Here is a 57,671-nt window from a genome sequence, read left to right on the forward strand (position 1 = left end):
TCCAGCTATTTAATAAAAATAGTGTAACACAGGTTGTTATAATTATTACTATAATCGAGGCTAAAATTGGAGAATAGCCCCTATATAACATGGGTACAAATAAAAATATAATACAGGTTAATGTAAATACAAGACCTAATACAGATCTAACTCCCTTTTTTCCGCCTATTATACAAATGGCAGCAAAAAAAACAAATATAAATATATATTGAGTATTAGCTCTGTAATAGTTATATACTGTCACACCATATTTGCCACCATTAGCTGTAGAAATATCTACTATTATTTTCATGTTAGGTCTTAGATATACATTATGAGTGTCACTTAAATAATTTGTTACTTTTTTAACCTCATCTTTATGTTCTCCTGAAAGAATTTTGATTTGAGCCTCCTGAGTACCAAAATATATATTTTTAGATTGTTTAAATTGTGTTAAAGAATTGTTTTTTACGGATAATACTTCTGCTTTTTCATACCTTATATAAGATTTGCCATTTTGCTTATTATATGTTACAGGATTACTTACATTAAAATAGTACAAAAAAATACCAAATAATAATACCACTATTAAAAAAATTGATACTTGAAATATCTTTGAATATCTAATCATGAATATTCCTCCATATAGCTTTAACTTAGATGTTATTTTAAAAATTATATTATATATTTTAAAATATACAATGTTAATGGAATGTACTGATAAAGGTTCTGTAAAGTTTAAGTTAAATATAGAATGTTATTGTTATTTTACATAAATTTTACACGAGTAAGACAGATAAAATACATAAATATCATTAAGATATATAGTAGCTGTAAATGAAAATTATTTTAAGGAGGAAATTTTATGAAACAGTATGCAGAAAAAATAGCATTATTTTTTCTATGCTTTTCGTTTATACTTTCAAGTCTGATAATACCCATACCTGTTAGTGCTGAAACTACAACAACCCAAAGTATCAGTATAGATAAAACAACAGCCTCTGCAGATGATACTATTAAAGATGTAACCTTTGCACCTGGAAAGGATCAATCTCAATTAAATTTCACATGGTATTCCAAAAGTACTTCAGAGACACAGGTACAGGTTGCTTTAAAGTCTGATATGAGTGGAAGCGAATTTCCTGTAGATAAAGCTCAAACATTCAATGGAGAAAAATCTAATGGAAATGATAGATATACTTCTAATAAGGTCACAGTAACAGGATTAAAACAGGGCGTAGAATATGTATATCGTGTAGGTGACGGAACTAATTAGAGCCAGGTTAACAGCTACACTACTCCGGATCTATCAAATGGATTCAACTTTTTACTTGCAGGAGATCCACAAATTGGTGCTGGCGGTGATTTAGCTAAAGATGGTGCAGGATGGTTAGATACATTGAACAAAGCTACAAATAAGTTTTCTAATTTTAGTTTTATAATGTCTGTAGGTGACCAAGTAAACAACGGCTCAGAACTTAATGAACAAAGCAATGAATTGGAATATGATGAGTTTTTTAAACCAGATCATCTAAAAAATATGCCTGTTGCCGCAATTCCAGGGAACCATGAAAGCTATGGATCAGGTCATATTACCCACTTTAACCCTCCGAATATGTCTGACAAATATGGCATTTTTACTGATAACGGGTATGAATCAGATAAAAGCAGCGGCACCACAGGCAATGACTACTATTATGTGTATGGAAACACACTGTTTATGATGCTTAACAGCAATGATATAAACGCCCAGGATCATAAGGCATTTATGCAGGAAGCAATAGATGCAAATCCAAATGTAAAATGGAAGATAGCAGCAATGCACCATTCCATTTACAGCTCAGCAAACCATGAGACAGATGAAGATATAGCTGCAAGAAGAGTTACCCATCCAGAAGTCTTTGAGGATCTCGGCATAGATGTAGTTTTGGCCGGACATGATCACAGTTATACAAGGAGTTATCAAATGTCAGCAGGAGAAGCAGTTAATGTCGAAGATGCAAAAGATGGTAAAGTTACAAATCCAAAAGGAGTTCTATATATATCCACAAACTCAGCCAGCGGTAGTAAATATTATGAGCTGCAGCAACCTGATGTGAATAACTATTATGAAGCTAAAAAAGAACAGGATCATGTTCCAACATTTTCAGATGTAAGCATAAAAAATAACAGCTTTACAATCACAACTTACAGAACTGATACCATGGAAGCCATTGATACTTACACTATAAATAAACAAAATTTTAAGCAAGTAAGATTAGGCGGCTCAAATAGATATGAAACTTCAGTAAAAATATCACAGAGTAAATGGACTAATGCAGATTCAGCGGTATTAGTTTCCGGGGAAACTTTTGCTGATGCAATTAGCGCAGCGCCTTTTGCAAAACAGATAAATGCACCTATACTGCTGACTTCAAATAACTCACTTGATAAAAATACAGAAGCAGAACTTTCAAGATTGAAGGTGAAGAAAGTATATATAATTGGAGGTACTGGAGTTATATCAAGTTCAGTAGAAAATGTCTTAAAAACTATGGGAATAAATACAGAGAGAATATCCGGTTCAGACAGATATGCTACTTCACTTGCAGTTGCAAAACAAATAAGTAGCCCTGGACAGGTATTTATAGTTTCTGGAAAAGGATTTGCAGATGGCATATCTATATCATCTTATGCAGCCTTGTCAGAAAGTCCTATACTTTTGACAGATGGCAGCCAGTTAAGTGATGGTGCCTTGCAATATATAAAGGACCATAAAAGTACACCATACATAATTGGTGGAATTGGAGTTGTAAATGACAGCATAGTGAAAAATTTAGGAGCCGAAAGGATATCAGGCCCAGATAGATATGCTACCAATCTTGCCATATTAAATAAATTTGATGATAAATACAATTTATCCAATATTTATCTTGCCTCAGGAAGTGAATTTGCAGATGCTCTCTGTGGTTCTGCTACAGCCGGCGAAGAAAATGCACCAGTTGTATTACTTGATAAAAATAATTCTAGTGATATAAAAAATTATATTAAATCAAAAACAGCAAATACCAATCAGATTGATATTCTGGGAGGAGAAGGAGTAGTATCTCAAGATATTATTAATCAGATTTTACAATGAACAATTATTTTCCTAGCCAACAATCTTAGTATTACCTAAAATAAACTCATTACTTACTTGCATGATACCACTTAATACTGCTTTAAATAAGCAGCATTATATTCTTATAATCTATTGTTAATTTCTATCCATATAGATAGAAACAGTATAATAAGTGCCAGTATCATTATATTAATACTGGCAAATTTTTTTCCCTCTTTCCAAACTCCTATACCTATTTTAACTGTATAGAAACAAATAAGAATATATACTAGTACTATTATCCATTTCATAACAATTCTCCTCTATATTTACATCATTACTTCACATTTTAACTGCTCTGTCTACTTGATGATTAAGCCATTCTTAAATTCAGATAGTGGCCTTCAGATAAATATAAGTATTACTTTTGTATGTTTATTGCTTTAATCCCCCTGTATATCTTTCGGTGGATTAAGCTGTTTTCCAAAACTCCCTATTTTTACATCAAAATTTACAGAAATTTGTGCTTTAGTATATTTATCCATCCAGTTATACTTCTGGTATTCTTCAAAAGTCCAAAATTTTTTCCTAACCTCCAATCCCCACAAAAAGGGTTCTCCTCTAAAATCTTCTTGTGTCTTTTTTACTAATTTATTTGCTTTTTCTTCAAGCTGATTCTTTATTGCATCTTTTAGTATATGTTCCTTATCTTTAACTCCAACATATTTTACAAAGCTTGGTATAGCTAAAATTTCTATTTCTACAGGCACAACTACATTGATCCTTGGCCTATATGAACTAGTATCAATTTTAATTTTATTTTTTCCACCTTTTATTAACCTTGCAGATATTTTATATTTTTTATCAATTGGATCTTCAAAGGTAAAAAGCATACTTTCTACTTCATTTTTAGGTCTTAAAAGTGCTACAAATCTATTTTCATCACCTGTAAGACTTCCTATCATTCTTCCCCTCTTAAATACTGCAGAGCCTATTACTTGAGTAGGATTGCCTCCTTTAAAATTCATTTGCCCTGGAAGATAATCGGCTTCATTTCCATAATCCTTGGAAGAATATCTTTTTGTGGATGTATAGACTCCTAAAAATAAACTTGTATTTTCTTCTGTTCTCTGTAAAAATCTATTTAAATCGGATATGGTTATAAATTCTGTATCCCTCCACCTGTTTATAACAAAATCAAAATATTTACTTGTTCTATCTTCTAACCTTGGATTATTTCTATTTAAAAATTCAGATGCTTTTTCACGACATATAAATATATTCATAGTTCTTCTAAATTCTTTATCTCTAATTGCTGCTTCCAAAATGTGAAAAAACTCTGGATTTCTTGCAAAATCTTCCCCTACAATCAAAACTCTGGTATGTGCTAGAGTAATTCGTCTTGCTACAACTACATTTATCATATCTCTAGCAGCAATTAAATCCGGTGATTCAAAAGTAATGTTTTCATTTTTTTCCTGGTCAGGTGAACCCCCATCCCCGCTTGAAGGGCCAGCTCCATACTTTACATTAACAATTTGATATGTAATACTGAGATTATTGTTTTTTCCTTTATCAATACCTATAGCAGATACATATCCCTGTTCCTCTAATTCAATAATATTTTTATGACATCCACTGCATAAAAATACCATGAAAATAGAAATAACTAAATAACACATTATTCTCTTCAGCACTTTTTATAATCCCCTTTCCACTGTGAAATTACTAAAAGCAATAAAGGTACTACTATACTGATAATAGTTATTATAGGAACAACTCTATTATTAAAGAACCTGGAAAAATCCCGTGGACTTTCAGGAATTATACTTATTATAGTTATAAGTGCTGCTACAGGTAGAATCAAAGGCTCAACTTTTCCCAATTTCAATGTATGGGTAAATATGGCAGAAGACAAATACAAAGCTGTAGAATAATAGATAGCGATTACCACAACAGTCCATGGTAAAAATACAGCTTGCAAATTTGTGATAAATCTAGTTAAACGAAGCATTCTTGTAATGGTATGTAAAGGATAGCTTATAATTGTAATAGCTGGATAATCAAAAGCCATTTGAAAGAATGCAAAGGAAATACTCAAAATAATAGCGGACACTGTTAATGCAGTTAAACTGGCAGTTTTAAAGTTTTTATAGCTTTTAAACATAGGATAACAAACAGATAATATTATTATCACCTGATAAATAAAACTATTGCGTATCCCCCCCATTATTATATGTTTCACACCTTTTCCCGCAATGGGAAACAAAAATTCAGTGGTTATAAGCGGCATGGCAAATACAATAAGAACAATAAAAACCCCTATAATGTATGGCATTAGCATAGATGAAGCTCTTGCAAGAGCTTTCAATCCTAATATAGCCATAAAACAACAAAACCCTATCAACGTAATTATTAAATAACATATATCAGTGTTAGGAAAAAAAAGTGTGTTAATAACAGCACAATCATCAGCTAAATTTGAAGAAATAATTATTATATTCATTATTAAAAGTATATAGCTTATTAGAAATCCAATATACTTTCCAGTTAAATAATAAACTATTTCCAAAAGCCCTTTATTTTTATATCTCTTTAAAAGACATAATATACTTAATATAGGTATAATTAACGCTATTGCAGAAAATATAGGAATGATCCACCCTGCATTTTGGCCAGCCTTAAAAAAAACACTGGATGTGCTATTGGTAATTTTTTCAAAAAGCATAATAATTATTAAAGCTACACATTCTCTGGTACCAATTTTACCATCAGAATTTTCTAACATTTAGTGTACACCACCTTACTTCACTTTTGCTTCCACACATTCTGTATATTTATATTAATAGTTTTTTTATTTTGCTTAAATACCAACCTTCTCATGATAAAATCTTTAGAAGACGGCTTTTGTGGAGATTTTGGTGAAAAAAATGGAATTCCAAAGGATTCAAAAGCACAGGCATAAGTGAGAAAAGCTGTAGCCAATAATCCAACTCCATACAGTCCACCAACAGCTCCGGCTATTAAGAATATGAATCTTCCTATTCTTACTAAAAAGCTCAAATTCATTTCCGGAATAGCAAAAGAAGATAATCCCGTAAGAGCTACAATTATTACTAATATAGGACTAACAATAGTAGCTTCCACCGCTGCCTGACCTAAAATTAAAGCTCCAACAATTCCAATAGTAGATCCCATACTCGAAGGCATTCTCACTCCTGCTTCTCTCATAAGCTCAAAAGATATTTCCATTAATAGAATTTCAAATATTACAGGAAGAGGCAATTTTTCCCTTGAGGAAGCAATGGCAATAACTAAATCGGTAGGAATCATGTCTACATGATAAGTGGACAGTGCTATGTATACTCCTGGAAGAAACAAAGAGATAAAAAATGCAAGTATTCTTATGGCACGTAATAGATTTCCATACATCCATCTCTGATAGGTATCTTCAGAAGTATGGAATAAAGTCCAAAAGGTTACCGGTACAATAACAACATTAGGTGTAGATCCAATTAAAAGTGCTATATGACCTTCCTTTAAAAAAGAAGAAACTCTGTCCGGTCGTTCTGTCTCAAAAGTAGATGGCAAAATTGAATAAGGTCTGTCTTCTATGCACTGCTGAAGAATAGATGCATTTTCTATATTTTTATCAATAATTTTACTGATTCTTGTCTTAACCTCTTTAAGCAAAGTAACACTTACAATATTTTTTATGTACATGATGAATACTTCATCATGATTATCTTTACCAAAGGATATAGCTTCTGTAATCAGCCCAGGATCTTTTAATGATTTTCTTATTAAGGAACGGTTACCTTCATTCCACTCAGTAAATGCTTCCTGTGGACCCTTTAATGTATTTTCAACTGTTGGCTTTTCCACACCTCTATGTTGAACCTTTGAGGTATGAATCATTAGGACCTCATTATATCCATTAACGAACAACACAGTATCTCCATCTAGAATTCCTTTAATTACATCTTCATATGTATTTACTTTTGAAACAATATTTACAGTCAATACCTTCTCCATTAAAATTGTTCCAATGTCCCCATGTGAATCTTCCAACTTGGTATACATTAGTGGTAGAATAATGTGATTCTCTATTTTTTCTTTATCTACAATTGTATTCATACATAGGATGGTTGCTTTTCTATTTAAGCATTGTATGCAGATATCTTTAACTAAATAATCTTTATTTACAGGATAAGAAAAAAAACTATTCACCTTTTTTACATTTTCTCCTAAATTTGCCGATATAGATTCCTTTATTATATTGTTATTTTCAATAGAAGATTTCAATATAGTCACCTCTTCTTTACAATTGTTTGAAAGTTGCGGTTATATAATGTACTTAAGATATTATGTGTATTTTTTAATAAAATATGAAAAATAATAGTTAATTCTTAAATACTGCAGCAGCTTTACAATCAGAAATTGCATGATAATTTATATATTAATAATTTACAAGCTATTATTTTGATAAATCAATAAAAATTTGCTTATAAAACTTGACTTTTAATAAAATAAAAAATATAATAATACGAAACAGCACAAAACATAACTAAAGTAGCTATTTTAAGAGATCATATAACTTTTAATACTAAAATGCATTAAAACATTTTAGTAAACATTTAAAAAATGGAGAGGTGAAAAATTATGAAAATAAGAACTGATTATGTAACAAACAGTAGTTCTGTAAGTTATATAATTACAATGAATGTAGACTTTATTGAGTTTATGAAAAAGAAAAAACCTGAATTTTATACTAACACTGCAAAAAGAAGCAGAATCTATAATGCAGTACGAGAAGATTTAATTAATACTGGGACAAAGGTGGAATTACTTGATAGAGAAGTATACTCTAAGAGATATGCACTTATTAAAAAGAGAGACTGTAAGTATGATATTTCATTTGATAAGCCTATAGAGGATGTAGACTTTTCAACTTTAAGTGATGAAGAATTATGGTCCTACATATATGGCGAATATTTTGTAAATGGAAGACTTTCTGGTGAATTTAAAGGTTTAGGATCTGTTCAGGTAATAAAAGATGATACCCCTCCCATAGAAAAAAATTGCGAAAATATAGCTTGTGGCAGTTGTAAAAAAAAGGATACTGATAAATGTGACAAAATCAAATGATATTTACTGGAGGTGGGATAAATGAAAATAAGAAGGCATAGTAAAAATTATAACTTCTATGGAGATACGGAAACAGGAGTAACTATGCGCTGGGGAAGCTCCATTAATACTAATCCAGAATATGCACCCTGGCCTGAGTTAGCGGATATTTCAATTAGCAATCATTGTACAAAAGGATGTGAATTTTGTTATAAGGGAAGCACAGAAAATAATTCTTTTATGCTGTTGGATGAATATGATTATGTTTTGTCCTCTCTAAATAGTAGAAGGTGGGGAAATGTATTTCAGGTTGCTCTAGGCGGTGGTGAACCTTTAGAACATCCATCTTTTATAGAAATAATTGAAAAAACAAATAAAAAAGGTATTATAGCAAATTTTACAACTAATGGAATTCATCTTGATAAAACTACAGTCAAATATATTAAAGACAAAGTAGGTGCCGCTGCAATATCAGTTGCTGCAATCAATGAATTAAAACTAGATAAAATAAAACTTCTTACAGAAGAAGGCATAAAGGCAAATATACATTTTATCTTAGACAATACGTCAATATATGAGGCTATAGACATTCTAAAAGGTAACTATAATGATTTGCTTAAAAATATTAACGGTATAATATTTTTAACTTACAAGCCCAAAGGGAGAGCTTCTATGGATAAATGTTTAAATATAGATGAGAAGCTTGAAGAATTTACAGCACTAGCAGAGAAGAGCATGTGTACTGCCAGAATAGGTTTTGATGCCTGTTTTGTACCAGTTTTAATGAAATACACAGATGTTAACGTGGATTATATTGATTCCTGTGAATGTGGTTTTTTTTCAGTTTACATTGATGAAGAACTAAATGTACTACCCTGTTCCTTTGCGAATAACCAAAGATCTTCATACAATTTAAAAGAATATACTATGGAAACCATATGGCAGCAGAAATACGAGAATTATAGAAAAGAAATACTAAAGAACACATGCATTAGTCATTGTAAAAACAAAATACACTGCCGTGGAAAATGTATTTATTATGATAAGTTGTCCTTTTGTTATAAAGGTCCAGAAACTGAAAAGAAGATTTTAGAAGTCTATTAATAACATTATATTTAATAACTGAGAAAGTTAAATTAATGAAAGGGAGGTGCTCTAAATGAAAAGTGCAAGTGAAATGGAGCAAAAAACAGGAATAGCACTATATGTATCTAACTCCTCAGAAAAAGAAAAAATCAAAAAAAATAATGTTATGCTTATTCTCGTTTTAATGCCTGTAATTGCTTTCATATTATCCCTTACTCTTGGAAGATATGGCATTCCACTTTCTCAATTATTTGATATTTTTACAGGCAAGCTTTTTAATCTTCCTGTAACCTGGCCTCAAACTGTAGAAACAGTTTTGTTTCAAGTTCGTATTCCTAGAATTATTGCTGCCATGATGGTGGGAGCTGCCTTAGCCACAGCAGGTGCCACATATCAAGGGTTATTTAAGAATCCCATGGTTTCCCCAGATATTTTAGGTGCTTCTGCCGGTGCAGGTTTTGGAGCTGCTATTGCTATTTTAATGTCTTTCAACATTGTAGGTATACAATTTTCTGCCTTTTTAGTAGGACTTGCAGCTGTAATCCTCACATACACAATCGCCAGTATTATAGGTAGAGGAAATAATGCCATTTTAGTACTTGTACTTACAGGAATGGTCATTTCAACCTTGTTTTCATCTTTTATTTCTATCACTAAATATGTAGCTGATCCGGAAAGCAAATTACCGGCCATTACTTTCTGGCTTATGGGAGGCCTTTCTTCTGTAAGTACAAGAGATGTAATGATTTTAATTATTCCATTAATTTTAGGAATCATTCCCATATTACTTTTAAGATGGAAACTCAATGTTCTATCTTTTGGAGAAGAGGAAGCTCAGGCCATGGGAATAGACACCCGTAAAATTCGTATAATAGTTATCATTTGTTCAACTTTGCTTACAGCATCATCTGTATCGGTTAGTGGGATGATAGGCTGGGTAGGACTTATTATTCCACATATTGCCAGACTCTTGGTAGGACCCAATTATAAGGTTTTATTGCCTGCTTCTATACTTATCGGAAGTACTTTTCTACTTTTAGTGGACGATGTAGCCCGCAGTGCATTCACTGTGGAAATCCCCCTTGGGATACTTACAGCCATTATAGGTGCTCCTATATTCATTTATCTATTGTTGAAAGGAAGGAGAGGTTGGGTATGAATCTAGAAATTAAAAATGCAATTTGCGGTTATGGATTTAGAGCTGTAGTTAAAGGTATATCTGTAAATGTAAAATCTGGAGAAACACTATGTTTGCTTGGACCTAACGGTGTAGGTAAAACTACGCTTTTCAAAACTATTTTGGGCTTTTTAAAATTACAAGGTGGAGAGATTATTTTAGATGGAGAAAATATCAACAACTTATCCAGAAAAAAACTAGCTAAAGCTATTGGGTATGTACCTCAAGCCCATACCCCTCCCTTCCCTTTTTCTGTACTTGATGTTATTACAATGGGGCGTACTGCCCATTTAGGAGCTTTTGCATCACCTTCAAAAAATGATATGGCTATTGCAGAAGAATCTCTAGAAACTTTAGGAATATCATTCCTAAAGAATAAAATTTATACAGAAATCAGTGGAGGAGAACGGCAAATGGTTTTAATAGCAAGAGCGCTAACCCAGCAGCCAAGTATTCTCGTTATGGATGAACCTACTTCTAATTTAGATTTTGGTAACCAAATCAGAGTACTTGAGCAGATCAACTCTCTGGTAAAAAAAGGCTTAGGAGTTATCATGACTACACATTTTCCTGATCATACTTTTCTCTGTTCCAGCAAAGTAGCATTGATGCAGAAAAATAATATATTTACTGTGGGCAGTGTAGATGATGTGGTTACTGAAGAAAATTTAAGGTCAGCTTATGGAGTTGATGTAAAGATTACCAGTACAGTAAATAGTCGAGGTGAACCTATAAAGGCATGTATACCTTTGTTAACCAACTAACTACTGCTAAAAATTAATACATAATTAGGAGTGATTACACTATGAAGAAAAAATCAGCTTTAATATTATTTATTATTATACTAGGAGTTTTTTCATTGATTGGGTGCAGTAAACAAACATCCGAAACTCAAACTTCTACTAAATCTGACAAGATAACAGTTACAGATTCAAGCGGAGCTAAGGTAGAAGTACCTACTAATATTTCTCGTATTGCCGATGCCTGGGGAGCTCACAATGCAGTGGTGACAATGCTTGGATCCGGAGATAAAATAGTGGCCACCACCCTTAATGCCCAGTTAAAACCCTGGCTTTTTAAAGTAACTCCTAAAATGAATAACGCAGTTACTGCATTCAATGTAGATGCAAGTAACATAAATATGGAAGAACTTATTAAAACTAAACCAGATATTTTATTCATGCCTACAGGAAATAAAAATATTAGCAAAATGTCAGATTTAAAAATTCCAGTTGTTCAAGTTAGCTTTAAAGATTTTGACAGTTTAAAGAAATGTGTAAAACTTACAGGAGATATTCTGGGAGAAGAAGGTAAAAAAAGAGCTGAAGAGTATACCTCCTATTTAGATGAAAAAATAAATACGTTAACCAGCGTAACTTCTAAAATACCTGAAGACCAAAAGCTTAAAGTACTTCACCTATCAGATCTTTCTCCATTAAAGGTAGATGGAAAAGGGACAATAATTGACTCCTGGATACAAATAGCAGGAGGCATAAATGTATCCTCCGATGTTGATGGCAATACCAAAGAAGTATCCATGGAGCAAATATTAACGTGGAATCCTGATGTTATTATAGTAAGCAGCACAGTGGGTAGTGCAGATAGAAAAGAAAGTATTAATAAAATATTAAAGGATGAATCTTGGAAAAAAACAACTGCAGTACAAAAAGGAAGAGTATATGTAAATCCCGACGGAGTTTTTTCCTGGGATAGATATAGTGCTGAGGAAGTCCTTCAAATCCAATGGGCAGCAAAGACCTTATATCCCGGAAAGTTCCAATCTCTAGATATTTCCAAAGAAACTAAATGGTTTTATAAAACATTTTTCAATTACTCTCTTTCAGATAATGAAGTTGAAAGAATTTTAAATGGACAAGCACCACAATAAACTGATTAATTTATGAATTATGTAAGGAGATGTGTTCAATTTTGAAAAGACAGAGTTTTAAATTATTAAATATATTTTTAATAATACTGACTTTAGTGCTGTGGTCAGCAGGATGCACAAATAGACAATCTGAACAAACCCAGAGTGAAAGTACACAATCTGCTAAAAAAACTATTACGGATATGTCAGGAAGGAAAGTAACCCTACCTTCCCAGGTCAACCGAATAGCCATAAATGAAACAGCAATGACTCAATTAGGGGTAATACCAGCAGCCATGTCATGTACTGAAAAGCATATACTGTATAAAGGTAATTTATGAATATAGTATTTATATGTATAAAAATAGACCATATGGTAGAATTAATATCCATCATGTGGTCTTAGTTACTAAACTTAATAAGAAGATTCCGAACTAACTTTATAGTAAACTTTGTCCACTACCAGATTAACAATGAAATCTGTGCCTGCTTTTTCAAGTTCATCCCTATCACCATATCCGTACAGAACACCAATTGAATCTATTCTTACCTTTTTTGCACCATTAATGTCATGTTCCCTGTCCCCTATATCATTATTACTTTTGGTAAATTGGTGATATTACAGCTTTCTAATGCATATTGAATAACCTCATCTTTTTTAACTTTTGTTCTATCAAGATTACTTCCAGCAATATACGTGAAATATTTGGCAATATCAAACTTCTCTAATATTTGTTGTGCAAATACTTGAGGTTTAGATGTTGCAACAACCAGTATCTTGTTATTATATTCTAATGTTTTAAGTAAATCCTCAATTCCATCATAAACTAAATTTTCAAACATACCCTCAATTACACTTAAACTAATAAACTAATTTTTGAGTTATATTATTAGTCTTTATATTCTTTATAAAGATCTATGGAAAAGTTCTTAAAGTACTAGGATTGTAAAATTTAAATTTATAAGTTGACAAATCCGATATAAAGGAATAATATACTAATATAACCATATGAGTATATGAGCATTGGATTAAAATGTATGATAGTGAAAGGAAGTATAGAAATGTATAAACTTACAAATTTATTTAAAGTATTATCAGATGAAACAAGATTAAGGATTTTAACTCTGCTATATAATAAAGAGTTATGTGTTTGTCAATTACAAGGAATATTGGAAGAAGAATCTCAACCTAAAATTTCAAAACACTTAGCAAAACTTAGAGATATGGAATTTGTAAAGGATGAAAGAAAAGAGAAATTTATATATTACTATTTAAATAATAATGAAATGCTAAAAGAAATCTTAAAAAATATTATAGATAATTCTAGTCAATATGAAGTTATAAAGGATGATCTTGAAAGATTAAAATATGCTGATGAAATTAAGGAAAGAAAAATGTACCAAATTAAAAATAAAGAAGTATAGGTAGTTAATAGAATAGGGATGAGGGGAACTAGTTATGGATTTACTATCAACAATATTTGAGTGGTTAAATGATCAATTGTTAAAGATGACTTGGTTATCTAATTTAGTAAAAAAATTAGTTGAAAATGTTTTTGGATTGTCAACTAATGAAAGGCTTGGGGGAAGTATTCACTTTTTTATATATGATACTATAAAAATATTTATATTGCTTTCGGTGCTTATTTTTATAATATCCTATATCCAGAGCTATTTTCCACCAGAGAGAACAAGAAAGATATTGGGGAATATAAAAGGGATAAAAGGAAATATACTCGGAGCATTACTTGGGACAATTACCCCATTTTGTAGTTGTTCTAGTATTCCAATATTTATAGGATTTACTTCAGCTGCATTACCACTTGGAATAACATTCTCATTTTTAATCTCGTCACCACTTGTAGATTTAGCATCATTGCTTTTATTGATGTCATTCTTTGGAGCAAAGATTGCAATAGCTTATGTAATCGTAGGATTAATACTTGCAGTAATAGGCGGAACAATTATTGATAAATTGAAACTTGAAAAATATGTAGAAAGTTATGTAAAAGAAATTGATAATGTAAATGCTGAAATAATTGAGTTAACTAGAGAAGAAAGAATATCATATTCAAAAGATCAAGTAACACAGATAATTAAAAAGGTATGGCTATATGTATTTATTGGTGTTGGAATAGGTGCAGCAATACACAATTGGATTCCAGAATCAATAATTCAAAATGTTATTGGTGCTAACAATCCATTTTCAGTACTTATAGCAACAGTAGTCGGAATACCAATGTATGCTGATATTTTTGGAACACTCCCAATAGCTGAAGCATTATTTGGCAAAGGTGTAGGAATAGGTACAGTACTTTCATTTATGATGGCAGTTACAACACTTTCACTTCCATCAATAATAATGCTAAGCAAAGTTGTTAAACCTAAATTACTAAGTATATTTGTTGGTATAGTATCTGTCGGAATAATAATAATTGGATATTTATTTAATGCTTTCGGATTTTTATTCGTATAAGTCTAAGGAAGCATACTATAAATGAAAAAATATTAGAAGGAGTTGTATTAAAATGATAATCAAAATATTAGGAACGGGATGTTCAAATTGCAAAAGATTAGAGGAAAATACTAAAAATGCAGTAAAAGAGTTAGGATTAGATGCTACTATTGAAAAGGTTACAGATATTAGGGATATCATGAAATATGGAATTATGAAGACTCCAGGCCTTGTAGTTGATGAAAAAGTTAAAGTTTTTGGAAGAGTTCCAACAGCAGAAGAAATTAAAAAGTATTTATAGTTACCAAGAGGGCTGCCTCAAGATTACATATTTAATTAATTTTGAGATAGCCTTTGTTAAGAGTAAATTATATAGGCTATGGATATGCATGTAATGAGTAACTATATTTTATATGGAATAACAATAATTCTTTTAATTATTTCATTTTATAAGGATAAGCAAAAACAAAGATGACTCTAAAAAAAGCGTGGAAATCCTTTGAAAACATCTTACCACAATTTTTAGGTGTTATTATATTGGTCGGAATACTTCTTTCTATTTTAGATACCCAATTCATATCTAAAATAATAGTTGGAGAATCTGGCTGGTTTGGTGTTATAATATCAGCAGTTATTGGGTCAATAACATTAATCCCTGGTTTTGTGGCCTTTCCTCTTAAGCCCCTAAATAGGTTTGGACCATTACATCTATATTTATTATAATGTAGAAAGTGATTGGAGGTAAACTATGAAAGGAAAAAGTTATACGAAAGAATTAAAAGAAGAGGTATTAAGAGAAGTGAAAGAAGTAGGAAATGTTTCACTGGTATCAAGGAGACATGGGCTCTCAAAATCAACTATATTTACGTGGATAAGGAATTCTAAGGATAAGGATGAGATTAAAATTAAGCCTGGTAGAAAAGCTTTAGTTGAGGGAGAAAAAGAACTTGAAAATGAGCTGACAGAGGTAACAAAAGAAAATGATCATCTAAAAAAATTGTTAGGAGAAAAAGATTTAGAAATAGCAATTCTTAGAGATTTAATAAAAAAATCAAACCCTCAATTAAGGAAAAAGTAGAAATAGCTAAAAAGTATATAGAGCAAGGATACAATGCAGTATTTGTACTTAAAGTAGTTAAACTCGGAAGATCAACATATTACTATAATTTAAGTGTAGAAGGCAAAGAAAAGACTAGGCCTAAAGGTGGAAAGCCAAAAGGATATAGTATAAACAGAGATGGTGAGAAAGTATGCGATGATCAGATTAAGGAATTTATTTTGGAGGCCATTGACGGGGATGCTATTAACTATGGATATAGAAAAATAACTTACCATTTAAGAAAATATTGTAATCTTGTGATTAATCATAAGAAGGTTTATCGGCTTTGCAAAGAGCTCAGAATACTTAAAGATCAGAGAATAATTAGAACTAAAATAAAGAGAAATATTGCAATTAACAGAACTATAACAGGCTCAAATCAACTATGGGAAATGGATATAAAATATGGCTATATAGAAGGTGAGGATAAATTCTTCTACTTACTAAATTTAATTGATATCTTTGATAGGAGCATTATAGATTACCACATGGGTTTACACTGTGAGGCTAAAGATGCTGCAGCACTACTGAGGAAGTGCTTAATAAGAAGAAACTTGTTTGAGGAAGACTCTAAAAAGCCAGTAATAAGAACAGACAACGGACCCCAGTTTATAAGTCATAAATTTGATGAATGCTGTGAAGAACTTAAAATTGAACATGAGAGAATACCAGTGAAGACGCCAAATAAAAACGCACATGTAGAATCATTTCACAGAATACTTGAGGATGAGTGTTTAAAAATTAATGAATTTCAAAGCTATGGAGAAGCATACAAAATAGTAAATGAATTTATGGAATTCTACAATAATAGGAGATTACATTCAAGTTTAAGATTTATGGCTCCACATGAATTTTATAACCTTTATTTTGAAGAAAACCTAACAAACATTCAAATAAGGGTCTAAATTTAATAGAAATGAAGAATTTATTAGATTCTGTCCAAAACGAGGGGGTTAATCCGTTTCCAACTGCACAAATGTTAGTTGAAAATGGTGCAGGGTATATGCAGATAGGGGCATTTGTATCAACTCTCATGATGGTAGGAATAATTACTATGCCTGTTGAGATGAAATATTTTGGGAGAAAACTTACTATATGGAGAAATGTACTTGCATTTATATTTTCATTTTTTATTTCTCCCTGAATTGTGATCTATAAATTTATTTAGGATATAATGTTACATAGTAACATCATATCCTAAGATTATGTAACATTCAATAGCATTGTTTTTATGTAATCTCTTTTAATCCCTATTGTTGGTCCATTCTGAATGTTACAAAAATAAGTTGTGTAACATTGAAAATACTCAGAATGACTATTAATAATTTACTTTGCCCCCGGTTGCAGAGCTACTGGTGTTATCTCTTATCGTACATAATTGTAACTGTCCAAACTAGTTTAGGAATTTATTAAGGTACAAAGTTTTATTTTTTAGTGTGTAAGATTAACTGGATATTATGAATTTATTGTATCATTATATTTATAATGTTAAATATATGCTAAATAATTGTTATAATTATTGATAACTAATATAATCTATCATATGATTATGAATGATTACATAAAAGAATTAGGGAGTGATATTATGCAAAAGAAAGTATTATTTTTATGTACTCAAAATTCTGCAAGAAGCCAAATGGCAGAGGCTATATTAAATGACAAGGGTAAAGATAAATTTATTGCTTTTAGTGCAGGAAGTCAGCCAGCCGATGATATTAATATTCATGCCAAAATTGTCATGAAAGAAATGGGTATAGATATTAGTAATTACAAACCTAAGTCAGTAGAACAATTTTTAAATGAAGAGTTTGATTTTGTTATTACATTATGTGATAAGGCTAAAAATGAATGTCCTATTTTACCCAATGATGCAATTTATGTACACTGGGGAATAACTGACCCAAGAGACTTTAAAGGTAACGAGGAAGAGACAATTACTCACTTTAAAAAAATAAGAAATGAGTTAAATACAAGAATTAATTTACTTATTGATCTACCAGTAGATAAATTAGACAAAGCAACTTTGAGGAAAAGATTAGATGAAATAATTTCAAAATAATATCTTATACTTTAGTACATAGTTATAATAGAAGACCAATGTATTTTATTTAAGAAATGTTAAGCTGGTGATGTTCATAAATTCACATAGAATATTGTGTAACAAAAAATATCATAGATTTACTTTTTAATATACAAAAAATATATCCTTAAACAATATTCACATTATCAGTTTCAGGTTTTATAAGTGCAAAAATTATTAATCCCCATATTGCAGATAAAAGCGAAGCTGCTATTATACTTATCTTTGCTGTAGATAATATAGCTTCATCTGAAAATGATAAAGATGAAATAAATATTGACATTGTAAATCCAATGCCTCCAAGCACACTTGCACCATATAAGTGTTTTTGGTTTACTCCTAAAGGAAACTTAGCAATACCTAATTTTACTAATATTGTTGAAACTCCAAATATACCCAATTGTTTTCCTAAGAAAAGTCCTAAAATAATTCCTACGCTAACAGGTGTTGACATAATTGTTGAAAGACTGATCATATTTATAACTACTCCTGCATTAGCTAATGCAAATATAGGCATAATTAAATAAGAAGAACATGGTGATATTGCATGTTCAAGTTTATTTAGCATTGATTCTTTAAATACTTCTTCATCTCTTGAACCAGGTATTATCATTCCAAGTAATACTCCTGCCAATGTAGCATGTATACCTGATTTGAACATAGTAAACCATAGTACAATTCCAATAATAATAAAAATAGCTGAAGATTTCACTTTAAATTTATTTGCTAATATAAGCACACCAACAATAGCTAAGCTTAATAAAAAGTAAAACCATGATATTTCAGTGCCGTAAAATATTGCAATTACAATAATTGCTCCCAAATCATCAACTATAGCCAAAGCTGTAAGAAAAACTACAATCCCCTTAGGTGCTTTTTTATCAACTAAAGAAATTACCCCTAATGCAAATGCAATATCCGTTGCCATAGGAATTCCGAAGCCATTGATAGTTAGTTGATTATAGTTAAATAATGCATAGAGAATTGCAGGTACAACTATTCCACCTATAGCAGCAGCAATTGGCAGTATAGTTGTTTTTAAGGATTTAAGCTCCCCAATTAACAGCTCTTTCTTAATTTCCATACCAATTACAAAGAAAAATACTGCCATTAATCCATCATTAATCCAACGAGAAATTGGCATTGATACAGATGTTGCTTTATATCCAATTGTTATATTCTTATGTAATATTTCATTGTAAATTGGAACAAAATTAAAATTTGCTAGTAGGATTGCAATAACAGTGCAAGTTAATAATATTATTCCACTAAAAGATTCGCTTCTAAAAAAGTTTAAAAAACTATAAGTTCTATTGTTTGTGTTATTTTTCATACCTCGTATCCTTTCTTATATCATTAAAATTATCTTACAAAAATAAAAAGAGAGGGAAAGCCCTCGTTTATGGGATTAATTTTCTTAACGTGGGCTTTGTCGGTTTTGTTGGCTGCACCCCAAGAAGGGTATATTAAAAAAGTCATTAATTGTTTTGTTTCCTTGTATCATCCGTCTTTCCTGAAATGGTACAATGAAATTTTAATTCAATGAATTTTTATATCTAATCATATTTACCCATTTACCCATCAATTATACCTCTCACCCACACCCATAGTACAGGTACATTTTGAAACTCTAATGATTTTCACAGAAAAACATTTATACCTAAAACAGTTTTAGAATAAATTAACGTAATCATTTATGGAATAAAGGTAATGATAAGTTTGAGGTATAAATTTATATTTTTAAACTAAAGAAGGTGTTTTTTTTATGAAAAAGTTTTGTGGTTTACGCTGTGGTATCCTCATAATTACAATACTATTTATATGTTCAAATTGTTCGAGTGTTGGATATACCGATAATTTAGCTCTATCCAACAATAAGTCTAAAAATATTCAGGAATGCCCTAAAGAAGTATTCTTAACTTTTGATGACGGGCCAAGCGTAAATAATACAGGAAAAATATTAAAAATATTAAATGACAACAATATAAAGGCTACCTTTTTTGTGGTTGGAATAAAGGCTGAAGAAAATCCTGAAGCACTAAAAGAATTAAGTAATAGTGGTATGTGTATAGGAGTTCATACTTATTCTCATAATTATAAAAAAATATATAAAAGTTTAGATGCTTATATTAATGATTATGAAATGTGTAAAAGTACAATAAAAAAGATAACAAATAAAGAACCTATAAATTATACTCGATTACCAGGCGGCTCAACTAATCTGATAATCAGTAAAACAAACTTAAATTTAATAAAAAAGACTTTAAATGATAAGGGAATAAAATATGTAGATTGGAATGTTTGTTCAGGTGATGCAGACAGTCATGAAGTATCTGTTGAGAAAATAAAAAGAAATGTTAAAACTCAATGTCAGAATAAAAAAATTGCAGTAATACTTATGCATGACACATATTATAAGCATTTTACAGTAGAATCTCTGCCTGAAATAATAGCATACTTGAAAAACCAAGGATTTGTCTTTAGAACTTTTGGAGATTTAACTGAAGTAGAACAGAAGGAAATGATAGACCTTGAAATAATAAATAAAAATAATGTCCGATAATAAGGCTAGTAAATTAACTACTAATCTTTTATTTTGTTTTGAAATATTTAATAAAAAAACTTTATTATTGGTAAAAATTATCAACTTTATGCCTATCGCACATACCTTGATATTTTACCTACTTAGAGGTATAAAACTATAAATTTGATTATTGAAAATAATAGGTTTTTAGCCTCTAGTATATAGGGGTACAAATCTAAAGTAAAAAAATAAGCACCTATGCCAGGCACCTATTTTCGGAGTATTAATATCAAATACTAATTAATGTTAATCATTGAAAATACATCATTTTCCCTAAAAATTTAAACTTTATATATTTTATGTCTAATATATGGAATATGACTTGCCTCTAATAGCATCTGTATTTATTTACATACATTTGAAAATAATGTATTATTACATTATTAAAGTAAATCAACTTTTTAAAAATTGTTTTTTATTAATATTTATCATATATTTGATTATATCCCATTTGCTTTTCAATACATGACACGGATGCTCTTTTTACTCCTGAAGGTAAAATGAATGTGTGGTTTATTCAGTAGTTTTTGTATTAGAAGTCTGTTTTTTTCTGGTGGTAGTTGTACGTGAAGCCTTCTTCTGTTCCATCTCCTGATGTTGTGATTTTAATTCTAATATTTCCTTTTCGCTTTGCAGCTCTGCTTTATCTTTAACAGATTGAATATCTTCGCCATTCTTGATATTTAGTTTGGTTATTTGGGTATTTAATTTTTCAATAACATAATCTTTTTCTTTAACATTGTTATTTAATTCAACGTTTATGGTACTTTCAAATAAAATAAAACTAGAGTATTTTTGCTTTAGTTAAGTCAGTAAACAATATATGAACAATGTGTATTTAAGTATAATTAAATTAATTACCTACTAATATATTTAAAAAAATATTTCTAATTTGACATAATAAATATATATATGTATATTATATATAGACCGGTAATCATAGTATGAAATAAGAAAGGATAATAACTCAATGAATAGTAAAACTAATTCACGAGAAAAAATGGTTGCAGCAGCAGAAAAACTTTTTCAGATTAAAGGATTTAATGCTACAGGATTAAATGAAATTTTAAAAGAAAGTGACTCACCTAAGGGGTCTCTATATTATTATTTTCCTAATGGAAAAGAAGAACTGGCTTTAGTAGCAATAGAATCAGCAGGCAAGCACATACATAATAAATTAAGTGCTGAATTAGACAAATATTCAAATCCTATATTAGCTATACAATATGTTATAAAAAACATAATAGAAGCGTTAAATATAGAAGGTAAACTTGAAGGCATTTCTATAAGTTTGTTGGCCTTAGAGAATTATTTATCGAATGAGTCACTAAGGGAATCTTGCAAAAAGGCTTTTATAGTTTTGGAAGATATGTATGCTAAAAAGTTAATTAGAAGTGGATTTCCTAAGAAAGTTGCACAGGAATTAGGTATGGTTATTGAAGCGATTATTGAAGGAGCAATTATTGTATCACTTACAAAAAAAGATACTACTTCGCTGCTAGGTGCTAGTAACCAAATAGGTATTTTATTAAGTCATTATATTTAGCTTATTATATAGCTTAGTTATTACTAAGCTAGTTTTATGCATTTTATATTGACCAGTCTAAATATTATAAGGAGTGTTGATTTTGTGAAAACAGAAATAATTAAATTTGAAGAAACAAAAAAAAAGAAAGAATATAATGTAAAAGTAATTATGGCTGTACTGCTATTTGGAGGTTTCTTATCACTATTTAACGAAACTATACTAAACGTAGCATTATCAAAATTAATGGCAGAAATGAATGTTACAGCTATAACTATACAATGGCTTGCTACTGGATATATGCTAATTGTTGCAATTTCGGTACCAACTTCAGCTTTTCTTATCCATACTTTTACTACAAAACGATTATATTTAGGAGCAATGACATTGTTTTTAACTGGAACTGTTCTAGCAGTATTTTCTACATCTTTTCCAATGCTTTTATTTGCAAGAATGGTTCAAGCAACGGGAACTGGTATATTAGCACCTATTATGATTAATACAGCTTTAGCAATAAATCCACGTGAAAAGCATGGTTTTGTAATGGGAATATGTACTTGTATAATATTAGTAGGACCTTCATTAGGACCTATAGTTTCAGGTACATTATTACAATTTTTTAATTGGAAGTCATTATTCATAATATTAATTCCAATGATAATTATCTGCATGATTGGCGGTGCTTTATATTTAAAAAGTGCAATAGACCTAACAAAACCTAAAATTGATTATTTATCTGTATTGCTGTCAATAATAGGTTTTGCAGGAATTGTATATGGAATAAGTATAATAGGGTCAAACTCAAATATGCTAAATATTATTCTTATTTTTACAGTAGGTATAATTGCATTAATTTTATTTAGTAAACGTCAACTATCGTTACAACAACCAATGTTAGACATACGTGTATTTAAGCATCCTTATTTTACATTAGGTGCAATATTAGTTATAGTGATTCAAATGGTTCAATTTTCAATGAATATGGTTTTACCGATGTTATTAGAAAATGGGTTAAAATTATCTTCTTTGATGTCGGCCTTGGTTTTATTTCCAGCAGTTCTTGTATGTAGCATTATGACTACTATATCAGGTAAAATTTATGATAAGGTTGGAGGAAAAACATTAATTCCACTAGGTATACTAATAATGTGTATTTTCTTAGAGATATTATCACGTATTCAACCTTCTACGTCTATAATAACAATTGCTATTTTAAATATTTTTTTATACTTTGGAATATCTCTAGCATGGTCGCCTAATCAATCAAATGCACTTAATCAAATACCAATGAGAAATCAAGCAGATGGTGTTGCAATATTAAATACTTTCATTCAATTAGGTGCAGCTTTTGGTACACCTTTATTTATAGGGCTTATGTCAGCTGGTCAAAAGGGCTATCTAAATAATATAGGTAACCTTAATGATCCTAAAAGCCAGGTGCAAGCACTATATAGCGGCTTTAGTTATTCAATAACAGTTGCAGCTATGATTATTGCAATTGTTTTTATATTATCCTTGTCTCTAAGACATAAAACAAAAAAATACAGCTAAAAATTCAACAAAGTAAAAAATGAATTGAGGAGTGCTGAAATTAAATTTTAGACACTCCTCAATTATTATTAATTTGAATCTATACATGCAAAAAAATCAATATGATTTGTTGTACTATCAGTATTATTAATTTAAATATATAGTTAATTCATTATATTTTACAACTGCGTATTAATTATAACTTTATAATATCTCTATGATACTTTACTTTTACTAATTTCTTCTATGACTTTATAGAGAGTAGGTTTACTTATATTAAACATATTACATAGATTTTTTACTGTTGTTTTCTTCTGCTTATATAATTCATATATTGCTTTCTTTTTATTATCATCAAGCTTTGGCTTTCTTCCACCTTTTCTTCCGTAAGCGGTAAATTGGTTCTTTCTAATCTTAATTGAAGTTAAAGTGCTAAAGTATTAAAATATAAGTATATATTTTATAAGCGATGGTGATAATCATGGAAAAACTTTTTAAATCTCTTGATACTGAATTAGAAATTTTAGATTATAAAATCAAATCAGATAAAATAATAATAACATTAGTTTCTAATAGAAAAAATGTTGTTTGTCCTTATTGCAACCAGGCTTCTCAAAAAGTTCATTCTTTTTATCAACGAGAAGTCAAAGATCTTCCTATTATGGACAAGAAAGTAATCCTGCTTTTGAACACCAGAAAAATGTTTTGTGATAATCCGATGTGTTCGCATAAAACTTTTGCTGAACGTTATAGTTTCCTTAGATATAAAGCTAGAAAATCAGAAAGGCTAATCCAAAGAATTCTTGATATTTCAGCCAGTGTAAGTTCAATGACAGCAGCTGATTTTTTATCCAAAAACATTGCAGATATAGGGAAAAGTACAATTTGCAGCTTGCTTAAAAAAAACCCCACAGATTGTTGATAAAAATAAAGTGAAAAAGATTTGTGTGGATGATTTTGCTTTTAAAAAAAGATATACATATGGGACAATCATGATTGATATTGATACTCACCGAGTTATTGATGTTCTTGATTCACGTGACAAAGATAGGGTAATTGAATGGCTAAATACATACCCTAATATAAAAGTTGTATCCAGAGATGGATCACGTACTTATGGTGCTGCAATAAAGGCATCTCATCCCAATGCAATTCAAGTTACAGATCGATTTCATCTGCTGAAAAATCTATCAGAAGCTGTTGAAAAATATATGTGCAGATTATATCCATCAAGACTTGAGATTCCGGCAACATCTACTACTCTTTCTCCAGAAATGGAGGCACTCTATAACACTAGAAATCGAAGAGAAAGGATTCTATTTGCACGTAAAAAATATAAAGAAGGATATACTCAATCTGAGATTGCTTTACTACTACATTCAGCTATTTCGACAATCGGAAAATATCTTACAATGTCCGAGTCAGACATACCAAAATCCTCGTCATCTACAAGAGAAAGTCAACATCAAAGGGAAATATTAAAAAAGAAAACTAAGATTGAAGAAGTGAAATCAATGTTTCAACGTGGCACTCCCGTAGATGAAATATGTAGAAAAACAGGCCATACCTATCAAACAATTATGAACTACGTTTCTGGAAACTATTCACTTGTAAATGGTAATTATGATAATCGAAGGCCTGGAAAACTACAAAAATATGAAGACGAGGTTGTTTTATTGCGTTCACAGGGAATTACATATAAAAAAATAACAGAAATAATTGGGAAAAAAGGTTATACAGGAACTGTAGATGCACTTAGGGTTTTTATGCAGAAAGAACGAGAACATCATAAAAACTCAATACTACATAAAGAAGACAATAAAAAGGAATATATTGCACGGAAGTGGATGATACAGTTGATATATCATAAACTTGATAACATAAAGGGAATTACGAGCGAACAATATGAAGAAGTGCTAAAAAAATACCCAATTATAGGACATATATACAAACTTCTTAGACAATTTTATGAAATTATATTTTCAAAAAAATGCAATGAACTTGATCAGTGGATGCGTGAAGCAAAAGAATTAGACATATGTGAAATAGATTCCTATATATCAGGACTAAAAAATGATATAAATGCTGTAAAAAATGCTATTAACTATAATTATAACAATGGTTTAGCTGAAGGAAGTGTAAATAAACTTAAGTTAATTAAAAGAGTTATGTATGGACGTCAGAACTCGGATTCTGTGCTAGGAGTGCTTTAATTAGACTTTGTGAAAGACAAAAGTATATAAGTTCAGCTAAAGTATATAAGTTCAGCTAATGATGGTTATTACATAGGAACTCACATTCCAGCTATAGAGAGCCTGCCTTTTAACTTCCAAAGATACAAAGAAAAGATTAAAGTAATTGAGCATAATAAAAAACTCCAAGAGGAAGATAGCAGACATCATAATCAATACCAGATGGAGGTTAAAGGTATGCAAATGTTTGTAACTAAAAAATTGATTCCTGAACTAGAACTTTTAAAAGCAGAAATTGAATCCATTAGTATTAAGGATGTTGTCGAAAAATACGAAGGTATCGAATATATAGCTAACAACTTCGAGAAAATATTGCAGGAGGGGTCAAAATGGAAGAAAGAGAAATCATAGGTATAATAAAGCCTTTGCTTAATAACTACGGTATAGAGGAATTTGATGCACTAAAACCACAAACACAAAGGCGATTAGTCATGATGGAAAAATACTTTCAAAAGTGCATTGAAAAATATGCAAATATAAAGCAAAATATACGCCACTTAGACTTATCTGTTCGTGGTATATGCAAAGGTTCAAATGTAGGAAAAACTACAGTTTACAACAATCCTGATATTTTAAAAAAGTACATTGAAAAACGTATTAATGATATTGAATGTAACGTATTAATTATTCCTAAATTAGAATTTAATACTTTAGTGAATAAAGTTGAGTTATTACAGTCTAATTTAAATAAAATGCTTGTAGATATAGCTAGGTTCGAAAATATGAGAGTAAAGGTTAAAAGTCTTGAAAAGATAATTGCAAATCTTGAAGTTCAAAAGATAGCTCTACAGCATGAACTCAATAAGTCTGAAGCTGAAAAAGACGAGCTACAAAGAGAATTTATAAGAAAAAAAAGCAAGATTGTTAGTATTTATAAATAATATATCAATACTTTTATGAGTCTGTAAAATAAAGGGGCGTGAAAATAATTATGTGTATTCTCTTTCTTTAGACAAATAATTTTGAAATGTTATACTTTATAAGTTGATGTAAATTAATATAAATAATTGCGAATTATTAATCAATATTACATTGCGGATTAACCCCCTCGTTTTGGACAGAATCTAATAAATTCTTCATTTCTATTAAATTTAGACCCTTATTTGAATGTTTGTTAGGTTTTCTTCAAAATAAAGGTTATAAAATTCATGTGGAGCCATAAATCTTAAACTTGAATGTAATCTCCTATTATTGTAGAATTCCATAAATTCATTTACTATTTTGTATGCTTCTCCATAGCTTTGAAATTCATTAATTTTTAAACACTCATCCTCAAGTATTCTGTGAAATGATTCTACATGTGCGTTTTTATTTGGCGTCTTCACTGGTATTCTCTCATGTTCAATTTTAAGTTCTTCACAGCATTCATCAAATTTATGACTTATAAACTGGGGTCCGTTGTCTGTTCTTATTACTGGCTTTTTAGAGTCTTCCTCAAACAAGTTTCTTCTTATTAAGCACTTCCTCAGTAGTGCTGCAGCATCTTTAGCCTCACAGTGTAAACCCATGTGGTAATCTATAATGCTCCTATCAAAGATATCAATTAAATTTAGTAAGTAGAAGAATTTATCCTCACCTTCTATATAGCCATATTTTATATCCATTTCCCATAGTTGATTTGAGCCTGTTATAGTTCTGTTAATTGCAATATTTCTCTTTATTTTAGTTCTAATTATTCTCTGATCTTTAAGTATTCTGAGCTCTTTGCAAAGCCGATAAACCTTCTTATGATTAATCACAAGATTACAATATTTTCTTAAATGGTAAGTTATTTTTCTATATCCATAGTTAATAGCATCCCCGTCAATGGCCTCCAAAATAAATTCCTTAATCTGATCATCGCATACTTTCTCACCATCTCTGTTTATACTATATCCTTTTGGCTTTCCACCTTTAGGCCTAGTCTTTTCTTTGCCTTCTACACTTAAATTATAGTAATATGTTGATCTTCCGAGTTTAACTACTTTAAGTACAAATACTGCATTGTATCCTTGCTCTATATACTTTTTAGCTATTTCTACTTTTTCCTTAATTGAGGGTTTGATTTTTTTATTAAATCTCTAAGAATTGCTATTTCTAAATCTTTTTCTCCTAACAATTTTTTTAGATGATCATTTTCTTTTGTTACCTCTGTCAGCTCATTTTCAAGTTCTTTTTCTCCCTCAACTAAAGCTTTTCTACCAGGCTTAATTTTAATCTCATCCTTATCCTTAGAATTCCTTATCCACGTAAATATAGTTGATTTTGAGAGCCCATGTCTCCTTGATACCAGTGAAACATTTCCTACTTCTTTCACTTCTCTTAATACCTCTTCTTTTAATTCTTTCGTATAACTTTTTCCTTTCATAGTTTACCTCCAATCACTTTCTACATTATAATAAATATAGATGTAATGGTCCAAACCTATTTAGGGGCTTAAGAGGAAATGAATTTAGATAAAAACTATAAAAATTTCTTTAGGGACAAACTTGTAGGATTTCCTAAATTGAAAAGTAAAAAAACAATTATACAACAAATGATCAAGAAGGAATCACCTATATTAAAAATAATCATATAATAACACCTAAATTAAAATCTATAATTAAAATAAAGCAACATAGAGAATTTGTGGGACTAATAAAATTCTGTACTATACCAGAAGTACCAAGTGGTAAATATTACGTTTTAATTTTAGTAGATACCAAAAATTTCACAACCACTTAATTGGCAAATACAATCCACCTGCTGAAAGCAGGTGGTAGTTGAGTTTAAATCATATCCTCAAATAAATTCTTATATTTGTGTGCTATTTCTATTTATGTTATTAACTTGAAAATTTTCCTAAACATGTGCATTTTTATTTTTTCCTTGAATTACGTTCAATTCATTCATCTTTTTTATCTCACGGTATATAAAAATTAAAGATATCATTGCAGTAAAAAAATCAGATAATGGAACAGATACAAAAACACCAGTAACCTTGAAGAATATTGGAATAACCAGCATTAATGGTATCAAAAATAAAAATTGCTTCATTATTGATAGAAATAATGCAGGCTTAGGTTTACCAATATACTGAAAAAAACTTGCAGCAATTACTTGAACACCTACTAAAGGACTCATAAGTAGGATTACTCTTAAAATAGGAACCGTCAATGCTATTAATTCATTATCAGATGTAAAAACACCCGCTATTTTATTTGTAAAACTAATAATTATAACTAAAAATCCCAATGAAATTACAACCGATGTTAAAATTCCAAGTTTTAAGCTTTGTTTTACTCTATTGAATTTTTTAGCACCATAATTAAATCCTATAATGGGCTGAAGAGCTTGTCTAATTCCATACATAGGAACGGTAATAAACCCGAATATACGATTATATATACCAATTGCAGAAAGATATAAGTCAGATCCTCCATAAATTCTCAATGAATTATTTAAAACTATGGATAGAATTCCATAAGCCAGTTGAGTCATAAACGTTGATACTCCTAATGAAATCGCTTCCTTTAATAACTTTATATTAATTACTAAATTTTTAACTTTTACTCCTAAAATTTTACTATTAAAACAGATGTATACTAATAAAAATATAAAACATATTATTTGGGAAATATCTGTAGCAATGGCAGCTCCTTTTATCCCATATTTAAGTCTTGTAACCAATATGTAATCTAACGGAATATTAATTACAGGTCCTATTATCATGCTTATCATAGCAATATTAGCATGCCCTTCTGATTGTATGATGCTATTGGAAACAATACTAAAAACGAAAAAAACACTACAATATAAAGTAATTCTAAAGAATGTTACAGCATAGGGTAGTATGGTTTCCGAGGAACCAAAAATATACAATATAGGTCTGATGAAAGCCAGTCCTATAACCATAATTAAAATTCCTAATAGAACAGAAGATGTTAATGCAGTACCCACAGCCTTTTCTGCTCTTAGTTTATTTCCGGCTCCAAGACTTCTGGAAGTTATAGAAGCGATTCCAACTCCGATCATTTGAGAAAGAGCCAGTATTATTTGTTGAATAGGAAAGACTATAGATAAAGCTGCAATTCCTAAGCTACCATTAGCCTGATTACCTATAAAAATTGCATCAATAAGATTATATAATACATTAGCTAAAAATACACTTATGGCAGGAAGAGAAAACTTAAAGAGTAATGTTTTGATATTACCTTCCAGAATGAAATTTTCAAGTTCAGTCATATTATTACCTCCAAAAAAGTTATATTGAATTATATATTTATAATAGATTGTTAATTATCAATTCCTATAATAGCGTATTGTGCTAGTTGATTCATCGTATTGAAAATATTTGCTTTTTTATGATAGAACTTTCTGCTTTGTAAAAATTTAAGTCATTCTTTTCAATGGTTCCAGAATTTAACTAGCACAATAGGATATAATAACAATTTTATCTTAATGGATCATCTTTTTTAGATATACTTAATTTTTATAAATAACCTTCATTTTTACAATAGATGCATATTCTTAACTCTCAGTACACTTTAAAATGATACAATTTCATGTAAGTATCGATATTATAAAATTTATTATACGAACTTTCATTAAACTCATGTCATATTATATTTTTATATTGAATTTGTATACTAAAATTTGCCCTATAGTTTTCATATATTTATTTCGTATAATCCAAGTTAATAAATGGATTGTTTTTCTTTTCATAACCTACAGTTGTTGGTTCACCGTGTCCAGGAAAAATATTTATTTCATCTTTTAACATAAATAATTTATTCTTGATAGATTCAATAATTTGAGAGTAACTTCCTCCCCATTCCTTATCGGGATTTCCAATAGAAAGTTTAAATAGCACATCGCCCGTAAATAATTGTTGTTCAGATTTAAGACATATACTTCCTTTAGTATGCCCTCCTACATGAATAACTTTAAGTTTTAAATTTCCTATATTAATCTGATCATCATTTTTTAAATACCTAGATATGAATATATGTTCTGGTTTAACAATATATTTTAATAAATCAACATCTTCTTTGGGAACTAGAAGCTGAGTACCAGTTTTTCCCATAAGTTTTTTTACTGACATTATATGGTCAATATGACAATGTGTTAAAATAATATATTTTATATTCATGCTAGCCTGTTGAATAGCATTTAATATTATATCAGCATCAATGCCAGGGTCAATAATTACACACTCTTTCCCATCACCCCATACGTAGCAATTCGAAGCCCCCGAATTATGGGATACTGTCTCAGTAAAAACGATATTATTATCATTAAAAATATAGATTTTCGGTTGTTCATATCTCTTTGATATTCTTTCCAAAACTTGATTTTTATTCTCTTTAACTCTCTCTTCTACGTCCACTGTCCCTTTTTTATTGATTTTTGTATTTAAATATTTAGACATTTTATCAATAGTTGAATACGTAAAGACGTCTACAATATTTACAAGATCCCTAAACTCTTTTTCTAAATATCGTAATAAATCAGTAGCCAGTATAGAGTCTCCTCCAATGTCATAAAAATCATCATTGATATCTACCTCAGTTATTCCCAATACTTCGCCCCAAATTTGTGCAAGCCTTAAATCAAATTCATTAATGTCATTTTTAGCTTTACCTTTGATAACTACTTCCGAAATTTCTTCTTTTTTTCTTGAATTTTTTTGATAATTCTCCTTTTTCATTCTTAATTTTTTATTAATGAAACTCCTTAAATTGTCAGAAATTCTAATTGTGTACTGATTTATAAAAGTATCTATAGCTCCATAGTTCAATTCTCCAATTATAATTTTTCGTATATCTCTCTGCAATACTTTGTCAAAAGCTTTTATTGCTTTTTCAGTAGAAAGAGCTTTAAACATGCTCTTATTTTCATCTACTTTGAAATTAAAAGCCATTCCTGTTTCTTTCCACCCAGACCAGTTGATAGTAATTGTTCTCTTATTTTTTTTATTCCTATATTCAGAAAATGAATCCAAATAGGCGTTTGCAGCAGTATAATCGCTTTGACCTGGTATACCATACAGTGTATTAATTGATGAGAAATTAATAAAAAAATCGAGGTTTTGGTCTTCAGTCATTTTATCTAATAACCATGTACCTAGCGTTTTAGGTAGTAATACTTCCTCAAATTTCTTCTTTTCTTTTCTTATAATAAACCCATCACCTGCAACACCTGCACAGTGAATTACTCCATCAATCTTATAAAATTTCTTTTTTAAGTCGCCAAAAATCCATTTCATGTCACTTTCATTAGATACGTCACCTCTATAAAGGATAACTTTAGTTCCTTCACATTCTATATCCATAATATGCTTAATTCGATTGCATACCTTATTATTCATGTTTTCTTCTAAAATCTTTGGCCATTTACTTCGTTCGGGTAGTGACGATCGATTAATGAATACAAGATTGATTTTTTTAAGAGATGCTAAATACTTACTTATTTCCATTCCAATTCCACCAGCACCTCCAGTAATAATATAAACTCCATTCGGTTTAATCTTTATTTCTTTTATAGGAGCATCATCCATATTAGCCATATTAAACTCTTCAATATATCTAACTCCTTGCCGATACACTACAATTGGAACCTGATTTTTTGTACATAATTCCGCTAGAATATCCTTAACCTCAGTATCAACATCAATATCAATACATTTACATATCAAATTAGAATACTCATTTCCAATAACCTTGGAAATTCCATATAAACTTGCATTATGTGGTTTAATTACACTTTCATTTTTAGTTACCTCATATCCATAATCAGCAATTGAAATAATTTCTATGTTATTTGTTATTTTACTCTTCAATATGGCCTTTGTGCAGACAAATCACTCAAAGCACTCATTATGGAGTTACATACTTGATGTTCATCTTTTAAAACTAAAATATTTTGATGCCTCAAGCTTTGATTCTGCGTATTTACCATCTGTGGTTTCCATAAAATTTCATAGCTATCATTTGGTTTGTTTAATATTTCTCCCAACTTAAAATCCTCTTCATGTACTTTTTTTACGAGATAGTCTTCAACTTCAGTAATAATTTTCCCATCAAAACCTATCAACGTTACGTCAAACGCAACCACTTCCATTCCTTGTTCCTGCAATCCTTTTTTCCTTATGTAACTATAAAACTTATCAGGTAAAGGTGTATAACTCTTCAGCGACTTATAAGACCAAGGAAGGTAAAGTCCCTCTCCTATATTTCTGATTAGTACATTCATTGCCACATCCATTAATGAAGGATGCATAACATATGCATTCATATCTTCAATATATTCTCTAGGTAGCTCAATTTTAGCTAAAATTCCATCATCTCCAAAAGATACTGTTTTAAGACTTTTCCACCTAGGGCCTATCTCAACTGCACTTACGGGGATTTCAGCATAATTGATGACTTTTTCGGAATGAAATTTCCTTTTCAATGTTTCAATATCATATATTGGTTCGGGCTTTGAGTGAACACCTATAACTTTTCCTTCTACATATTTCACCCAAAGTTCACCATTATCACTATCCATTCTACTTGCTACAGATACTACATAATATTCCCCTTCCTGTCTGATAATTGTATGAACTTCTTTGCATTCTCCATCATTTACGATAAGGGGGGCAAGAAATGTAAAATCTTTCAGTTCAATGCTTTTTTCTTTAAAATACTTCTGACATGTAGCTAATGCAATTTCTAAGTATGTAGTACCAGGTACAACATATTTTCCATTTACCTTATGCTCATTTAAGACCCAATATTTTTCAGGTGTATATGCTGTCGAATAAATTTCTATATTCAGGGATTCTACTAATAACTTATCTAGCAAAGGATGTTCAAGTTTACTTGTATTCTTAACTGTTTCTTTGACATATAATTTTTCCTTGTTGTCTTCTCTGGATCTAACCCAACATCTTTTTTGCAAAAATGGATATGTTGGTAAACTTACTCTCGTTACTTTTTTGTTTTCATAAACTTTCTCCCAATGAATATCTGCACCATGGGTATACAACTTACACAGCTCACCTAGTACTTCTGACTGATTTTTTCTACATGACATATATATTTCTAACTTTTCATCCGCCTTATTTGTCATATCTACCTTTTCTTCTGCTGTAAGTTCATTTTTGTGTTTTTTCCTACCACCTTTAACGAATCTTACTTCACCGAAATATATACCTTTAGGATTTAAAAGATTTTCATTCAAATCTACTAAACATAGTGTAGCAAGTTTATTTTTAATATCTTGAAATCCATCAAATAATATTGCTAGCCGATAATTAAAATGGTTTCTACCTGCATTGGCCGTATAAATAATATTATCCATACTAATTTTATCAGACTTTTCATTAAAAAACTCATTATACCGCCTAATCAATTCTTTTAAAGATTCAATACTTTTAGCGGAAATTGTAAGAACATTTAACCCTTGGGTTGTTTTATTTATTTGATTTTTCTTTATCACAGGTGCTTCTTCCAAAATAATGTGGCAATTTGTACCACTTAGTCCAAAAGAGCTAATGCCACATCTTAATGGATAATCAGATTCCCAATCAATAAATCTATCATTTACATATACTGGAGACTCTTCAAAATTTATTTTTGAATTAGGTGTTTTAAAATAAATACTTGGTGGAAGTTTCTTGTTTTTTAAAGCCAATATTACCTTCATCATACTTGCAATTCCTGAGCAACAATCTAAATGCCCCACATTGGTTTTGACAGATCCAATGGCACAAAATTGTTTCTTATTTGTATACTTTTTAAAGGCCCTCTGTACTCCACTTATTTCTATAGGATCGCCCAATTTAGTACCTGTACCATGGGCCTCAATATATGAAATTGATTCTGGATTTACATGTGAATCTTCCCAAGCTTTAATAATCACTTCTTCCTGTGCAATGGGATTTGGTGTGGTTAACCCTAATGAATTTCCATCTTGATTAATTGCACTCCCTTTTATCACGGCATGTATATTATCTCCATCGTTTAAAGCTTTATATAAAGGTTTTAGAATTACGACTCCAGCCCCTTCTCCCAATCCAATCCCATCAGAACTATTATCAAAGGTCTTACACCTAAAATCAGATGACTGAGTACCAATTCCCCAACTAGCCTCTCCCCTTATCGGGAATAAAATTACTTTTACTCCCCCTGCAATAGCCGCATCACACTCTCCTTTTCTTATGCTCTGGCATGCTAAATGTACTGCAACAAGGGCAGATGAACAAGCCGTATCAACTACCAGGCTTGGTCCCTTGAAATCCAGTAAATATGAAATTCTACTTGCAATAATCGATTTGATATTACCCGCAGTAGAAATTCCTATAGATTCAGAAGACATTGTTTGAACATATTTTCTATAATCGTCATGGAAATCATTGCTGAATCCAAGATATACACCTGTTTTTGTTCCTCTTATTTTCTTACTATTATATCCAGCATCCTCAATTGCTGACCATACAGTTTCTAAAAATATTCTTTGATTTGGATCCATTAAACTTGCTTCTCTTGGAGAAAGTCCAAAAAAATTGTAGTCAAATTGATCCACATGATTTAAAAACCCGGCTTCAATGAACTTCATCCCTTCTTTTGATAAGCCTAAACTATATAGTTGTTCCACATAATTCGTTATTTCACTGGCTCTATCTTCTGGAAATTTTCGAATACAATCTCTGCCATTTTTTAAGATATTCCAATATTCCTTTAAATTCTCTGCCTCTGCAAATCTTCCACTAATTCCAATAATAGCAATATCATGTCTTGAAGTGTCTTGAAATTTAATTGAATCGTCTTTTGTTACATCTCTTAAGTTCACTTTTTTTAGTTCTGCTAACTGCATCTTCATTTTCTCTCCTTTCTTTCAGCAAATCTTTTCCTAATCAGCAGGCATCATAAAATCCGAGAATAAATGACGCGTTCCAGTTTCATTAAATATCTGATTAAATCTCTCAATTTGCTCTTTTTGTGGTGTCCTTTTTGTAATAAACACAGATCTCATCATCTTCAGTGCTTCTCTCATTTGTTCAATTGTCGGTTCTTTCTCTTCTTTCTCAATCTCTGCTTGAATTTCCTTTACCTTTCTATATGGTTGGATTACTCCCTTTTCATATTCTTTATCATCCCAATTGTTGTTCTTTGTACAAACTGCTATTGCCATACTTCTTGTTATTACACTCATTTTATTATCTTTTTCTATAGATCCTATGTTTCTATTCATATTCAATTCCGTCTTTAGTACCTGTACATCTTCTTCCTTATCATATGAATAGACCTTTATTCGTTTACTATTTTTCTTCATTAAATTCTTAAGTACAGTCTTAGGTCCCAGTTCGATACCTATTTCTACTTTATTTTTCTCCAGATATTCTATCGTTGCTTGCCATTTTACTGGTTCTACTATCTGTTTCTTTAAGTTCTTTACAATTCTACTACTGTCCTCATAAGGCAAAGCTGTTATATTAGACATTACCGGCCATTTCAATTTGCTATATTCGTATTTAGTTAGTTCATTTTCAAATTTTTCCGATGCTAATTTCATTAATGGACTATGGAATGGCGCACTCACATTTAAAGGTATAATTCCCCCTCCCTTTTCATAAAGGTTTGCTGCCACCTCTTCAACAGCGTCCTTATATCCAGATATTACAACTTGATCCCATGCATTGTAATTTGATATGACAACCAACTTTCCCCATTCTCTCTTAATCTTGCACTCATCTTCAATCTCCTTCCAACTCAACCCGCTAATTGCTGCCATTGAGCCTGTTCCAAATGCAGTAGCTTCCTGCATAAACTTTCCACGGTTACGTACCATTTTTACTGCATCTTGAAACTGTATTGCACCAGCACACGATAATGCTGTAATCTCTCCTAAGCTATGACCCGCTAAATATGACGGTTCTATTCCTATTTCCTGCATATAAACTCTGAACATTGCCACACCCATTGTTAAAATGGCAGGCTGTGTATTTTCTGTCATTGTAAGTTTCTCCATATTACCTTCAAAGCATAATTTTCTAATGTCAAATCCTAGTACATCATTTGCTTCTTCAAACGTTTCTTTAGCTATTGGATATCCTTCATAGAACTTCTTCCCCATACCTATATACTGGGAACCTTGTCCTGGAAATAATAATGCTACTTTTTTCATAACTTAACCCATCCTCTCTATATATGAATTTGTATTCTGTTTAAAAACTTTGAAATTAAATAGCAATCGGGTATAAAGTAAAGTGTTACTCCGTGTCCATAGCTATACTTTTTAATAATTTTATATATGCATATGACATTTCTACTACTTTGCTCTTTCGTAATTTTGATGCATTATATTCAAATATTAAAATCATAGTATCCTCTTCTTCCTCTACTTTCATAATGAAATCATATACGTCAATTAATTTGCCAATCATGTCTTTTCTATTTGTAAACAAAGGTATAACAAGATTCTGTTCTGTAACAACTCTTATATCTATACTGCCAAATTCATATATTTCTGATGGTTTTAATTGTTTACGGATTTGTTCTATAGATTCTACGAGTTCTCCTAGTTCTGTAAAATCTTCTACATTAATGTTTATAGGAAATATTCCATTTATACTATCTAATGCCACCTGAACTATGACTTCATCTTTCTCACACATTTCATGCAACATGTATATATATATGGAAAGCAAAACATCCTCTACTCTCACCTTACTATTTTGTAATACTTTTATAATTTTTTCCACTATCCATTCATCAATTTGAAATCGCAGGATCGTATCTTCATTTTCCTCATCAATATTTATAAAATATTCCTCTGGAAACTTAATACCTTTTAATTCTAATTTTTTCTTTCCTTTCACTTCATCTTCACTTATAAATTGTGCTAATTTTGAGATAGTTGGATATGCAAAGATATCTGCCACTTCTACTTTACCCGGATATAGTTTATCTATCCGCGTATGCATTTGCACCAATAGTAGAGAATTGCCTCCTAATTCAAAAAAGACATCGTTTATTCCTACTTCTTCTCTCTCCAATACATCTTCCCATATATCTACAAGTTGTTTTTCCACTTGTGTTGTTGGTGCTTTATACTCGATTTTCAAACTATTTCTGCCAGTATCATGCTCTGGAAGTGCTTTTTTGTCTATTTTTCCATTAGGAGTTAACGGCATGCATTTTATTGGCACGAAATATGAAGGTATCATGTAATCTGGAAGTTCTTTCAACATATGCTCTCTAAGTTTAGAAACTCCTATTTCCATATCAGCAACATAATATGCTATCAGATATTTATCTCCTGTTGAATTTTCTCTAGATATAACAACGCACTCTTTTATCCCTTTGCATGTGCCTAATGATTTTTCTATCTCACTCAATTCTATTCTGTAGCCTCTTATCTTTACTTGATTATCTATCCTGCCTAAAAATTCCACAGTTCCATCCGGTTGCCATTTAGCTAAATCTCCTGTTCTATATATTTTCTCATTTACTTTATATGGATTATTAAAAAACTTTTCCTTAGTAAGATCCTTTCTGTTTAAATACCCCCTTGCAACACCATCACCACCAATACACAATTCACCACTCACTCCTATTGGCTGAAGTTTGTTGTTTTTATCTATAATATATATTTGTGTATTTGATATAGGCTTTCCTATACTTATCTCATTTATATCCGTTAACTCTTTTACCATTGACCATACAGTAGCTTCTGTTGGACCATACATATTAAATATTTTTCCGTAATATACCTGTTTTAGCTGATGCAGTAATTCATCTGGTAAAGCTTCTCCACCTATCATTACATCTTTTAAATATTTAAAGCATGTCAAATCACTTCCTCCTCTCATCAAAAGCTTTAGTCTTGATGGTGTCACTTGCATCATATCAACCTTATTTTTTATAATTAAATTATTTAACAATTTAGCATCTATTTGTTCATTCTCATCTGCTATTATAATCTTTAGTCCCTTACATAATGGTAATAACGTTTCTAATACAAAAATATCAAAGGATATTGTAGTAAGATTTAGTATAATCTTTCCTGCTGTAAAATTTATTATATTAGATATTCCATTTATAAAGTTATTAACAGACTGATGTTCTAACATCACTCCTTTGGGCTTCCCTGTGGATCCTGACGTGTATATGACATATGCAAGATTTTGGGCATTATTCAAAATCCTAAGATTAGTAATACTCATTTCTGCATATGCATTCGAACTAAACAAATCTATGATTTCCCCCTTAAATTCTATTTTGTCTAAAAGACTTTGCTGAGTAAGTAATATGTTAGTTTTACTGTCCTCTAACATATACTGTATTCTATCCACTGGATATCCAGGATCAATTGGCAGATACGCACCTCCAGCTTTCAACACGCCTATAATTCCTATAAGCATTTCTGGTGAACGTTCTACCATAATTCCTACAATATTATCAGCTCCTACTCCATTGTTTCTTAACAACCTTGCTAGCTGATTCGATTTTTCATTTAATTGCTTATATGTCAATGTTTGATTTTTAAACACAACAGCTGTATCTTTAGGTGTCCGTGCTACTTGTTGTTCAAATAATTCCTGAATTGTTTTCTCTTTTGCATAATTTAATGCTGTATTATTAAAATCATATAATAGATGTTCACGTTCTATTTTATCCAACACTTCTATGTCTTCAATCTTTACATTTGGGTTCCTCATAACCTCTTTTAGTATATTCATAAAATACTTTGAAAATTTTTCGATTGTGTCTCTCTCAAATAAATCACAGTCATACTCAATCATAAAACTAATGTCGCTATCTTTTTCAAATGCCTGAAATGTGATATCATATACACTTAAGTGATTATGAAAAACATGAGGAATAATGGTTAGTTCATCTGTATTAAATTCTTTTATGTAAGAGTTATCCTGTAGAATAAACATTGTATCAAATAGAGGATTTCTACTCAAATCACGTTGTATATCAATGTTTTCTATTAGATTTTCAAACTGATAATCCTGGTGTTCCAATGCAAGAAGAACATTTTTTCTCACTTCCTTAAGAAAATCTATAAATTTTTTATTCCCTTCTATTTTGCTTCTAATCGCAAGTGTATTTATAAAAATTCCCAATAGGTTTTCCAAATCTTTATGAATTCTTCCCGATGTTGGGGTTCCAACCACAATATCTTCTTGACCCGTTAATTTCCACAGCAAACAATTATACGTGGCAAGGGAAACCATATATAACGTGGTTTTAGTTTGAACAGTAAATTGCTTTAATGCCTCAACTAATGTATTTTCAAGTTCAAATCTGTAACAATCGCCTTTAAAACTTCGATTTGAAGGTCTGGGATTATCAGTTGGTAGATTTAACAAAGGTATTTGTCCACTGAAAACCTTAAGCCAATATGATTCTTGTTTTTTTAACAATGGTTGTTGAAGAATATTATTTTGCCAAGCTGCAAAATCTTTATATTGTATTTTTAATTCAGGCAGATTATCACCATTATACAGAGAGAATAGTTCACTCATTAAAATTCCCAACGATGTTCCGTCGAAAATAATATGATGAATATCCAAGATAAGAAAATGTTTATCTTCACTAATCTTTATAATACCTACTCTAAATAGTGGAAGTTTTTTAAGATCAAATGGCCTTATAAATCTATTCATCAACTTTGTGAATTCATGCTCTTTAGCCGTATAGCATTGAATATCAATAGACAATCTTTTACTCACTCTTTGAATAGGAATACCATCTACAAAATCAAAAGAAGTTCTTAAAATCTCATGCCTGCTTATTATTTCTTTAAATGCATTACTTAATCTATCAATATCAATCATTCCATGGATCTCAAGATACGTACATATATTATAAGCTATTCCCGAATTTTGTAGATGATCAATAACTAACATTCGTTTTTGTGCAGAAGAGACAGGATAATAATCGGAGTTACTTACTTTTTCTATAGGTGAATACGGAATTACATTCTTGCCATTATCTTTATGAAAATCCTCACTTAAAAATAATGCAAGATCAGAAATTGTTCTATGTTGTAATAATTCACTAACCTTTATATTGATTTTTAAACGCTCATGAATTACATTCAGTATTTTCATGGCTATAATTGAATTGCCACCAAGATTATAAAAATCTTCATTAACATTAATACCTTCAAATCCAAGAATTTCTTCCCATATTTTTTTTATTTGTAACTTTAAATTAAAATCATCTCCACTGATTATAATTTGTTCCTTATTGCTATGACATGGTAATACATTTCTTACATCTACTTTATTGTTTGTTTTAGTAATTCCAGCTCTTTCTCTATTCAGATCTAACTTAATCCAACATCTTTTATCCTCAAATGGATACCCTGGAAGATTAACTCTGTTATGTAACTCATTATTATATAATATATTCCAATCCACATTTGCTCCCTTCACATAAAGCTTGCAGACCTCACTCAAAATATCAAATTCCTGCTTTCCTCCAAGAATATATTCTTTTAACTTCCGATTTGCCTCAAAATTCATTTGTCTTTTTTCATTTATCGTTAAATTTACTACATTATCTGTTGCAAAATATCCTTTAGATAAATCACTCTCAGTGCATTCAAGAGATTTATCTTTATATAATTTATTAAGTTTACATTTTAGTTCATCTATGTTCCGTATGATAAGGGAAATTCTATAATCAAAATGCATCCTTCCCGTATTAGCAGTAAAACAAATATTATCCAAATCCATAGATTCGTCCATATTTAAAAACTTTAAATAATCAACAATTAATCTCTTTAATATCTCTTTCTTCTTAGCAGATAATGTTATTACTTTATATTTGGATTCTCTGCATATAACTTTTTTAGGTAATTGAGGTGCTTCTTCAAGAATTAAGTGACAGTTTGTCCCACTAATTGCAAAAGAACTTACCCCACACCTTCTTGGATAGTCTTCTACTTCCCACTCACGTAATCTATCATTAATATATATAGCTGTTTCCTCAAAATTGATATCATAATTAGGTGTTGTAAAATTTAATAAAGGTGGTAATTCTTTATGTTTTAGCGATAAAATCGCTTTTACCATTCCAGCAATTCCTGAAGCTTCATATAAATGTCCCATATTAGTTTTCAGTGTACTTACAGCACAAAATTGTTTTCTATTTGTAAACTTTTCAAAAGCGTTGTTAATACCTTCAATTTCAATAGAATCACCTAATTTTGTTCCTGTTCCGTGTACTTCAATGTAGGATATTGTTTCTGGATTTATTTTTGAGGCCTTCCAAGCATCAACAATCACTTGCGTCTGAGAATCAACATTTGGTGCAGTAATTCCTCCTGTAACTCCATCCTGATTTACTGCACTTCCTTTAATAACAGCATAAATACTATCTCTATCGTCTAGAGCTTTATCTAAAGGTTTCAATAATAATCCAACTATACCTTCACCCATGGCAGTCCCATCAGCACTATTATCGAATGTTCTTGTTTCAAAACTAGGAGATTCTATTCCAATACGAACTTTGTTTTGAAGTGGGAACAAATTTATCCTAATCCCACCCGCTATAGCCATATCACACTCACCATTGCTAATGCCCTTACATGCCAAATGAACAGCTACCATAGATGAAGAGCACGCAGTATCAACAACCATACTAGGCCCTTTTAGATTTAAAATATATGCTAACCTCCTCGGTATGAATGAAGGAATGTTTCCAAGCATCGCCATGGATGTAAATGATGGTTCTACTTCTGAAACCATCCTAAAATAATTATATTCCAAATCCGTCGAGTACCCGACATATATACCTGTTTTACTACCTGAAAGTTTATCTATGCCATATCCTGCATCTTCAATAGCTCTCCATGCTGTTTCAAGAAATAATCGTTGACCAGGATCCATCAAACGTGCTTCATTGGGTGAAAGTTTAAAAAACTCATAGTCAAATTTATCAATATCATTTAAGAAAGCACCTTGTATATATTTTTGCTTATTTTTTGACATTCCAGACCATGTAAGATATTGATCTGTATCCATTTTACGGTTATTTGGAAATTTAATAACACACCTTTTTCCACTTCGTATATTATTCCAATAATCATTTAAAGTTTGAGCCATAGGCATATTTATTGACATTCCTATTATAGCTATATCTTTCATACTGTTAGTCTCTGAAGTATTTAACATTTTAATCAGGTTCACAGCTATTTGTCTGTCTAGATAACCTGCTCTTTCATTTTCTATAATGTATTTAAAAACATTTTTCACTCTTCCATTCACCTCATCTTTGATCTAAAATATCAATAATTTCATTAACCGTATAATCTCCTTTATCCAATCCTTCAAAAAGCTTATCTATGCGTTTTTCCTGTTTTTCATCTTTCTTACTTACATTACTTATATATTGAGATAATTCTGAAACAGTTGGATGTGCAAAAATTTGTGCAACAGATACTTTTCTTTGGAAGCATCCATTCAACTCTTTACATGTTTTTGCAATTAGAATTGAATCCATACCCATTTCTATTAAATTATCATGAATGTCTATTTTAGATTTTCCTAAAATACTTTTGCAAATTGATAATACAGTTCTTTCAACAACAGTATCTGCACATTTAATCTTTCTATTATTCGTAAATTCTTCTGACAACATATTCATCCTACGAGATACCCCTTCAAACTTACCTAGTTTATAGATTTCTGCAATTTTATATCGTTGAATTTTCCCACTATCCGTTCGAGGAAATTCTCTAACAGGTAATACATCCTTAATATTTAACCCCATACACTTCATTACATGTTGTTTGATTTTGAAAGTTAATAGTGTAAATTTCTCCAAATTAACGTCAGTCAGAACAAAAATAATCACTTCTTCTCTATGCATTTCTTTATTATATATACCACATGCAGCAACCCTTCCTGATCCAACGCCATCTACTTGTTCTACAATTCTCTCTATATCGTGTGGATAGTAATTACACCCATTAATAAAAACTATATCTTTTGCTCTTCCGGTGATAACCAAACGTCCATTGTGCATAAAACCCAAATCTCCTGTATTCAACCACCCTTCCTCGTTGATTGCTTCGGAAGTAGCACCTTGGTTATTATAATATCCCTTGATCACATTCTTTCCTTTGATATAAATATTTCCTATAGTATTCTCTCCTAGAACACTCCTCCCATTATCAACAATTTGCACCGAGCAGTTAGATAATGGGGATCCTACATCCACAAAACTAATTGCTTTCATTATACTCATTTCAGTATTAATAAAATTTACATGTTTTCCTGTGATTATTTGATTTCGATCAATACTCAACACTTTCATATCCTCATTAATTGGAGGATATGAAATGCCTAAAGTTGCCTCAGTCATTCCATATGCTGGATACATACTTGTTCTGCGAAGTCCATAAACAGCTAATGCATCCATAAACTCTTGAATCAATGAAGCATCAATTGGTTCTGCACCGTTCAAAATTAGACGTACACATGATAATTCCCATTTAATCGCTTTGCTACGCTTAAAATGTGATAGAAAATATCTATATCCAAAATTTGGGGAAACAATATATGTAGATCTACGTTTATTAACTTCATCAATCCATTGAACTGGTTTTTGTAAGAATAAATCTGTCGACATAATACAGTGATTAAGATTTGCTCTAAGAGGCAAGACATGAAATCCAATCATACCCATATTATGATTTAATGGCATCCAACTAAAAAATGAATCCTTTGAGGTTATTTGAGTTCGTTCTATAATATCATCTATATTGGCTATTACATTAGCATGCGTAATTGGAGCCCCTTTGGGTTCACCTGTTGAACCAGAAGAAAATTGTATAAACGCTATATCATTAGCCTTACTTTTTTTTATAACACCATCATGACCGTCTACGCTTATTTCTTCTAAAGTAAAAGTTCTTTTTTTAATATCATTTATATTTTCTAAACACTCATGCATAACTGCATAATTTTCAAGATTTAATAAAGTATCTCGATCTGTAATCAAATAAGGATTATTTAATTGTTTCCATATTCTGAAAAGATTTAATTTTTGCTCATGATTATTACCACTAGTAACATGTACTGGAATAATTCGTCCTAATATACAAGCCCAGAAAAACATAATACACTTTTTGTTATCTTGTATTTGGAATATTAGTTCATCATTTTGACTTATACCCATTTTTTGTAATTGATATAATAAATGATGTGCCATTATATATAAATTTCTAAATGATATAATCTCTTCTTTATTATCATCATCAATAAAGGTTATCGATTTATCTTCATTGTTACTTATGTTAATAAACATATCCACTAAATTATTCACTTTTTTCCCCCTCATATAATTATTGATTTTGTGTATTTTTGTAAATAGTATCATTAATTACTTCCACAACTTCTTTCATTCTCTCATTAATAAAAAAATGTCCTCCACTAAAATTACAAAAAGTACATTCTTCTTGTACAAGATCATTCCATTTATCAAGCTCACTGAATTTTATATCTACATCATCTAACCCGTTCAACACAGTTACTTGACAACTTATTTTCATTTTTTTAGGTATATATTTATAACTATCTATAACCCTGTAATCTGCTCTTAATATTGGCATAAAATATCTATATATGATTTCATTATCAAATACTATGTCTGGTATGGCATTATATTTTAATATTTCTTTTTTAAAATCTATATCTGACATTTTATAAAATTCAGTATTTTTATTAATATTGGGTGCGTTTCTTCCAGAGAAAAATATATGTAATGGAGTACTTCTATTCTGATTTTTAATTTTATGATATAATTCGAAAACAATTAAGCTTCCCATACTGTGCCCAAATAGCACATATGGGCCCCCATTGATCTGATAGTATATTTGGGAATATACATCCTCAACAACCTGCTTTAAATCACTAAACGGAGGTTCACTACTCCTTATTCCTCTACCAGCTAATTCTATGGGGCAAAGTTCAATGGAACTATTCAAATACTTTTTCCATCTTGTATAAATTATTGCTGAACCACCTGCATACGGAATACAAAAAAGTCTTGTTTTTCTCATTATCATCCCCCACTAATGTATAATTGTATATTTTATTAAGGTTATGAATCACAATAAATGTCTATAAAAATTTTTATAAATAACCTTAAGAGTTCCTTAAGAGTTTTTTGGGAATTAGCTATGTGTCATTCTAGATTATATAGTTTAGATTGTTGAATAACCATTTTCCCTAAGCATATAAATACTGATTCTAATCCCAAAAAGATATTTTGTAGCCCTTTTTATACTTTAAATTTAATTATTGAACAACCCATAGTTATAAAAACTATAATAAAAATTTTATTAGTAAAACTTTAGAAATCCAAAAGTAATAGATCTCTAAATATGGAATTGATTATAAATAATTCTTATAAAATTTTTCAAATTACTAAACCATAAAAAATTATGTTTATTATTTACACTCTTCACTTTTGTTGATATAATAAATACTAGTAAAAGTAACATCAAGTTATTTTTATTGCCCCATAAATCATGTGCTTCCACCAAGAACTTATATGATTTATGGGTTTTACTTTATCATTAATATTGACAAAATTTTAACATATAGATTTCCTAAAAATTATCTCTTTATTTAAAAACAAACATTACCTTCCGAGTTTAAGATCCTAGACTAAAGTTTAGGCTAATTGCACCAATCCCTGTATTATTTCTTCATTGTTAGTTTTTAAACAAACTAAATCCTAAGTTAACCTTAAAGGTTTCGGCTGAAAACCAAGGGATTTGACCTCATCATATATACATTAAAATCTGACATTTGCCTATAATATCTCACTACTTCACTTATAGATATAACTTCAATTGCTTGCAATATTAATTTTAACTCTCGCAACAAACAATGTCAATACTTTACACCTTTGTTTTTTTTTGAAAATATTGTCGAATTTTATCCAAACAGATTTTTAACTATAAATTATAATAACGAAAAAATAGATTTTTATTATAATGTACTTCTAAAAAATGTAACTTGATAAATTAATACAACATTATTTACTATAACTTATTTAAATGTATAAGAAAAGTACGATTATTGTGGTTATTAACTTTTATAGTCTTGTATACATAATCTTGCAATGATAAAATAACTTAATAAATATTTTTCACAAGATACGGAAAACATAAAAAATAAACTCTATTTTAGGTATTTAACCCATTATTATTGATAAAAAAGTTACATAGAACTAACAGAAATAAGGAGCTATTTATGGTACATATTTATGGAATTCAAATTAAAACATTTTCAAACAAAAAATTACTATATTCACTTATGAAACTAGTTTCTAAAAATAAAAGAGAACGAATAAAAAAATTTATGTTTCAACAAGATTCCCTAAGATGTTTGTTTGGAGCTTTACTTTCTCGATATGCTATATGCAAAATAAGCAACTATAAAAATGATGAACTTAAATTTAATGTAAATTCTTATAATAAGCCCTTTCTAATTAAACCAAATAGCTTGTATTTTAATACATCTCATTCTGGCAGATGGGTTGTTTGTGCTGTAGCAAACAACCCTGTGGGTATAGATGTTGAATATATTAAATCTATAGATTTTGATATAGCCAAAACATTCTTTACAAAAGAAGAATATATCAATCTTATGAATCAAGATATAAAAAATCAGAAAAGATACTTTTATTTGATGTGGACATTAAAAGAAAGTTATGTTAAAGCCGATGGCAGAGGTCTATCATTACCTTTAAATTCTTTTTCCATCGACATAAAAAACGATGAAATTTCCATTATTACCAATAACAAATTGAACTTATGTTATTTCAAAAAATATTATATTGATAATCTTCATATTTCTTCAGTTTGTTCATTAAGTAACAATTTCTGTAGTGAAATAAATGAAGTAACTGTTTATGATTTATTAGAAACATTAAGCTAAAGTAATAACGTATTTTATAAGATATATGGACTATATGTAGAAACAAAGATAGTGTTCTTTACTCAATAAATTAGACAATCCAAACTTGTTGTTTCTAACTTTTTTGTAAATCAACTTGTTATTTGATTTTTTATGCTGCTGTCGGCTTGGTGCTACGTCAAGAAAAAGTACAAATTAAAATTAGAAAATGCCAAATCATTTCTGTATTTTAACTTGCAATAGACACATTAAGTTTCTTGGCTTTTTCATATACTTTTCAAATTCGCTTGATGATATATAATTGCAATGACTGTGGATTCTTGTAGTATGTAATGGTCAAGCACACTTATAGAATTCTGTACTATATCTGAATTATAGTCTTCAATGTAAATGGCACTTTCATCATCTTTTTTGCACAAATAGACTCTATTTTATCTATGGAAATATTAGTAGGGCATATATTTTTCAGTTCTTTAATGGAGCACTCCCCTTTGGATAGATCCATATGATCCTGCCAACTATATTAAGTTATAAAATCATGTTCTTCATTAGAAAAATAAATGTTGTATATATCTTTTAACTTTTAATTTAATTGAGAAAAAACTGTGCTGCTAACTAGCACCTTTGGTTTTTTCATAAGTGTATAAATATAATGATTTATATTTATACTTCATCTGTTAAACCCTGATATTTTTTATGATCATCAATTTTTTACCGTTATTATAAATTAATATCCTTGATGAATATATCTTACCGAATAATAGCAGGAATCTATCATAGCAACAAAACATTTGTTTGCTCTACAATCTTAAATTCTGGCAGTTTCATATAATGGCATTTTAGACAACAAGAATTCTTTTTCTTCACCAAACAGTTCCTCCACACTTTTATCGCAGTTATATATTTCTTTAGATTTATAACCTTTTATATTTCTTCTAGATGGGGTAATACCAGCAGCCTTGCCATTAACTATACTAGGAAATGAGATAGAACTCATAGTACACTATGAATCTTCTATCTCTATTTTTTATACTTTGTTTAACAAAAAACTATATGTATAAAAAATAGTAATAGTAGAACACTAGGTATAGAAGATTAGTTGTGAATGGGAGAGTGGATAGAAATGAGGGTCGAAGCTTTAATTACAGGAAAAGGAAAAGAAAGATATATGCTGGTTGATGATAAGGGGGAACCAGTAGAAGTAGTATTAAAGTACATAAGATATAAAGATAATGCAGGTGCAGCAAGAAATACTTTGAGAGCTTATTGCTATCACTTAAAACTCTTTTTTCAATTTTTAGACCAAGAGAGCTTAGATTATAGAGATATTGGTTTAGATGAAATGGCTTCATTTATGAGATGGCTTCAAAATCCTTATGGTAGTCTAAAAGTTTCTCCTATAGCTTTAGCAACATCAACGAGAACTGCGCAAACAATAAACATAGTCTTATCTACGGTTATTGGATTTTATGATTATATTATGAGACATGAAGATTATAGTGTTCAATTGTCAGTAAGATTGAAAAGGCAAATATCAGGCTCCCATCGTGGTTTTAAAAATTTTCTATACCATATCAATAAGGATAGAAGCTACGATAGAAAAATTCTAAAGCTTAAAGCGCCTAAATCAAAACCCAAAACAATATCAAAAGAAAAAGTAGGTATTTTGATGGATGCATGTTCAAATATTAGAGATAAATTTCTAATTCAATTACTTTGGGAAAGCTCCATACGTATAGGTGAAGCTCTTGCATTATGGCTTGAAGATTTTCAAATTGATGCCGGTAAAATTCATATTAGAGATCGTGGAGAACTTAGTAACCATGCAGAAATAAAGACAGTATGTAGTCCTAGAACTATTGATGTTTCTTCTGACCTCATGAATTTTTATATGGATTATATAGCTGAGTATCATACTGATGAAGTTGATACTAATCATGTATTTATAAAATTTTCTGGAGAAAATAAGTATCAGCCATTGGAATATCAGGATGTTGTTTCACTTTTTAATAGACTGAAAAGCAAGACAGGAATAGATGTTTCACCACATATTTTGAGACATACATCTTTAACAGAACTTCGTAGAGCTGGTTGGAGAGATGAGCATCTTATGAAACGCGCTGGTCATGCACATGTTCAAACCACAATGCAAATGTACATTCATCCTTCTGACGAAGATATTCGCAAAGATTGGGAAAAAGCTGAAGAAAAAATGAGACTAAAAAAGGTGAGGATAAATGAATAGTATTTTCATACTACAACAAACTAATGAAAAATTATATGAAATGTATGAATTTTTACGTGGATACTGGGAACAGGATATTTGGAACCTTAAAGATGATGTTTTTTCTGAATACAGGAAGACATCAAGTCGAGTCGATATAAAATATAAGAAAATTAATTTTAGCTTTTTTAATTCTAGCCTAAAATTAGAGCTAAAATACTTTTTAAAATACAGACTTACAAATAGCATAGTAACAATTGATACCATTTATAAATACAGTCAGGTGTTTAGAAGACTTTCTGACTTCTTTCAAAAACAATATCCAGATTTAAATAGTTTTATTGAGTTAGATCTTAGTAAAACCTCTATTCAACTACGAACATACCTAGCTGATTTGGGAATAAAGACTTATAAATTTTATAGTTATCTTATTAGTCAAATAGTACCGTTTTATCAAAACTTTTATGATGATAGAAATGAGTTTGAAAAGGATACTTGGGATTTTAGAAAAATTGTAGCAGCAAGATATTCTACTGATAGATGCCATTATTATCTACACTTTTCAGATGTTCCTTTAATATATCGCCAAACAGTAAAAAATTATATGAAAATGCGTATAAGCAAATGCTCCCATGCACAGTGTTGCAGGGATGTAAGAACAATAAGAACGTTTTTACAATTTATTTATCAAAAATATCCTTTATGGAATGATTTAAAATCATTATCTAGAAAAGACATGGAAGATTACTTTAGTCATTTGCGTAATTTTACAGAGGGGAATCAAAAAAAAGAATTAGAGTATTTAATGTTTCTTAAAACTTTTCTTGAGTATATTCAAAAAGCAGAATATGAACAGGCACCAATTAAACCAGTTCTCCTATTAATTTTTAAAGAAGATTTGCCTAAAATACCTATGAGAACTGAAAATGACATAAAATATATACCTGAATGTGTATTACAGCAGCTAGATGATAACCTTGAATTTCTTACTCCAGCAGAGTATATACCCATAGTTATATTATTACGTGCAACTGGCTGGAGAATATCAGATATTTTAAATCTTAGATATGATAATTGCCTAGATCACACTCCTCAAGGTTGGTATATATGTGGAGACATAAAGAAAACACAAGTGTTAAATCATAGAGTTCCAATTACTGATGAGGTTGCAGCTGTTGTTAAATCAGTAATACAGATAACAATACCTAAAAGCAATGAATTTAACAATCCTAATAAATTACTCTTTGTGAGGTTAAGAGGTAAACGTGCTGGAAATCCTCCAGAAGCAAGATGTGTCAGTGATTATCTTAATCGTCTCGCAATTGAAAAAAATATAATAGATGATGATGGCAATATCTTTCATTTTAAAAACCATGCCTTTAGACATACAAAGGCTATTGAACTCATTAATAATGGGATGAGCTTGCTTCATGTTCAAAAGTGGATGGCCCATGCATCACCTGAAATGACACTTACATACGCTAAAATACTTGACACTACAATGAGAAAATCATGGGAAGAAGTTACTAAGCAAGGACTTTTTAGAATTGATGATGCTGGTAAGCTAAAAAAGATAGATATATCAGATATAGAAAATGAAGATATTATTGAGTGGGAATATATAAGGCATAATCTAGATGCTGTTAGGATGCCTTTAGGCTATTGCATAAAGCCCAAGAAACAAGAGTGTCATACTCAATTGAATCCTTGTCTAATATGCCGTAATCTTTGTACTACTCCAGACTTTATACCACAATTTGAATTGGAGATTCAGGAAACAAAAGCTGTAATTGAACGTGGAAAAGCTCAAAATCGTAGTGTATGGATTGAAAAAAATCAGGCTCTCCTAGAAAGGTATGAAACTATTCTAGAATTACTAAAGCAAGGTAAAATACATCATAAGGCTGGAAAGAAAGGTAGAGAATATACTGAGGAGGAGAAGAACAATGCCCAGCAGCCATGTTAGGAATATCAAAGGCTTAAAAGAATATGCCCAAGATAAAAAAGAGGAAGTCACTAAACGTGTGGATGCTACAATCCAAAAGCTTATTATTGAGAAAAAACCTATTAACTTTAATAGTGTTTCAATAGAAGCTAACGTATCTAAAACTTATCTATATACGCATAAGGATGTTCGTAAAAGAATAGAGGAATTAAGAGTAAGGCAGATAGAAGTATTTTCTTCTAAAAATATGAAAAAACAAATGACAGAGAACAACAAAGATACTCTTCTTATAGCCAAGAATAAAAAAATTAAAGAGCTATCTGAGGAAGTAAAAAGATTAAAACAAGAACTTATGTATTTGCAGGGGAAAATTTATGATAAAAGTTAGCCTCCAGATATAAGTCTTGGAGGCATTTAAAATCCTACATCGAGTACATATAAACAAAGTTGAAACCTTTAATTTAGGCCATTCTTCAAGTCTTAGTATAGATAATAACACGGCTGCTGGTATTACCCCTAAAATAAAGACAGTATCTTCACCTTTTGATAAAGAAGTGAATATTGAAGAACTTATTAAATCAAAACCAGATGTAGTTGTATTATGGTCGGGTAAAGAAGCACTTCAGAAAAAAATAGAACAATTAAATATACCTGTAGTTATAATATCCTATGATACACCAGAAGAACTTAAGAAGTCTGTAACTTTAATGGGGAATTTACTTGGAGAAGAAGAAACTAAAAAAGCTTCTCAATTTTGTTCCTACTATGATTCTAATATAAAGCGTATTACTGAAAAAACTTCATCTATTTCTGACAATGACAAATTAAAAGTGTATTATTCAGCAGATAGCCCTTTAAGTACCGATGGAAATAACTCAATAGTTACTTCCTGGATAGAAATAGCTGGTGGCATAAACACAGCTGCACAAAATGGAGTTAAAGGTATGTCTCAAACTGTTTCTATGGAAAATGTAGTCCAATGGAATCCTGATGTAATTATAGTCAGAGATGCGCCTAACAAAGATGCAATTTTAAAAGATGAGCGATTTAAAGACATCAATGCAGTTAAAAATAATAAAGTTTATATAAATCCCAAAGGTGTAAATGTGTGGTGTGCAAGAAGTGGTGATAATGCACTACAAGTATTATGGGCAGCTAAAACTTTATACCCTGACATGTTTACAGATATAGATATGAATAAAGAGGTAGAAGAATTTTACAAAGCATATTATAACTATAATGTAAACAGTGAAGATCTAGAAGATATAATGAATCCTAAAAAATAAATTCATAAATTTAAAGCTCATATAGCATTTTTGTATTCCTATGTTATATGAGCTTTAATAAATAACATTAGCCTTGCAAAATACTATGAAATAGTAGATAATATGTTTAATGATTACTGCTTTAGTTTAAAGTAGTTCAATTCATATTATTTTATTAAAAAGGTGGATCATTTATATGAAAGATAAAACATCATTATCGGCACAAGAAGTAGCCGAGCTTTTAGATATATCAAAAAATACAGTATATGATTTGATTAAAAAAGGTGAATTGCCTTCTTATCGTATTGGCCGAAAGGTTCGTGTTGATATTGAAGATGTTGAATATTATAAAAATAAAAGCAGAACTAATAATATTAAAATTATTAATCCTATTACTGAACGTAAGACTCAGGTACCCCAACAGCAGTCGTTAACTGAAGACAAAAATTTTATCATATGCGGCCAGGAACTGCTTCTTGATGTATTGACACAACACCTGGGACATTATCCAAATGAATTTCAAGTACTAAGAAGATACATAGGAGGCTATGACGGGTTGATAAACCTATATAAAGGCAATGCCTCTGTTACTTCTTGCAATCTATGGGATTCAGACAATAACATCTACAATATACCCTATGTCCGAAGATTACTGCCTGGTGTTCCCTGCATAATTGTCCGTCTTGCATGTCATATGCAGGGTTTTTATGTTTTCAAAGGAAATCCCAAAAATATATCTTCATGGGATGATTTATCAGGACCTGGCATCGTCATGGTAAATAGAGAAAAAGGTTCTGGTGTACGTGTACTTATAGACGAACAATTTAGGAAACTTGGAATATCAGGAAAACTTATCAATGGTTATGATGTAGAAGTTTTCTCTCATTTTGCAGCAGCAAGTGCTGTATCCAGAGGTGAAGCAGATATTGCTGTGGGAAACCAAAAAACTATTTCCCAAGTAGAGAATATAGAATTCATACCAATACAAAAACAAAAATGTGATTTAGTTATTAAGAAAGAAGATTTTGAATCTCCTATTATTCAGGCAATACTTTCCGTTCTGAATTCCCAGGAATTTAAAATGGAAATTCAAGGCATTGATGTGTACGATACAAGCGAAACAGGAAAAATTATAGGAGAAAGCTAATAAAAATTATTCATATTGTGCCCAGCTAATCTCCTTTGAACGATACGCCCTTTCCCAATCATTGCCCATAATTTCCAGTATATTGAGCATACCATCATATCCAAAATATGCTCTATCCACATATATATCTCTATTTGTGGGATTTAAAACATCAAAGGCAACCTTTATTCCTATTTCTTCTGCCATGTACTTCTCCCAGGCAGAACCAATAACTGTATCAATATAAAAATCACTTAATCCTTTTTTAATCTGATATCCATCTACAGAAAATGCTACCTTGGGTGAAATACCCAAGGTGCTTAGCTCCCAGTTGAGTACTTTTTTTGCTTCTTCTCTACCCGATTTTATCATTATGACTTCAGGAATCATTTCTAATTCTTTAAATAACATCCTCACAAGGCCAATTCCTATAGTGGCATCTGCAGATATGGCAATCCTGCAGTTACGATAACGTGGAATTATCATAAGTGCCCTCTTTCTCAGTAAACCTATTACCTTTTCTTCTCCTTCTTTAATCATTTGCTCCACTTTGTCTTCAACTCCAAAATATATGCCTATTGCCCTAAGCCACCTGGCAGTATTTTCTGTGCCAATAGGCAGTGGAATATCAGAAAGAATTAAAGGTATATGATGTATCTTCTCCATTTTTTTTGCAAACTGATAACCTGCATCATGGCTTAAAAGTATATTAGCTGAAGCTGATGCTGAATTTTTAATTTCTTCCATGGAAGTATTATGTGGAAGAACTGCCTGAACATTTATCCCTAATGAATTTAAAGTTTTAATTACCCAATTTAGATCTTCCCACCATGTAGGATTTAAATTTGCCTGCGGCGATATAATATTCACACTATTTTTGTATTTCTTTTCACCTTTCTTTATAAGAGGTATGATGGCATTTAGAGCTATATCCTGTCCGTCATAACTGTTACCTCTAAATCCACCTGCAACTATAGGTATAAGTCTTGCCTTTACCTCGGACTGCATACTTTTACATATCCCTTCTATATCTTCACCTATTATATCCGCAGCACATGTACCCACCACAAACATAGTCTTAGTATTAAAAGTATTGTCTGCATCCTTTATAAGCTGCTTAAGTTTCTCCGAAGCTCCCATAATAACATCTGTTTCAAATAAACGGGTACAGCCTACTTTTCTCCTGGTAAAATCTATCTCATGCAAATCATATGCATTTGCCACTGTTGCTGCACAGCCTTGTGGTGAATGAATAACAATACTCACATCCTCTATTCCTGCTATTACACTGGCAACACCTTCAAGGGCACATCCTAAAACCGGATCCTTGCTGTGCTCACAATTATGGAATTTCAACTCATCATACATTTGCCTCTCCTCCTATGTGCATATACTGTACAATCAGGCATATCTTGCCCTAGCTTAGGTGTTAATGATTGAATAGATGCAAGGCCTGACTTTTCAGGAAAAACCATTCTTTTAGATAATGAACTCCTTGGCCTAAAAGAATATTCCAGTGCTGTTTTAACACACTTAGCCACCTTAAGTGCTCCCCTAAAGCCAAATCTCGGACGATTTAGTATAGCATTTAAATCCACCAAAGGTATGGTTGGAAAGCTGAGAGAAGAACCAAAATAAACAGCTGAATCCTCACTTAGTCCCCCAAGAAAAGCCAACAATTCCTCTTCCGTCTGCTTCATGGATTCATATTTACCAAAAGCAACAGTACCTTTTGTAATTAAAACCTCAGGATCCAATCCAGTTTCTAATAAATAATCTATACTTGTTTCCCTTGCCTCTGTACTCCAAGGATGAAAATTAAATATAACCGGACGCATTCCAAGATCACGTTCAAGCATATGCGCAATAGATAATGATTTAATAGCATCATGTCCCTCAACAATAGCCAGTTTCCCTTGAAGAAATTTTTTAGCTTCCTCAAATTCATCTTTTATTTCATTATATTCTCTTTGTATTAAATCTTCAGCTTCTTTTTCCATGCCTAATTTTTTAGCTGCACCTTTTAACCACTTTTTAGTGGCACTAATACCATAAGGCAATATCGTGGAGTTTAATGGAGTTCCATATTCCTCTAACATAGCGTTTCCTATGGCATAGCCTAAATCAAGACAAAGAGTGCAATTTACAGCAACACTAGGCGCCCTTTTAATTTCCTCTAAAGTACAATTGCCTGCAATAACTGAATTAACTTCTGCACCCATTCCCTTTATCAACCTTACCAGTTCTTTTACATCTGTATCCACTTCAGTTCTTTCAGGCCCCATTTTACCTCCTACAATATTTACAGAATGTGCTAATCTAGCTTTTTCTTCCTCAGTAGGAGGGTCCATAAATCTTACAATTTGTTTAAATACCAGATCAAATCCACTTCTATATTCTCCTGCAAATCCTTCACAATGTATAGGCATTATTTGGGCATTTATCTCATCTTTTATTTTATCTGCCACAGCATCCACATTATCCCCGATAATTCCAGTTGCACAGCTGGTAGCAATAAAAATTACATCTGGATGATATTTGTCATCCACTTCTTTAATGGCCCCTTTTAACCCTTTCTCTCCCCCGTATATTACATATTTTTCATCCATATTGGTACTGACTACTGCCTCATAAGGGGCACCACTGTTTCTACTGTTGGTTAACTTATATGATTGTTTAACTCCATAGGCACATCCGCTGGGGCCATGGGCAATAACAATGGAATTTCTTATACCACTTAAAATTTTTGTAGCTGTCCAAAATTTACAGGGACGGGTATGGCTGCCCTGCAGATTAGTTTTAATCTTGCCTTCTTTAGCTAAACGGTATAATCTACTCAATTTACCATGAAAAACAATACTATCATTTACACTATTCAATAAAATTCACCCCCTGAGAATTTAATTAATTGAGCATATTGCCCATTAACAACTAATTGATTTCTAGTGAAATGGGCAATATACTTAAAATTATTAGTTTATTGATTATGAGCTACCATGTATTTAAAATCCATTCTCTATCATGCTTGTTTTCCATATCGGCAAACATGGTGTTAGCAATCATGTCAGCCAGCAGCATAGCACCTTTGTATCCAATAACAGGTTGTCTCCATAACCCTGACCTATCAAAAGTCGGGAATCCCACTCTAACCATAGGAATTTTATAATCTATTGCCATAAATCTGCCTTTAGAATGTCCCATGATTAAATCCACCTCTATTGATTTATCTTTCAATCTGCGCTCTAATTCCCATAAATCGGAATTCCATATTACTTCTATATCACAATTTGCATTTTCCTCTATTTGAGTTAATCTTTGATCCTTTTGATAAGCCTTGTTATCATCTCCCAGCAAAAGAAGTACAGGCTCTAAT

General features: G+C 30.6%; 52 protein-coding genes and 2 pseudogenes (2 of these 54 running past the window's edge). 31 read left to right on the forward strand and 23 right to left on the reverse strand.

The annotated features are described in order from the left end of the window. Window positions 1-610 carry the 5' portion of a YibE/F family protein gene (locus tag CKL_RS08340; protein WP_012102093.1) on the reverse strand. 563 nt of this gene lie to the left of the window's left edge, so the window shows 610 of its 1,173 coding nt (coding positions 1-610); the start codon lies at window positions 608-610; its stop codon lies off the left edge, out of view. 234 nt (window positions 611-844) lie between these two features. Between CKL_RS08340 and CKL_RS08345 the strand changes: the two genes are divergently transcribed. The 3 genes and pseudogenes from CKL_RS08345 to CKL_RS21520 all read left to right on the forward strand — a co-directional run bounded on the left by CKL_RS08345 (window position 845) and on the right by CKL_RS21520 (window position 3,097). Then, window positions 845-1,255, forward strand: coding sequence for a fibronectin type III domain-containing protein (locus tag CKL_RS08345; RefSeq protein ID WP_012102094.1), 411 nt, complete (start codon window positions 845-847; stop codon window positions 1,253-1,255). 57 nt (window positions 1,256-1,312) lie between these two features. Continuing rightward, window positions 1,313-2,485, forward strand: a pseudogene (locus CKL_RS21515) (cell wall-binding repeat-containing protein); the annotation flags it as partial. A gap of 27 nt (window positions 2,486-2,512) precedes the next feature. Further along, window positions 2,513-3,097 carry a cell wall-binding repeat-containing protein gene (locus CKL_RS21520; protein ID WP_278184199.1) on the forward strand — a complete coding sequence of 195 codons (585 nt, stop codon included), beginning with the start codon at window positions 2,513-2,515 and terminating at the stop codon, window positions 3,095-3,097. 104 nt (window positions 3,098-3,201) lie between these two features. Here CKL_RS21520 and CKL_RS20635 read toward each other — a convergent pair whose 3' ends face one another. From CKL_RS20635 to CKL_RS08365, 4 genes are all read right to left on the reverse strand, one after another. Next, window positions 3,202-3,369, reverse strand: a complete 168-nt coding sequence (locus CKL_RS20635; protein ID WP_012102096.1) for a hypothetical protein — start codon at window positions 3,367-3,369, stop codon at window positions 3,202-3,204. A 132-nt stretch (window positions 3,370-3,501) separates the two neighbouring features. After that, on the reverse strand, window positions 3,502-4,755 hold the full coding sequence (locus tag CKL_RS08355) for a Ger(x)C family spore germination protein (RefSeq protein WP_012620496.1): 1,254 nt from the start codon (window positions 4,753-4,755) through the stop codon (window positions 3,502-3,504). After that, complete coding sequence (locus CKL_RS08360) at window positions 4,749-5,846, reverse strand: GerAB/ArcD/ProY family transporter (RefSeq protein ID WP_012102098.1); 1,098 nt, start codon at window positions 5,844-5,846, stop codon at window positions 4,749-4,751. Before CKL_RS08360 ends, CKL_RS08355 begins: the two co-directional genes overlap by 7 nt. A gap of 20 nt (window positions 5,847-5,866) precedes the next feature. Continuing rightward, on the reverse strand, window positions 5,867-7,372 hold the full coding sequence (locus CKL_RS08365; protein ID WP_012620497.1) for a spore germination protein: 1,506 nt from the start codon (window positions 7,370-7,372) through the stop codon (window positions 5,867-5,869). A 348-nt stretch (window positions 7,373-7,720) separates the two neighbouring features. Here CKL_RS08365 and CKL_RS08370 point away from each other — a divergent pair, with 348 nt between their 5' ends. The 6 genes from CKL_RS08370 to CKL_RS20640 are packed head-to-tail and all read left to right on the forward strand — an operon-like array spanning window position 7,721 to window position 12,656. Next, window positions 7,721-8,206 carry a hypothetical protein gene (locus CKL_RS08370; protein ID WP_012102100.1) on the forward strand — a complete coding sequence of 162 codons (486 nt, stop codon included), beginning with the start codon at window positions 7,721-7,723 and terminating at the stop codon, window positions 8,204-8,206. A 21-nt stretch (window positions 8,207-8,227) separates the two neighbouring features. After that, window positions 8,228-9,289: a radical SAM protein gene (locus tag CKL_RS08375; protein WP_012102101.1), complete on the forward strand. Its 1,062-nt coding sequence runs from the start codon at window positions 8,228-8,230 to the stop codon at window positions 9,287-9,289. 55 nt (window positions 9,290-9,344) lie between these two features. Beyond that, window positions 9,345-10,430, forward strand: coding sequence for a FecCD family ABC transporter permease (locus CKL_RS08380; RefSeq protein ID WP_012102102.1), 1,086 nt, complete (start codon window positions 9,345-9,347; stop codon window positions 10,428-10,430). After that, window positions 10,427-11,212 (forward strand): ABC transporter ATP-binding protein, encoded by a 786-nt coding sequence (locus CKL_RS08385; protein WP_012102103.1) that lies wholly within the window; start codon window positions 10,427-10,429, stop codon window positions 11,210-11,212. Before CKL_RS08380 ends, CKL_RS08385 begins: the two co-directional genes overlap by 4 nt. A 41-nt stretch (window positions 11,213-11,253) precedes the next feature. Then, the gene (locus CKL_RS08390; RefSeq protein ID WP_012102104.1) at window positions 11,254-12,336 is read left to right on the forward strand and encodes an ABC transporter substrate-binding protein; all 1,083 of its coding nucleotides are present in this window, start codon (window positions 11,254-11,256) and stop codon (window positions 12,334-12,336) included. A 41-nt stretch (window positions 12,337-12,377) separates the two neighbouring features. Next, complete coding sequence (locus tag CKL_RS20640) at window positions 12,378-12,656, forward strand: ABC transporter substrate-binding protein (RefSeq protein WP_012102105.1); 279 nt, start codon at window positions 12,378-12,380, stop codon at window positions 12,654-12,656. Window positions 12,657-12,730: 74 nt separating this feature from the next. Here the strand turns inward: CKL_RS20640 and CKL_RS21250 are convergent, their stop codons facing one another. Continuing rightward, window positions 12,731-12,904: an HAD hydrolase-like protein gene (locus tag CKL_RS21250; protein WP_341271436.1), complete on the reverse strand. Its 174-nt coding sequence runs from the start codon at window positions 12,902-12,904 to the stop codon at window positions 12,731-12,733. Further along, complete coding sequence (locus tag CKL_RS21255; RefSeq protein WP_012102106.1) at window positions 12,901-13,158, reverse strand: HAD hydrolase-like protein; 258 nt, start codon at window positions 13,156-13,158, stop codon at window positions 12,901-12,903. The genes CKL_RS21250 and CKL_RS21255 overlap by 4 nt, the downstream gene beginning before the upstream one ends. A gap of 219 nt (window positions 13,159-13,377) precedes the next feature. Between CKL_RS21255 and CKL_RS08405 the strand changes: the two genes are divergently transcribed. The 8 genes from CKL_RS08405 (at window position 13,378) to CKL_RS08440 (ending at window position 17,928) form a co-directional block, all read left to right on the forward strand. Continuing rightward, window positions 13,378-13,740 (forward strand): ArsR/SmtB family transcription factor, encoded by a 363-nt coding sequence (locus tag CKL_RS08405; RefSeq protein ID WP_012102107.1) that lies wholly within the window; start codon window positions 13,378-13,380, stop codon window positions 13,738-13,740. Between the two features lie 34 nt (window positions 13,741-13,774). Continuing rightward, on the forward strand, window positions 13,775-14,791 hold the full coding sequence (locus CKL_RS08410; protein WP_012102108.1) for a permease: 1,017 nt from the start codon (window positions 13,775-13,777) through the stop codon (window positions 14,789-14,791). A gap of 52 nt (window positions 14,792-14,843) precedes the next feature. Further along, window positions 14,844-15,071 (forward strand): thioredoxin family protein, encoded by a 228-nt coding sequence (locus CKL_RS08415; RefSeq protein ID WP_012102109.1) that lies wholly within the window; start codon window positions 14,844-14,846, stop codon window positions 15,069-15,071. Window positions 15,072-15,241: 170 nt separating this feature from the next. Beyond that, window positions 15,242-15,493 (forward strand): hypothetical protein, encoded by a 252-nt coding sequence (locus CKL_RS08420; RefSeq protein WP_012102110.1) that lies wholly within the window; start codon window positions 15,242-15,244, stop codon window positions 15,491-15,493. A gap of 25 nt (window positions 15,494-15,518) precedes the next feature. Further along, window positions 15,519-15,848: a transposase gene (locus tag CKL_RS20645; RefSeq protein WP_011989064.1), complete on the forward strand. Its 330-nt coding sequence runs from the start codon at window positions 15,519-15,521 to the stop codon at window positions 15,846-15,848. 17 nt (window positions 15,849-15,865) lie between these two features. Beyond that, window positions 15,866-16,774, forward strand: coding sequence for an IS3 family transposase (locus tag CKL_RS08430; protein WP_242649470.1), 909 nt, complete (start codon window positions 15,866-15,868; stop codon window positions 16,772-16,774). A gap of 11 nt (window positions 16,775-16,785) precedes the next feature. After that, entirely contained in the window at window positions 16,786-17,013 is a 228-nt protein-coding gene (locus CKL_RS20270; RefSeq protein ID WP_012102111.1) for a hypothetical protein, read from the forward strand. A 405-nt stretch (window positions 17,014-17,418) separates the two neighbouring features. Then, the gene (locus tag CKL_RS08440) at window positions 17,419-17,928 is read left to right on the forward strand and encodes an arsenate reductase ArsC (protein WP_202944273.1); all 510 of its coding nucleotides are present in this window, start codon (window positions 17,419-17,421) and stop codon (window positions 17,926-17,928) included. 148 nt (window positions 17,929-18,076) lie between these two features. On the opposite strand, the gene nhaA is transcribed toward CKL_RS08440, so the two are convergent. Next, window positions 18,077-19,282 carry a Na+/H+ antiporter NhaA gene (gene nhaA, locus CKL_RS08445; RefSeq protein WP_012102113.1) on the reverse strand — a complete coding sequence of 402 codons (1,206 nt, stop codon included), beginning with the start codon at window positions 19,280-19,282 and terminating at the stop codon, window positions 18,077-18,079. A gap of 432 nt (window positions 19,283-19,714) precedes the next feature. Here nhaA and CKL_RS08450 point away from each other — a divergent pair, with 432 nt between their 5' ends. The 3 genes from CKL_RS08450 to CKL_RS08460 all read left to right on the forward strand — a co-directional run bounded on the left by CKL_RS08450 (window position 19,715) and on the right by CKL_RS08460 (window position 23,609). Continuing rightward, a complete protein-coding gene (locus CKL_RS08450; protein WP_012102114.1) occupies window positions 19,715-20,512 on the forward strand; it encodes a polysaccharide deacetylase family protein in 798 nt (265 codons plus the stop codon). 991 nt (window positions 20,513-21,503) lie between these two features. Continuing rightward, window positions 21,504-22,079, forward strand: a complete 576-nt coding sequence (locus tag CKL_RS08455) for a TetR/AcrR family transcriptional regulator (RefSeq protein ID WP_012102115.1) — start codon at window positions 21,504-21,506, stop codon at window positions 22,077-22,079. A gap of 84 nt (window positions 22,080-22,163) precedes the next feature. Then, window positions 22,164-23,609: a DHA2 family efflux MFS transporter permease subunit gene (locus CKL_RS08460; RefSeq protein WP_012102116.1), complete on the forward strand. Its 1,446-nt coding sequence runs from the start codon at window positions 22,164-22,166 to the stop codon at window positions 23,607-23,609. Between the two features lie 194 nt (window positions 23,610-23,803). Here CKL_RS08460 and CKL_RS21525 read toward each other — a convergent pair whose 3' ends face one another. Then, the gene (locus tag CKL_RS21525; RefSeq protein WP_341271437.1) at window positions 23,804-24,007 is read right to left on the reverse strand and encodes a helix-turn-helix domain-containing protein; all 204 of its coding nucleotides are present in this window, start codon (window positions 24,005-24,007) and stop codon (window positions 23,804-23,806) included. Between the two features lie 50 nt (window positions 24,008-24,057). On the opposite strand from CKL_RS21525, the gene CKL_RS20650 reads away from it, so the two are divergent. The 4 genes from CKL_RS20650 (at window position 24,058) to CKL_RS08475 (ending at window position 26,721) form a co-directional block, all read left to right on the forward strand. Beyond that, window positions 24,058-24,510: a transposase family protein gene (locus CKL_RS20650; RefSeq protein ID WP_012620503.1), complete on the forward strand. Its 453-nt coding sequence runs from the start codon at window positions 24,058-24,060 to the stop codon at window positions 24,508-24,510. 10 nt (window positions 24,511-24,520) lie between these two features. Continuing rightward, window positions 24,521-25,801 (forward strand): ISL3 family transposase, encoded by a 1,281-nt coding sequence (locus CKL_RS08470; protein WP_012102118.1) that lies wholly within the window; start codon window positions 24,521-24,523, stop codon window positions 25,799-25,801. A gap of 216 nt (window positions 25,802-26,017) precedes the next feature. Continuing rightward, window positions 26,018-26,191, forward strand: a complete 174-nt coding sequence (locus CKL_RS20275) for a hypothetical protein (protein WP_012102119.1) — start codon at window positions 26,018-26,020, stop codon at window positions 26,189-26,191. Continuing rightward, window positions 26,170-26,721 (forward strand): hypothetical protein, encoded by a 552-nt coding sequence (locus tag CKL_RS08475; protein WP_012102120.1) that lies wholly within the window; start codon window positions 26,170-26,172, stop codon window positions 26,719-26,721. Before CKL_RS20275 ends, CKL_RS08475 begins: the two co-directional genes overlap by 22 nt. Window positions 26,722-26,931: 210 nt before the next feature. On the opposite strand, the gene CKL_RS08480 is transcribed toward CKL_RS08475, so the two are convergent. Both CKL_RS08480 and CKL_RS20655 read right to left on the reverse strand, forming a co-directional pair. Next, window positions 26,932-27,885, reverse strand: coding sequence for an IS3 family transposase (locus CKL_RS08480; protein ID WP_148204824.1), 954 nt, complete (start codon window positions 27,883-27,885; stop codon window positions 26,932-26,934). Further along, window positions 27,858-28,187 carry a transposase gene (locus CKL_RS20655; protein WP_011989064.1) on the reverse strand — a complete coding sequence of 110 codons (330 nt, stop codon included), beginning with the start codon at window positions 28,185-28,187 and terminating at the stop codon, window positions 27,858-27,860. The genes CKL_RS08480 and CKL_RS20655 overlap by 28 nt, the downstream gene beginning before the upstream one ends. 75 nt (window positions 28,188-28,262) lie before the next feature. On the opposite strand from CKL_RS20655, the pseudogene CKL_RS21260 reads away from it, so the two are divergent. Next, window positions 28,263-28,528 (forward strand): annotated as a pseudogene (locus tag CKL_RS21260) (RNA-guided endonuclease TnpB family protein); the annotation flags it as partial. A gap of 132 nt (window positions 28,529-28,660) precedes the next feature. Here the strand turns inward: CKL_RS21260 and CKL_RS08490 are convergent. The 7 genes from CKL_RS08490 to CKL_RS08520 form a co-directional block, all read right to left on the reverse strand. Next, complete coding sequence (locus tag CKL_RS08490) at window positions 28,661-30,043, reverse strand: MATE family efflux transporter (protein WP_012102121.1); 1,383 nt, start codon at window positions 30,041-30,043, stop codon at window positions 28,661-28,663. 433 nt (window positions 30,044-30,476) lie between these two features. Beyond that, entirely contained in the window at window positions 30,477-32,639 is a 2,163-nt protein-coding gene (locus CKL_RS08495) for an SDR family NAD(P)-dependent oxidoreductase (protein ID WP_012102122.1), read from the reverse strand. Further along, the gene (locus tag CKL_RS08500) at window positions 32,636-35,665 is read right to left on the reverse strand and encodes a type I polyketide synthase (RefSeq protein ID WP_012102123.1); all 3,030 of its coding nucleotides are present in this window, start codon (window positions 35,663-35,665) and stop codon (window positions 32,636-32,638) included. The genes CKL_RS08495 and CKL_RS08500 overlap by 4 nt, the downstream gene beginning before the upstream one ends. A 30-nt stretch (window positions 35,666-35,695) precedes the next feature. Next, window positions 35,696-36,970 carry an ACP S-malonyltransferase gene (fabD, locus tag CKL_RS08505; RefSeq protein WP_012102124.1) on the reverse strand — a complete coding sequence of 425 codons (1,275 nt, stop codon included), beginning with the start codon at window positions 36,968-36,970 and terminating at the stop codon, window positions 35,696-35,698. Window positions 36,971-37,055: 85 nt separating this feature from the next. After that, entirely contained in the window at window positions 37,056-43,061 is a 6,006-nt protein-coding gene (locus CKL_RS08510) for a non-ribosomal peptide synthetase (protein ID WP_012102125.1), read from the reverse strand. Between the two features lie 13 nt (window positions 43,062-43,074). Further along, window positions 43,075-45,135, reverse strand: a complete 2,061-nt coding sequence (locus tag CKL_RS08515) for a non-ribosomal peptide synthetase (protein WP_012102126.1) — start codon at window positions 45,133-45,135, stop codon at window positions 43,075-43,077. A gap of 19 nt (window positions 45,136-45,154) precedes the next feature. Continuing rightward, entirely contained in the window at window positions 45,155-45,871 is a 717-nt protein-coding gene (locus tag CKL_RS08520) for a thioesterase II family protein (RefSeq protein WP_012102127.1), read from the reverse strand. A 1,201-nt stretch (window positions 45,872-47,072) separates the two neighbouring features. On the opposite strand from CKL_RS08520, the gene CKL_RS08525 reads away from it, so the two are divergent. Next, window positions 47,073-47,759 carry a 4'-phosphopantetheinyl transferase family protein gene (locus tag CKL_RS08525; RefSeq protein WP_012102128.1) on the forward strand — a complete coding sequence of 229 codons (687 nt, stop codon included), beginning with the start codon at window positions 47,073-47,075 and terminating at the stop codon, window positions 47,757-47,759. Between the two features lie 340 nt (window positions 47,760-48,099). Here CKL_RS08525 and CKL_RS20660 read toward each other — a convergent pair whose 3' ends face one another. Together CKL_RS20660 and CKL_RS08530 are read right to left on the reverse strand one after the other, a co-directional pair. Further along, the gene (locus CKL_RS20660) at window positions 48,100-48,243 is read right to left on the reverse strand and encodes a hypothetical protein (RefSeq protein ID WP_155814021.1); all 144 of its coding nucleotides are present in this window, start codon (window positions 48,241-48,243) and stop codon (window positions 48,100-48,102) included. A 303-nt stretch (window positions 48,244-48,546) separates the two neighbouring features. Further along, on the reverse strand, window positions 48,547-48,735 hold the full coding sequence (locus CKL_RS08530) for a hypothetical protein (protein WP_041700793.1): 189 nt from the start codon (window positions 48,733-48,735) through the stop codon (window positions 48,547-48,549). A 126-nt stretch (window positions 48,736-48,861) separates the two neighbouring features. Between CKL_RS08530 and CKL_RS08535 the strand changes: the two genes are divergently transcribed. The 5 genes from CKL_RS08535 to CKL_RS08555 all read left to right on the forward strand — a co-directional run bounded on the left by CKL_RS08535 (window position 48,862) and on the right by CKL_RS08555 (window position 54,319). Then, window positions 48,862-49,983, forward strand: a complete 1,122-nt coding sequence (locus tag CKL_RS08535; protein ID WP_172634753.1) for a tyrosine-type recombinase/integrase — start codon at window positions 48,862-48,864, stop codon at window positions 49,981-49,983. Further along, on the forward strand, window positions 49,976-51,928 hold the full coding sequence (locus CKL_RS08540) for a tyrosine-type recombinase/integrase (RefSeq protein WP_012102131.1): 1,953 nt from the start codon (window positions 49,976-49,978) through the stop codon (window positions 51,926-51,928). Before CKL_RS08535 ends, CKL_RS08540 begins: the two co-directional genes overlap by 8 nt. Beyond that, on the forward strand, window positions 51,909-52,295 hold the full coding sequence (locus CKL_RS08545) for a DUF6262 family protein (protein WP_012102132.1): 387 nt from the start codon (window positions 51,909-51,911) through the stop codon (window positions 52,293-52,295). Before CKL_RS08540 ends, CKL_RS08545 begins: the two co-directional genes overlap by 20 nt. A 16-nt stretch (window positions 52,296-52,311) precedes the next feature. Further along, entirely contained in the window at window positions 52,312-53,193 is an 882-nt protein-coding gene (locus CKL_RS08550; protein WP_012102133.1) for an ABC transporter substrate-binding protein, read from the forward strand. Window positions 53,194-53,368: 175 nt separating this feature from the next. Continuing rightward, window positions 53,369-54,319 (forward strand): substrate-binding domain-containing protein, encoded by a 951-nt coding sequence (locus CKL_RS08555; RefSeq protein WP_012102134.1) that lies wholly within the window; start codon window positions 53,369-53,371, stop codon window positions 54,317-54,319. 6 nt (window positions 54,320-54,325) lie between these two features. Here the strand turns inward: CKL_RS08555 and CKL_RS08560 are convergent, their stop codons facing one another. The 3 genes from CKL_RS08560 to CKL_RS08570 all read right to left on the reverse strand — a co-directional run. After that, window positions 54,326-55,666 (reverse strand): nitrogenase component 1, encoded by a 1,341-nt coding sequence (locus tag CKL_RS08560; RefSeq protein ID WP_012102135.1) that lies wholly within the window; start codon window positions 55,664-55,666, stop codon window positions 54,326-54,328. Continuing rightward, window positions 55,651-57,177, reverse strand: coding sequence for a nitrogenase component 1 (locus tag CKL_RS08565; RefSeq protein ID WP_012102136.1), 1,527 nt, complete (start codon window positions 57,175-57,177; stop codon window positions 55,651-55,653). Before CKL_RS08565 ends, CKL_RS08560 begins: the two co-directional genes overlap by 16 nt. Before the next feature lie 112 nt (window positions 57,178-57,289). Beyond that, window positions 57,290-57,671, reverse strand: partial view of a nitrogenase component 1 gene (locus tag CKL_RS08570; protein ID WP_012102137.1) — the 3' portion only. The gene runs 1,004 nt beyond the window's last position; 382 of the gene's 1,386 nt are visible here — the last part of the coding sequence; the start codon falls outside the window, past its right edge; its stop codon occupies window positions 57,290-57,292.

This window comes from Clostridium kluyveri DSM 555 (assembly GCF_000016505.1).
In the GTDB taxonomy this organism is placed as follows: Bacteria; Bacillota; Clostridia; order Clostridiales; family Clostridiaceae; genus Clostridium_B; species Clostridium_B kluyveri.

Excerpts from the sequence above, each read along its gene's own strand:
- CKL_RS20275 (WP_012102119.1), top strand. The coding sequence starts at position 26,018 with ATGCAAATGTTTGTAACTAAAAAATTGATTCCTGAACTAGAACTTTTA.
- CKL_RS20650 (WP_012620503.1), top strand. The coding sequence starts at position 24,058 with ATGGTGATAATCATGGAAAAACTTTTTAAATCTCTTGATACTGAATTA.
- CKL_RS20655 (WP_011989064.1), bottom strand. The coding sequence starts at position 28,187 with ATGAAAGGAAAAAGTTATACGAAAGAATTAAAAGAAGAGGTATTAAGA.
- CKL_RS08390 (WP_012102104.1), top strand. The coding sequence starts at position 11,254 with ATGAAGAAAAAATCAGCTTTAATATTATTTATTATTATACTAGGAGTT.
- CKL_RS08370 (WP_012102100.1), top strand. The coding sequence starts at position 7,721 with ATGAAAATAAGAACTGATTATGTAACAAACAGTAGTTCTGTAAGTTAT.
- nhaA (WP_012102113.1), bottom strand. The coding sequence starts at position 19,282 with ATGAAAAATAACACAAACAATAGAACTTATAGTTTTTTAAACTTTTTT.
- CKL_RS08560 (WP_012102135.1), bottom strand. The coding sequence starts at position 55,666 with ATGTATGATGAGTTGAAATTCCATAATTGTGAGCACAGCAAGGATCCG.
- CKL_RS08530 (WP_041700793.1), bottom strand. The coding sequence starts at position 48,735 with ATGAGTTCTATCTCATTTCCTAGTATAGTTAATGGCAAGGCTGCTGGT.
- CKL_RS21520 (WP_278184199.1), top strand. The coding sequence starts at position 2,513 with ATGGGAATAAATACAGAGAGAATATCCGGTTCAGACAGATATGCTACT.
- CKL_RS21255 (WP_012102106.1), bottom strand. The coding sequence starts at position 13,158 with ATGTTTGAAAATTTAGTTTATGATGGAATTGAGGATTTACTTAAAACA.
- CKL_RS08450 (WP_012102114.1), top strand. The coding sequence starts at position 19,715 with ATGAAAAAGTTTTGTGGTTTACGCTGTGGTATCCTCATAATTACAATA.
- CKL_RS20645 (WP_011989064.1), top strand. The coding sequence starts at position 15,519 with ATGAAAGGAAAAAGTTATACGAAAGAATTAAAAGAAGAGGTATTAAGA.
- CKL_RS08455 (WP_012102115.1), top strand. The coding sequence starts at position 21,504 with ATGAATAGTAAAACTAATTCACGAGAAAAAATGGTTGCAGCAGCAGAA.
- CKL_RS08540 (WP_012102131.1), top strand. The coding sequence starts at position 49,976 with ATGAATAGTATTTTCATACTACAACAAACTAATGAAAAATTATATGAA.
- CKL_RS08490 (WP_012102121.1), bottom strand. The coding sequence starts at position 30,043 with ATGACTGAACTTGAAAATTTCATTCTGGAAGGTAATATCAAAACATTA.
- CKL_RS20635 (WP_012102096.1), bottom strand. The coding sequence starts at position 3,369 with ATGAAATGGATAATAGTACTAGTATATATTCTTATTTGTTTCTATACA.
- CKL_RS08405 (WP_012102107.1), top strand. The coding sequence starts at position 13,378 with ATGTATAAACTTACAAATTTATTTAAAGTATTATCAGATGAAACAAGA.
- CKL_RS08520 (WP_012102127.1), bottom strand. The coding sequence starts at position 45,871 with ATGAGAAAAACAAGACTTTTTTGTATTCCGTATGCAGGTGGTTCAGCA.
- CKL_RS08385 (WP_012102103.1), top strand. The coding sequence starts at position 10,427 with ATGAATCTAGAAATTAAAAATGCAATTTGCGGTTATGGATTTAGAGCT.
- CKL_RS08545 (WP_012102132.1), top strand. The coding sequence starts at position 51,909 with ATGCCCAGCAGCCATGTTAGGAATATCAAAGGCTTAAAAGAATATGCC.
- CKL_RS08345 (WP_012102094.1), top strand. The coding sequence starts at position 845 with ATGAAACAGTATGCAGAAAAAATAGCATTATTTTTTCTATGCTTTTCG.
- CKL_RS08500 (WP_012102123.1), bottom strand. The coding sequence starts at position 35,665 with ATGAAGATGCAGTTAGCAGAACTAAAAAAAGTGAACTTAAGAGATGTA.
- CKL_RS08475 (WP_012102120.1), top strand. The coding sequence starts at position 26,170 with ATGGAAGAAAGAGAAATCATAGGTATAATAAAGCCTTTGCTTAATAAC.
- fabD (WP_012102124.1), bottom strand. The coding sequence starts at position 36,970 with ATGAAAAAAGTAGCATTATTATTTCCAGGACAAGGTTCCCAGTATATA.
- CKL_RS08535 (WP_172634753.1), top strand. The coding sequence starts at position 48,862 with ATGAGGGTCGAAGCTTTAATTACAGGAAAAGGAAAAGAAAGATATATG.
- CKL_RS08415 (WP_012102109.1), top strand. The coding sequence starts at position 14,844 with ATGATAATCAAAATATTAGGAACGGGATGTTCAAATTGCAAAAGATTA.
- CKL_RS08440 (WP_202944273.1), top strand. The coding sequence starts at position 17,419 with ATGAATGATTACATAAAAGAATTAGGGAGTGATATTATGCAAAAGAAA.
- CKL_RS08525 (WP_012102128.1), top strand. The coding sequence starts at position 47,073 with ATGGTACATATTTATGGAATTCAAATTAAAACATTTTCAAACAAAAAA.
- CKL_RS08410 (WP_012102108.1), top strand. The coding sequence starts at position 13,775 with ATGGATTTACTATCAACAATATTTGAGTGGTTAAATGATCAATTGTTA.
- CKL_RS08375 (WP_012102101.1), top strand. The coding sequence starts at position 8,228 with ATGAAAATAAGAAGGCATAGTAAAAATTATAACTTCTATGGAGATACG.
- CKL_RS08555 (WP_012102134.1), top strand. The coding sequence starts at position 53,369 with ATGAAAGATAAAACATCATTATCGGCACAAGAAGTAGCCGAGCTTTTA.
- CKL_RS20660 (WP_155814021.1), bottom strand. The coding sequence starts at position 48,243 with ATGGATCTATCCAAAGGGGAGTGCTCCATTAAAGAACTGAAAAATATA.
- CKL_RS08360 (WP_012102098.1), bottom strand. The coding sequence starts at position 5,846 with ATGTTAGAAAATTCTGATGGTAAAATTGGTACCAGAGAATGTGTAGCT.
- CKL_RS08420 (WP_012102110.1), top strand. The coding sequence starts at position 15,242 with ATGACTCTAAAAAAAGCGTGGAAATCCTTTGAAAACATCTTACCACAA.
- CKL_RS20270 (WP_012102111.1), top strand. The coding sequence starts at position 16,786 with ATGAAGAATTTATTAGATTCTGTCCAAAACGAGGGGGTTAATCCGTTT.
- CKL_RS08380 (WP_012102102.1), top strand. The coding sequence starts at position 9,345 with ATGAAAAGTGCAAGTGAAATGGAGCAAAAAACAGGAATAGCACTATAT.